Source organism: Ensifer sp. ENS09 (assembly GCF_014852425.1).
GTDB lineage: Bacteria > Pseudomonadota > Alphaproteobacteria > Rhizobiales > Rhizobiaceae > Ensifer.
Map to the genome: position 1 here is coordinate 115,344 of NZ_JACVBP010000004.1, position 56,974 is coordinate 172,317.

Here is a 56,974-nt window from a genome sequence, read left to right on the forward strand (position 1 = left end):
CTGCGACCAAGACCATGTATCTCGACGCCAAGGGCAATGTCGTCGATGGCCTGAGCACCGAGGGCTATCTCGCCGTCGGCGTGCCGGGGCCGGTCATGGGGTTTGAAGCCGCGCGCAGTCGCTATGGCACCAAGCCGCTTTCCGAATTGATCGCGCCGGCGATCGCACTTGCCAAGGACGGCTTCGTGCTGGAACAGGGCGATATCGATTCCTTCGAGGGCGAAACGGACAGGCTCGCCAAGGACCCGGCCGCCGCCGCCATCTTCCTCAAGGACGGAAAGCCGTTCGTCGCCGGCGAGAAGCTGATCCAGGCCGACCTTGCCGCTTCGCTTTCGAGCATTGCCGAGAAGGGAACCGACGCCTTCTACAAGGGTGCGATTGCCGACCAGATCGTCAAGGCGAGCGCGGAGAAGGGCGGCATTCTGGCGAAAGCAGATTTCGAGCGTTACGCCGTGCGCGAACTGGAGCCGGTCAAGTGCAACTACCGCGGCTATGACATCGTCTCCTCGCCACCGCCGTCCTCCGGCGGCGTGATCATCTGCGAAATCCTCAACGTGCTCGAAGGTTATCCGATTTCCTACATGGGCTATGGCGCCGCCGAGACCGTGCATGTGATGATCGAGGCCATGCGCCACGCCTATGTCGACCGCAACACGGCGCTCGGCGATCCGGACTTCGTCGAGAACCCCGTCAGCAAGCTCACCGACAAGGCCTACGCCGAGGAAATCCGTGGCAAGATCGACCCGTTTCGCGCCGGCGTTTCGGCGACGCTGATCCCCAAGGGCTTCGGCGAAAGCAAGGAGACGACGCACTATTCGATCATCGACGACGAGGGCAATGCCGTCGCCGTCACCTACACGCTGAACGGCTCCTTCGGCGCCGGCGTGGTGGCGCCTGGAACCGGCATTCTGCTCAATAACGAGATGGACGATTTCACCGCCAAACCCGGCGTGCCCAATCTCTACGGGCTGGTGCAGGGCGAGGCCAATGCGATCGCGCCCGGAAAGACGCCGCTGTCGTCGATGAGCCCGACGATCATTTCCAAGGACGGCAAGCCGTTCATGGTGATTGGCAGCCCCGGCGGCGCGCGCATCATCACCATCACGCTGGAAGCGATCCTCAACGTCATCGACCACGGCATGAACATCCAGGAGGCGGTCGACGCACCGCGCATTCACCACCAGTGGCTGCCGGACAAGGTGTTCATGGAGCCTTATGCGCTCTCGCCCGATACCCGCAAGCTGCTGTCAGCTATGGGGCATAACGTCCAGATCGACGAAAGCTGGACGATCTGGGGGCAGGCGACCGGCATTCTCGTCGGCGGCGAGAGCCTGTCTGACCTCAAGGCCGGAGGTGGCGCCCGCTACAATGGCGCGGTCGACAGCCGCATCGGCGCGGGCGCTGCGCGCGGCTACTAGAGCCCGCGCGAAACGGCGCACAAGCCGTGCCTTGGCACCGATTAAGGGCGGCGGATCGCCGGTTCGCCGCTCGATTTTGCGCATGCCCCACCACGTGCTCACGCGAAAAAGATTTGAAAGCGGTTCCGGTTGAATTTATTATGTTTTCAGAGCGTGCGACCGCACGCGATCGTACGCTTTGGCCAAGCTTCATTCGTGGAGGTTGTCATGGCACTGATGGAAGGAAAGAAAGCACAGGACTGGATCAATCTGGTTCTTGCAATCTGCCTGTTCGTCTCCCCCTGGATCATGGGTTTCGTTGTCGAGAGCGTTCCGGCCTGGAACGCCTGGGGCGCCGGCGTCGTGCTCGGCGTTCTGGCGATCGCGACGCTTGCCATGTTTGCGGAATGGGAAGAATGGGCAAGCCTCATCGTCGGGCTCTGGCTGATCGCTTCACCCTGGCTGCTCGGTTTCTCGACCAGTCCCAACCCCATGTGGACGCATGTCGTCCTCGGGGCGCTGGTGACCGTGCTCGCGATCTGGGCCGTCTGGGACGAACGTCAGCATCCGCATGCGCATGCATGACGATGAGTAAGGAAAGGTCGCGGCCCGGCGCCGCAGCGCCGGGCCGCGAGCAAATCTGAAAACCGCGAGGAGCCATCCTCTTCGGATTCGCGTGATTTCAAACCTCAGGTCCCTTCGAACCGTCCAAACGGGTCGGCGCATCGGCCCCCCCCTTATGGTGCCTCCGACAGCGGCGCGCAAAGAGTGCGCTGAGACTTCGCGAGCGGCGGGGTAGGTTCTCGACGGCCCATCGGCAGCGAGGTCGTTGAAGCGGGCTTTGCATTTGCTGAAAATCACTGCCGGCCCGCCATGACACCTTGGTCATTCAGCGATTGCGCGTGCCTGCTGCGCGCACCTGCTGCGCAATTGGATAGTACCAATATAACGCCAATCAGCGACTGTTTCGGAACACGCACGCAACTTGTATTCGCTATCTGTAAGAAATGTAACACGAATTGTTGCGGCTTTGGACGCCGTTCCGGGTGGTTGCGCCGCCGCGACCTGGACAGGTGGTCATGTTTTGGTATTTCTAATATTGGCCGCAAGGAGATGGGCCAAATCGGAAGTGAATACGGAAACGCTATCGGCCCGAGGGCTAGAAAGCCGGCGGGCAACCGGAAAACTGGGAGATTTAAATGAAGCCGAGTTCCATTTTTGCCCCCTCGGGGTCGACCGTGACTACATCGGGAACCCCGCGTTCGGTAAAGGCGCGCAGCGCAAGGCGTCGCCTCCTCGGACTGTTGACAGCGACTGCGTGTCTCATTTCAGCCTTTCCGGCCGGCGCCTTCGACCAGGCCAACGCTGCCCGTATCAAACAGCTGGTCGATACCGGCATGCAGTATTACTGGTCGGGCGGCGACGTAAAAAAGGCGGAAGCTGAAGTCTTCAAGGGCATTACGCTCCATGGCAAGTATGATGTCGTGGAGGAAGCCTTCAAGGAAGCGGCGACGCTCGCGCCTGAGCGGTTGGACTTCCAATATGCCGTTGCGGCGACCCAGATCATCCAGAAGAAACTCGACGACGCCCAGGCGACCTTCCAGGGCATCCTTGGCAAAGACCCGACCGCTTTTGATGCGCAAAGCTGGCTCGAGGCCATTGCCCGTATTCGTGGCGATGAGACCAGCGCGGCGCTTGCCCACCAGGCCCTGGCCGGTCTCGATCGCGAGCGGGCGGAGGAGTACCGCAAGCGGTTCGTTCGGGCAGAACAGATCATGGCTGAAAAGCCGAACTTCGACGTCCCGACCGTGCCAGGCAAAGTCGTGATCGTCGCGCTGGGTTATGCGCTTGCCGATGACGGCAAGGCGCAGCAAACCCTGCTCGACCGGCTTGAGGTGACGTTGAAGGCCGCCGAGGCCAACCCGACAGCGCTTGTCATGGTGAGTGGCGGCGTGCCGAAAAATGGCGTTACGGAAGGTGACGTCATGTCCAAGTGGCTGGTCGACAAGGGTATCAGTCGCGATCGCATCATGATTGAGGACAAGTCGAAAGACACGATCGGCAATGTGATCAATGCCGCCAATCTCCTGGTGCGGCATCAGGCCGACACGGTAATCCTGGTGACCAGTTCGAGCCACATGCGCCGCGCGCGCACGGTCATGGAGGATGCCTTGAAGCAGCGCGACCTGCCATCGGCCGTGGTGCCGCTGAATGCACTGGACGCGCCAACCCAGGATGAAGCCGCAAAGGTCGGGGCTGACGAGCGACTGGTCATTTACCGTGATCTGATGCGTGTTTCGGGCGTATGGGCCTATCCGGGGCTGCAGCAGTAGCCATCGAAACATCCCCTGAAACCTGATGCTTGCGCGTCCCACCCTTGCATTTAGGGGTGGGACGCGTGCGTTTCTGGCTCAGTTTGAGAATGCGCCGGTCGCGTGTATGGCACGCAGGAAGAGGCTGCGTACTCCCCCACTTCAACATAATGCTTCCCATCGGTCCTGCTTTGCCCTAGAAGGCGCGCCGTAATCCGGTCGCAGCCTACCCGGTCAAAACAAGGACACCTATCATGAAGACAATCGTCATCTGCTCCGGCGGATTGGACTCGGTATCGCTTGCCCACAAGGTCGCAGCCGAGCAAGAACTCATTGGCCTGCTCTCCTTCGACTATGGCCAGCGACACCGCAAGGAACTGGACTATGCCGTCGCCTGCGCAAAGCGGCTCGGCGTTTCGCATCAGATCATCGACATCCGCGCGATCGGCGCCCATCTCACCGGATCGGCATTGACGGACGATGTCGACGTGCCCGACGGGCACTATGCCGAGGAAACGATGAAAGCGACGGTGGTTCCGAACCGCAACGCCATCATGCTCGCCATCGCCTTCGGGTTGGCAGCGGCGCAGAAGGCGGATGCGGTGGCCGTCGCCGTGCATGGCGGCGACCATTTCATCTATCCCGACTGCCGTCCCGGCTTCATCGACGCGTTTCAGGCGATGCAGAACCAGGCGCTCGACGGTTACGCCGACGTCAGGCTCTACGCGCCCTATGTGACGATCTCCAAGGCGGACATCGTCACCGACGGTGCGAGCCACCAGACGCCCTTCGAAGCGACTTGGTCCTGCTACAAGGGCGGCGCGCGCCATTGCGGGCGCTGCGGCACCTGCGTCGAGCGGCGCGAAGCTTTTCACCTGGCCGGGGTCGGCGACCCGACCGACTACGAGGATCCGGATTTCTGGGTGGCGGCGACGTCGGCCTTTGCGGCCGAGGAGGTGAAGTGATGTTCCGGATCACCAAGGAATTCCATTTCTCGGCCTCGCACCAACTGAAGAGCCTGCCGGCTGACCATCAATGTGCGCGGCTGCACGGCCACAACTACGTCGTCGAAGTCGAACTTGCCGGCGCCGAGCTCAACGAACACGGCTTCGTGCGCGACTATCACGAGCTTTCGCCGCTGAAGCGCTACATCGACGAGAGCTTCGACCACCGTCATCTGAACGAGGTTCTCGGCCACGACCGGGTGACGGCCGAATGCCTGGCGAAGCATTTCTACGAATGGTGCAAGGCAAGGCTGCCGGAAACGTCGGCGGTGCGGGTTAGCGAGACGCCGAAGACCTGGGCGGAATACCGGCCATGACCGGGCGGGAAGAAGCGCGCATCCGTGTCAGCGAAATCTTCGGACCGACGATCCAGGGCGAGGGCATCCTGATCGGGCTGCCTACCGTGTTCGTGCGCACGGGCGGCTGCGATTATCGCTGCAGCTGGTGTGACACGCTGCACGCGGTCGATAGCGAATATCGTGAGCAATGGCTGCCGATGGGTGTCGAGGAGATCTGGCAGGAGGTCGTCAAGCTTTCCGGCGGCAAGCCGCTGACGGTCTCGCTTTCCGGTGGAAACCCGGCGATCCAGCCGCTGGCGCCCCTGATCGCACGCGGACGCGAGGAGGGGTACCGCTTCGCGCTGGAGACGCAGGGCAGCCTCGCCAAGGACTGGTTTGCCGATCTCGACGTACTGGTCTTGAGTCCGAAGCCGCCGTCGAGCGGCATGGAGACGGATTGGCATGCGTTCGACGACTGTCTTCGCATGGCAGTGGATGGGCCGGACGTGGCGCTGAAGATCGTCGTCTTCGACGAACGCGACTATGCCTATGCCCGGGACGCGGCGGCCCGGTACCCCCATCTGCCGCTCTACCTGCAGCCTGGCAACCATACGCCTCCACCCCCTGACGACGACGACGCCAAAGTCGACATCGACGGCATCATCGATCGCATGCTCTGGCTTGTCGGCAAGGTGACGGAAGACCGTTGGTTCGAGGCCCGCGTCCTGCCGCAGCTGCACGTCCTGCTCTGGGGCAACAGGCGCGGGGTGTAGGCGGCAGGCGCGCCCTTACCGCTTGCCGGCAAGCGCCTTCGCGCTTGGATCGCCAATCGGCGGCAGCTATGGTCCTCAAATCAAGACCAATGAGGGGCGTTCATGCAGCTGAAGACGAAACGTGTCTATGAGCCGAAGGCCGATGGCGACGGGATGCGCGTCCTCGTCGATCGCCTCTGGCCGCGCGGTTTGACCAAGGCGGAAGCCGCGGTCGATCTCTGGCTGAAGGACATAGCGCCGACCACGGAGCTGCGCCGCTGGTTCCATGCGGATGAAGGCATGTGGGAAGAGTTTCGCGAGCGCTACCTTGCCGAGCTCGACGGCAATCCGGTGGCAGTTGACCTGTTGCGACAGCGCATTGCTGAGGGCCCGGTGACTTTGCTTTACAGCGTGAAGGATGAGGCCCGCAATCATGCGGAGATCCTCAAAGGCTACATCCTCACCCATCGATAGACGAGGCGCCGGGTTCACGTCATGTCGTTGGAATGGATGCCTCGAATGCGCCGCCGGCGCGCGCAGCGATCCGGCTCCAGTCGCCGTCGAGGGGTAATCCGAAGACGTTGATAAGGGCAGATTCGATTGCCGGTGCATCGAATTCCTGGCGCGTCACGGTGCCGTTCCTGTCACGGATCGTCAGCCGGTTTCCGAGCAGGATGTTACGTGTCTCCTCGGTGGTCAACGTCACCAGCAGGGTCTGTCGGAAAAGCGAATGCGGATCCGTGTATGTCGCGATGTTTGCGATCCGATACGCGTCCTCTCCACAAATGCTCGGCGATACCTCGTAGACCGGTACCCAGTCACGACCAAGTAATGCCTCCAGCACGAAGCCATCGAGCGTTCGGCTGAGACGGAACGGCTCATGTTGCGTCGGTTGCGGCGTGGTCCGGTCGAAACGCAGTGGCGCGGTCGGCACGCAACTGCCGAAGCCGACATCGACCAGATAGCCGACATCGTTCACGAAGACGCGGAGCGCCATGTGCGACCAGGCCGGCGGCGGCGCGCCCGGGGCGCGCATCCACAGGACGCGGGCGATCAAGGGATCCACCCGGTAGCCGAGCGACGTGAGCACGCGCTGCAACAGGCCGTTCTGCTCGAAGCAATAGCCGCCACGCCGGCGGTCGATGAGCTTGGCGTCGACCGCCGCCGGCGAAAGGTCGATCCGGCGGCCGAGAAGCACGTCGATGGCCTCGAAGGGGATCGACGCGGCATGGCGGGCGACGATCCTGCCAAGCGTTGTGAGATCGGGCGAGAGCGGCCTGACATGACCGATGCGGGCGAAGTAGCGGCCGAGGTCGACGGGAAATGGGGCGCTCCGCATGGCTAGAGGCTCCGATAGATGGCGTCGCGAAGATCGTCCGGAAAGCGTCCGTTCATGCCCTCAAAAGCGGTGTTGGTGAGCGCAACGACTGTCAGGCCGCGGGCCGGGTCGATGAACCACTTGTGCCCGTAGGCGCCGTCCCATTGCAGCGTGCCGCGCGACTGCGGTGTTCCCGCCATCTCGGGTTCGACAAGCACGGCGCCGCCGAAACCGAACTCCCACCCGGCGCCGGCGGCCAATCCGCCCGTCCTTGCCTGAATGTCGAACATCGAGCGGGTGCTGGCGGCGTCGAGCACCGGCGAGTGTCCGGTCCTGAGGCTTTCGAGTAGGCGGATCAGGTCGCCTGCCGTGCCTGCCATGCCGGCTCCTCCGGAGGGAAAGGCTCTAGGATTGAAGATCCGGCCGGGCGAGAGGCGCACGGGATTGCCGAAGAAGGGAACCGCGTCGTCGCCAACGAGCCGCCGTGGCCGCGGCGAGGCATCGCCATAGTGGACCACGAGCCTGCGTTTATCGGTCACGGAAAAGGCGGTGTCGTTCATCCCCATCGGGCGTGTGACGAGTGCTGCGATCGCCTCCGGCAGCTTTGATCCCGTCGCCTCTTCGATAACGGCGCCAAGCACGTCGAGGCTCATCGAATAGCCCCAGCCGTGTCCGGGCGGATAGGACAACGGAATGGCGGTGAGCTTGCCGATGAGGGCGGTGAGATCATCGTCGGTGTCGTCGAGGCCGCTGCTGATGGCGTGCCGGCGATAAGGGCCGTCGCCTCGCTCCATGAACACGTAGCTCAAACCGGCACTGTGCGTCAGGAGTTGGCGGATGGTTATCCGAGGCTCGCTGCCGTCCGGCAGCTGCGGCCTGAACGCGGGCAGCCACTCCGACACGATATCGTCGAGACCGATGGTGCCGCGTTGCGCCAGGTTGAGAGCGGCGACCGTGACGATTGGCTTTGCGACCGAGGAGAGGAGGAAGATGCTGTCCTCGGTCATCGGCCGGTCGGCCTCGCGGTCCCCAAGCCCGGCGGCATGTCGGTAGCCGGGCTCGCCGTCGATAAGGATCTCGACGACTGTGCCGACGATGCGCTGTTCATCCAGGGCTTCCGCGATTACCCGGTCGAGTTCGGCCTTCAGCCGCGTTCTGCGCTCCGATCTTCCTTGTCTTGTCGCATCCATGATCGTCTCCTGTGCTTCTCGAAACTGCGGCCCGGTCGACGCTTCAGGGCGAAATTCGGGCTCCCGGACAAAGGCAAAGCCCGTTCGCAGCGAAAGTCGATCGTCTGTTCCCGTATGGGAGGCATACGCGCCTGCACGAGGCAGCCGTCGTCGTCCGGCGCTAAAAACGGTGCGACAACGTCAGATGGAGTCGGGTTGATGAACACAAACAATCTGGGATTTGCAGGCAAAGTCGCCTTAGTCGCAGGCGCCAGCAAGGGTATCGGCGCGGCCACCGCCCGCGCCTTTGCGCAGGCCGGCGCATCCGTTGTCCTTCTTTCCCGCTCGCAGCCGGCGGTCGAGGCGTTGGCGGTTTCCATCCGCCAGGCGGGCGGCGACGCACTGGCGATCGCTGCCGATGTCGGCGACGAGAGTGCCATGAAGCAGGCGCTTGCAAGTGTGATGCAGCACTATGGCCGGCTCGACGCCGCCTTCAACAATGCGACGGATGGAACCATGCCGGCCTCGCTTGCCGATCTCGATATCGCAGGGTTCGATCGCGGCATCCGCACCAACATTCGCGGCACCTTTCTCGGCATGCGTTACCAGATCGAGGCGATGGCGAGGGGCGGTGGCGGTGCGATCGTCAACATGGCGTCGGTTGCCGGCATCAACGGCACCTCTGGGCTTTCCGCCTATGTCGGTGCGAAGGCTGGGATCATCGGGCTGACCAAGGCGGCGGCGCTGGACTATGCCGACCAGGGCATCCGGATCAATGTCGTTGCGCCCGGGCCGATCCTCACCCACCATCTCGAGGCCGCCGGCGCGGACATCCAGCGGCACGCAGCACTTTCGACGCCGATGCGCCGGCTTGGCCGGATGGAGGAGGTGGCCGCAAGTGTCCTCTGGCTCTGTTCCGATGCGGCGAGTTACATCACCGGCGTGGTACTGCCGATCGACGGGGGCATGACGGCGGGCACGAAAGTGCCTATGAATTACCGTCGAGGCGAGCCGCCTCGGCCGGCTGAACCCTGAGGTGCCTGTGGACTGGGAAGAACTCCATCTTGTTCAGCACTTGGTCCGCCACGGCTCGCTGAGTGCAGCCGCCCGTGCGATGGGCACCACGCAACCGACGCTCAGCCGTCGCCTCGAGGCTTTTGAGCAGAAGACGCGCAAAACACTGTTCGAGCGGCAACCGGGCGGCCTCGTGCCGACCGCCGTGTGCCTCTCCATCCTTTCTGCGCTCGAGCACATGGAGGCGAACGCGCTTGCGGTGGAACGGCGCCTTGCGGTGCAGGACGACGCACTAGAAGGCACCATCACCGTGACCAGCCTCGACTGGATCGGAGACTACCTCCTGGCGCCGATCCTGACCAAGTTTGCAGCAATGCATCCCGGCGTCAGCATTCACCTTTTGAACGATGGCCGGCGCTTCAACCTGTCCCGGCGGGACGCGGACATCGCCTTGCGTTTCGGCAGTTTCGACCAAAACGATATCGTCGAGCGCAAGGTTGCCGATGTCGCCTACGGCCTGTTTGCAACAGAGGCCTACCTTGATCGTTTCGGCCATCCGGATGTTGCGGGCGAAGGCAGGAACCAGACGATTGTCGAGCTGGTGGAGGTGCCTGTGCGGGTATCGCTCTCGACCTGGCTGAAAGATCTTTTGCCGGAGGCGAGAGTGCTGCTGCGCACGAATTCGATCCGCTCGCAATTGAGTGCGGTTGAGACCGGACAGGCACTTGCCACGCTGCCGCACTTTATCGCCGCCGGCCGGAATGGGCTTGTGGCCCTTGACCTCGGCGTTGCCGCGCCGGTTCTGCCGCTGAAGCTCGGTGTTCACCGGGAATTACGTGAATTGCCGCGGGTGCGAAAGCTCATGGATTTTGCCGTATCGCAGTTCGCGCCCCTGCGGGTGAGCCTCAACCCGTCAGGCTGAAGCGCCGGCGGACCAAGGCGCGACGCGTTTGCTGGGCACCGCAACGAATGCGCGAAATTTTCTTGGCTGTCGATGTCGGGAGATGACGACGTCATGCGTCTTAATCTCGAAGGCGGTGCACAACCGCGCTGACAACAAGGAGATTGAGAATGTTTCGTACCGCTTTGATCGCTGGCGCCCTGCTCATGTCCGGCACTGCCTTTGCCGAGGCTGAGACCGTCGAAGTCAACGGCATGAAGATGTATTACGAGGTCTCGGGCGAGGGCGAGCCGCTGGTCGTGCTACACGGCGCCTACATGAACATTCCCTCGATGGGTGCGATCATCCCGAAGCTGGCCGAGACCCACAAGGTCTATGCAATCGAGTTCCAGGGCCATGGCCGCACCACCGATATCGATCGCCCGATCACCTATCCGAACCTCGCGGACGACGTCGCCACCTTCATGGATGCGGTGAAGCTGGAGAAGGCCGATGTCTTCGGCTACTCAATGGGTGCGGCTGCCGGCCTGCAGTTGGCGATCCGCCATCCGGACAAGGTGAACAAGCTAGCCGCCGCGTCCGTCGGCTACGATGCAGAGGGCTGGCAGCCGGAATTCAAAGCATTCATCCCGCAGATGACTGTCGAGATGTTCGTCGGCATGCCCTTTGCCGAAGACTACCGCAAGCTCGCCGCCAATCCGGATGGGTTTCCCGATCTGGTCAAGAAGCTGATCCAGCTCGAAAAAGAACCGATGGCCTGGGAGCCGGATGTCAAGGCACTGAAGACCCCGGTTCTCGTCATCGCCGGCGATGCCGATGTGGCGACGTTGGAGCACACGGTGGCACTGTTCCGCCTGCTTGGTGGCGGCGCCATGGGCGACATGGGAAAGCCGCTGTCGCCTTCGCGGCTCGCGATCCTGCCGGCGACGTCGCACACCGCCGTCATCAACCAGACGGAACTGTTGGAGGCTTTCATCGAGCCCTTCCTGAAGGGTGAAACGCCGAAGGGCATGTTCCCGTGACAATAACGAACGGCGCCATCCTCGCAGGTGGCGCCGTTCTGCCATGGTGGATATTCTCTAGCGCAGGCGCCTGCCGTCCGCGTCGAACACCAGAGCGGCCGTGGGTTCGAAGCGGGCGGCGATGCTGTCGCCGGACTTCAGGCCGCGGCCGTTTTTCGTTTCGATGATGATCAGTTCGCCGTCGCCGTGCCGCGCATAGGCAAAGGTCTCGCCGCCCAGATGCTCCAGCATGTCGATCGTCAGCTCGAGGCTCGCCGAGCCACTGTCGCCGAAATGCTCCGGGCGAATGCCGATGGTGACGGTGCTGCCGGGCGTTGCGTCCTTGACCGCAATCGGCAGCGTCGCATTGCCGAAATCCGGCAGGCGGACATGCTTTTCCCCGCCGGCGCCCGTTTCGACGATCCCTTTCAAAAAGTTCATCTTCGGCGAACCGATGAAACCGGCGACGAAGAGATTGGCCGGATCGTCGTAGAGGTCGAGCGGCGAGCCGACCTGCTCGACCACACCGCCGCGCATGACGACGATCTTGTCGGCAAGCGTCATCGCCTCGACCTGGTCGTGGGTGACGTAGACGATCGTGGTCTGAAGCTTCTTGTGCAACCTGGCGATCTCGATGCGCATGTGCACCCGCAATTCCGCATCGAGGTTCGACAGCGGCTCGTCGAAGAGAAAGATCTTCGGATGCCGCACAATCGCCCGGCCGATCGCCACGCGCTGGCGCTGACCGCCGGAGAGCTGCTTCGGCTTGCGGTCGAGCAGCGGTCCGAGTTCCAGGATGTTCGCGGCCTCGCCGACCCGTTGCGCGATCTCGGCCTTGGGCACACCGGCAAAACGCAGCGCAAAGCCCATGTTCTCCCGCACCGTCATATGCGGGTAGAGCGCATAGGACTGGAACACCATGGCGATGCCGCGCTTCGACGGATCGACATCGTTCATGCGCTCGCCGCCGATGGTGAGATCACCTGAGGTGATCTCCTCGAGACCGGCGATCATTCGAAGCAGGGTCGACTTGCCGCAACCGGACGGCCCGACAAAGACGACGAATTCGCCGGCCTTGATGTCGAGGTCGACACCTTTGATGACCTCGAAGGTGCCATAGGACTTTCTGACGTCTTTAAGTTGGAGTTCGCTCATGCAGCCGCCGCCTCGTCCGACACCGCCGAAAGCTCCAGCCTCACGGTTCCAAGCCGCGTCGAGGTCACCGCGACGGCGATGCCGCCGGCAGCACCCGTCGTTTCCAGCCAGAAGCCGGTCGAACCGCCCTGGAAGATCAGGCGATCGGGGCCGAGCAGGCGGGCAGGGCCGGTGACTGTCACGTCGACCGCGTCATTGAGGAAGGGCAGGATGTTGCCGGCCTGATCGAGCGCGCGCACGATCACCCGCACGCTGTCGCGCCCTTCGGCCCGAAGCGCCGTGCTGTCGGGGACGACTTCCAGCGCCGTTGGCACCGGATCGGCGACCATGCGGAGGTTGGCGACGGGCTCGCCGTCGATAAAGCCGGTGAAGGCTGCGTCTTCCCACTTCATGCCCCAGACGCCGAGTTCGTCCTTGGTGAAGTGGCGATGGTCGATGACGACGGGCGGATGCGGCAGATGCGGGAAGTTCTCGCGGTCCGGGCCGACGCGTTTGACGAGCGAGCCGTATTTCAGCTCGACCTCGTCGCAATTGGTGAGCACGATCAACGGCAGCACGCCGCCGATATTGCGCTCGCCACGGGCCCAGAAGGTGACCGGCTTCATCACCACGCCCTCCGACGGTTCGCCTTGGCTGGCATAGACATAGGCTGCGAATTTCGGCTGGCGGAACATGTCCATGACACCGTGATAGCAGATCCGGTCGCCGGAGCCGAAGTCCTTGTGGGTGTTGTAGTCGAACATGCACCAGCCGACGGCGCCGGAAATGCTCGGGTCGCCATAGGCTGCGTTCAGCACTTCCAGATGCCGGCGCACATGCTCGGCCTGTCTCTGCTCCTGGTCGTAGATCTTCGTCGGAAACATGTGACCGCCGAATTCGGTGATCATATAGGGGACCTTGCGGGTGAGACCGGTGCATTCCTGTTGCGGCCGCAGCGCCGTGCGCGGGCGGTTCGCGCCCGGCAGTTCCTCGTTGCCGAGGATGAAGTCGTTCATGGTGTAGACGTCTTCGAGGTACTCGCTGTCGGTGATGTAGCGCACGCCGCCGGTCTGCCGCGTCGGGTCGAGTTCGCGCGCCAGCCGGTTGGTCTCGGCGTAGAAATCATGCGAGTCCTGGGATTCGTTGATGCGCACGCCCCAGATGATGATCGACGGATGGTTCCAGTCGCGCTCGATCATGCGGCGGACATTCTTGATCGCTTCCTGCTTCCAGCTGTCGCCGCCGATATGCTGCCAGCCGGGGATTTCCTCGAACACCAGCAGGCCGATGCGGTCGCAATGGTCGAGGAACCATTTTGACTGCGGATAGTGCGAGGTGCGCACGAGATTGCAATGCAGCGTGTTCTTCAGGAGTTCCGCGTCGCGCTCCTGTGCCGTACGGCCCATGGCGTAGCCGACATAGGGGAAGGCCTGGTGGCGGTTGAGGCCGCGGATCTTGAGCGGTCGGCCGTTGAGCTTGAATCCCTCGGTGGTGAATTCGGCCGTGCGGAAGCCGAAGCGCGACGACAGCCGGTCGCTGCCACGGTCGCTGCGCAGTTGCGCCTCGACTTCATAGAGAACGGGGCTGTCGATATCCCAGAGCGAAAGGCCTTTCAGCCCCTTGAGCTCAAGGGTGACGCTCTCGCCGCGGCTTTCGCCGGCAACTTCCGCCAGCACCTTGCCGTTCGCGTCCTTGAGCAGCGCGGTGATTGTGCCCGTGAAGGCCAATCCTTGCGGATTGGCGAGGTCGCAACGGATCGAGACGGACTTGGTTTCGCTCAGCGCATCGCGGGTCTCGATTTTGAGATTGGCGATCGAAACGGCATCGGTGACCTTCAGCCAGACGTCGCGATAGATGCCGGCATAGGTGAGATAGTCGATGCGACCGCCGAAAGGCGGGATCTCGGGGTTCTCGCTGCCGTCGATCTTGACGGTGATCAGGTTGTCGCCCTCCCGCAGCTTCTCCGTCAGCCGCGCTTCGAAAGGCGTGTAACCGTCCTTGTGGGCGATGATCTCTTCGCCGTTGAGATAGACGACGGCGTCGGCCATGGCGGCGTCGAAGACGAGCGAGACTTCGCGGCCGTGAAACTCCCGACGCCAGGCGAGCACCTTCTGGTAGGTGAAGGCGCGCTGATAGGAGGTCTCGTCGAAATAGTTGAACGGCAGTTCGACCGCATTGTGCGGCAGGCTGACCGGCTTGCCCACCTGCAGGCGTCCGGCGCTTGCCGCATCGAAGCCTTCGGAGAAAATCCAGGTGTCGTTGAAAGAGGTAACAGAACGCATGATCATTCCTATTTGACTGAGCCCAGCATTCCCTGGACGAATTGGCGTTGCAAGAAGAAGAAGACCGCGAGGGTGGGAAGCGTCGCGAGAATGGTGCCGACCATGACGACGCCGTAGTCGGGGTAGTAGGCAGACGCGAGAGAGGAGATGACCAGCGTGATCGTCTTCTGCTCGTTCGACTGCAGCACGATCAGCGGCCAGAGATAGTTGTTCCACGCCGTCATGAAGACGATGATGAAGGCGGCCGCATAGGTCGAGCGCATCACCGGCACGTAGATGAACAGGAAGATCTGCCATTCCTTGAGGCCGTCGACCTTGGCCGCGTCGCGCAGTTCTGACGGGAACGCCTTGGTGGTCTGGCGGAAATAGAAGACGATGAAGGCCGAGCCGATCGTCGGCAGCACGACGGCAAGGTGCGTGTTGATCAGGCCCGCCTTGCCCATCATGATGAAGAGCGGGATCATCAGCGCCGCAAACGGGATCATCATCGTGATCAGCATGGCGCTGTATATCCGATCGCGGTGGCGCGAGCGGAACATCTCGAAGCCATAGCCGGCAAGCGACGAGACGGCGAGCGTCAGCACCGTCGCCAGAATGGCGATCTTGGCCGAATTCCAGAAGACCAGCGGTGCGTTCACCTGGGTGAAGAAGGTGTCGATGTTGGTGGCAAGCGCGCTGCCCGGCATCATCCTGCCCTTGATGATGTCGATCGACGAATTGGTTGCGCCGAGAAGCATCCAGACGAAGGGAAAGATCGAGAGAAAGGCCATCAGCCCGACGAAGCCGTAGGTGACGATGGTGCCGGCGATACGTGTGGTTCCGTTGCTCATCGGTCGCGCTCCCGTGCTGCGAAGAACTGGAGGCAGGCAAGCAGCGCGACGAGCACGACGATCACATAGGAGACCGTCGCCGCGTAGCCGAAATTCGGCATGAAGCGGAAGGTCAGGTTGTAGATGTAGAGCGAGAGCGTCAGCGTCGCGTTCGACGGGCCACCCTTGCCTTCGGTCAGGTTATAGACCTCGTCGAAGAGCTGGATCGTGCCGATCGTCGAAATGATCGTCGTGAACAGGATGACGGGTTTCAACAGCGGGATGGTGATGTGGGTGAACCGCGCCCAGGCGGGCACGCCATCGATCCGGGCGACCTCATAGATCGACTTGTCGATGTTCTGCATCGCCGCGAGGTAGAAGATCATGTTGTAGCCGGTCCAGCGCCAGGTGATCGCGATGATGACGAGTGTTTTTGCCCAGAAGGGATGCGTCAGCCACGGGATCGGCGAGGCGATGAGGCCGATTGCCTCGAGCGTCGAATTGACGATGCCGTCGAGCGCGAACATGCCCTTGAACAGCACCGAATAGGCAACGAGCGAGGTGACGCAGGGCAGGAAGATGGCGGTGCGGAAGAAGCCGCGGCCAACGAGTTTGGGGTTGTTGAGCAGTGACGCCAGGATCAGCGCCAGGAGGATCATGATCGGCACCTGCACGACGAAATAGGTCAGCGTGTTGGTGAGGGCCTTGATGAAGACCGGATCGTTCCAGAGGCGGACGATGTTGGCGAAGCCGGCGAATTTCAGCATCATGCCGCGGCCGGACTGGAACGACATCCACAGCGACCAGACGATCGGATAGATCATGAAAAGGGCGATCAGCCCGAGCGCCGGCGCGACGAAGAGCCAGCCATTGACGTTGTAGTATCGGCCGATGCCGCCGCGACGCGCGAGAGCCATCATCATCCCCATGAATAGCAGGAGCCGTTGGCCGCGGTGTGTTACCGCGGCCAGGAGCAATGCAGACGATCGCCGTGGCGATTACTGGACCTGTGCGCTGACCTCGGCGTCGATCGCCTTCAGGATGTCATCGACGGGCGTCCCCTGCTGCAGCGCCGGAAGCTGTGCGGTAACGGCCGTGTCCGCCTCGTTGGTGAAGACGCCGTAGTTGACCGAGGGAACCTTCGCGAGCCAGTCGGAGAAGTTCTGCCAGACCTTCTCGCCGCCGAAGAAGGCATCGGCCTCGCCATAGGCGGCCCCGCCGCGGGCGGCGAGCAACGAGCCGACAGCGCCGCGATCGGTCAGGATCGTCTGGTAAAAATCGACGTCCTTGGCGTAGACCTCGTTCAGGAAGTCGATCGCTTCGGTCTTTTCGGCCGAGCCTTCAAGCACGTACCAGCTCGAGCCGCCGAGGTTGGAAGCATGCGTTGCGCCGTCGATGGACAGCGCCGGGATCGGCGCCACGCCCCACTTGCCGGACTGGTCCGGCTGCGCCTTGACCGTGCCGGTGATCCAGACGCCGGTGATGACGGTGGCGACATCGCCCGAGGTGAAGGTCCCGACCCAATCGGACCAGCCAGCGGCCGGCTTGTAGATGTTGGCGGCCATGATTTTGTTGATCGTTTCCAGCGACGCCTTCAACGCCGCGTTGCCGGTGATGTTGGCCTTGCCTTCCTTGTCGAAATACCATTGCCCGGCCGATTGCATGATGATGCGCACGAGGCCCGCGTCGGTTGGGTCGAGGCCCATCATCTTCTTGCCGGTCTTGGCCTCGACCTGCTTTCCGATCTCGATGAAGCGGTCCCAGGTGATGCCTTGCATGTCCTCCGGCTTGAAGCCGGCCTGCTCCAGATAGTCCTTGCGATAGTAGAGCCCGGTGACGCCGGAATCGAACGGCATGCCGTAGACCTGGCCATCCAGCGTCATCAGTTCGACCTTGTAGGGAGCGAAGCCGGAATAATCGACAGTGCCGGAGAGCGGCGCGAAGGCGCCGGGGAAGGACTGCAGATATTTCTGCGCGCCGTAGTCTTCGATCAGAACGATGTCAGGCAGGGCGTCCGCGGTGCCTGACGAAAGGCCGGTCTGCAGCTTCTGCTCGACGTCGGCCTTGGCGAAATCGACGATGTTGAAGGTCACGTCCGGGTGCGTCTTGGTGTAGCGCGCGCCGGCCTCCTTCATGATCGCAACGTTGAAGTTCGGATCCCAGCACCAAATGGTGATTTCCTTGGCCTCGGCGGCCGTGACGGCCAAGAGGCTGGCGCCTGCAAGCGCGATGGCGGCAAAGCGCGGCAGATAGGTACGCATGTCCATTAGTTTCTCCTCCCTCGAAATTCGTTCCCCGAGACGTTCCTCCTGGTCTCGGCGCGGAGTATTTCGCAAAATTCTGGAGAAGGCAATATTTCAGTAAATTTTTACCACGCGTTTTTTACCGACCGTTTTACGCGCCGGCGGCAGCCGTGCTGCCGCGCCAGACGATCTCGGTTCCGAGGATCACCTTCTTCGCGACGTCGCGTCCGGTCAGCCGCTCGACCAGAAGGTCGACGGCCGTCTCGCCGATCACTTCGGCCGGGATCTTAACCGTCGAAAGCGGTGGCCCGAGAAACTGGGCGACAGGAATGTCGTTGAAACTCGCGACGGCGACATCGTCGGGGATCCGCAGGCCCATCTCGTGAATGGCGCGGTAGGCGCCGATCGCCATGTTGTCGTTGCAGGTGACGAGGATCTTGGGCGGATTGGGCTTCGATAGCATCGCCTTGGCGAGCGTATAGCCGCTGTCAGGCGTCAGCTTCTCGACCATGCAGAGTTCGGGGTCGTAAAGGCCGGCCCTCGTCATCCATTGAATGAAGGCGCGGCAGCGGCGTTCCGAATGGATGTCGTCCTTGTCGCGGAAGGCGTCGATCCAGCCGAGAAAGCCGATGCGGCGGTATCCCATGCCGTAAACGCCGTCTAGCAGGCGGTTCATCGCGATCGAGACGTCGCTCATCACACTGTCGTCGACATCATCGTCGGGGGCGAAATCCGCAAAGACCAGATGGCGGCTGTGCCGCCGCAGCCAGTGGACTTCTTCGCCATAGTGGTGGCCGACGGCGACGACGCCGTTCGCCCCCTGCAGGATTGCCGCCTCCGGCAGATTGCCGTTGTGGAAGACTTTCACCACCTCGATCTTCAGAGCCTGACAGCGGTTCTCGATGCCGAGCCGGACGCCGACATAATAGGGGTCGATCAGTTCCTGGGCGGGCTGAAGGAAATGAACCAGCGCGAACTTCAGGCCCTGCATCGGACCGGCGCCACGGCCGCGGTTGCGCGGCGTCGCGTAGTTCAGCGCCTCGGCTGTTTCGATGATCGCCTGCCGCTTCTTGGTCGAGATCGAAAGGGTCGGATCGTAGTTCAGCACCCGAGAGACCGTCGCCGAGGAGACCCCGACAGCCGAAGCGATTTCCTTGATTGTGACCATATCCAATGTCCTGCCCGCCGCCGCGGCCTTCCTTTCGGGCGCGGCGCAATTTTTATTTAGTAAAATTTTGCCTCGGCTTTTTCAATCTCTGGGCGCCTTATTTCGTTCATGGAAAGGAGCGTGGCCGCGCGCCGTCACGCGGCGCGGCCGGTTGCCAGGGCCTGCGCCTGCAGTTCGTAGGAAAGAAACGCCCAAAGTGCTGCGACCGGGCGGGACGCCAGGCCCTGGTCGTCGGCGGCGAAAAGTCCAAGCTCGATCACCGGGGCGGGCGGCAGGCCCTCTTCGGCGCCGAGAACCCGCATCGTGTTGGGACGGATGTTGAGATCGAGGAGAACGGCGATGCCAAGCCCCGCCTCGATCATCGATTGGATGGAGGACAGGCTGGCGCTCGTCAGCACCGTGCGCCAGGGACGTTCCCCGCCCTTCAGCGCTTCGATCATCTTTTGCCGCCAGGTGCAGACCCCGTCGAAGGTGATGAGCGGCAACGGCCCTTCCGCCGGCACCTCGAAACCGCGTGCGGCAACCCACCGGAGCGGCAGTCGCCAGGTAAGGATCGGCTCTCCGCGGATCAGCGCGGGGTCGCCGATCGCGGCATCGAGCTGGCCCTGCGACAGCTTTTCCGACAACACGGTGCTTTCAGTCACCGTCAGTTCGAGTGCCACGTTCGGATGGCATTCGGCGAAGCGCTGCAGCGCCCTTGGCAGCGAGCCCACCGCAATGTCCTCGATCATGCCGAAGCGGATGGGTCCCTGGAGGGCCTGTCCGGCAAGCGCACGTCGGGCGCCGGCGCTGAGCCCCAGCATCTTCTGCGCATAGGGCAAGAGCACATGTCCGGCTTCGGTCAGGCCCATGCCTCTTGCGTTGCGGTTCAACAGTCTCGCGCCGAGATCGTCCTCCAGCCGGCGCAACTGCATGCTGACGGCCGCTTGCGTCCTTGCCAGCCGCTGCGCCGCACCGCTGACGCTGCCGCATTCGGCGGTGACGACGAAGGCGCGCAACAGGGCGATATCCAGATCATGCATATAACGATCCCTTATGGAGGCATCACAATTATTAGCGTTCCTTATTGTGCCGGGATTGCTATGTCTGTTCAAGCCCAAGAGGAGAACGGACATGGCGGAAGCCGAGACGACAGCGGATAGCGCGTGGAGCGAACCGGGTGCGGCGGATGACGCCAGCGGGCGCGTCACGATCGCCATCGTCTTTTGCCTGCTCTCGATGTCGAGCGTGCAGTTTGGCGCCGCACTCTCGAAACCGGCCATGGAAAGCGTCGGCGCCTTCGGCGCGACCTGGCTGCGGCTCTCCTGGGCGGCCGCCTTCCTGCTTATTCTCGTCCGCCCGCCTTTTCTCCGCTACACCCGGGCGCAGTGGATTTCCGGGCTTTCGCTCGGCGCGACGATGGCGGTGATGACGCTCTGTTTCTTCGCGGCGATCGCGCGCATCCCGCTCGGCCTTGCGGTGGCGATCGAGTTTCTCGGTCCCCTGACCGTTGCGGCCGTTTTCGGCGGTCGTGGCTGGCGCCTGCTCTGCCCTCTAATCGCTGCCGCCGGCGTGCTCTGCCTCTCCTGGGACGGTTCCTCCTGGGTTGCGGATACGCGCGGGCTTCTGTTCGCCTTCGGTGCGGCGATCGGCTGGGGCGGCTATATCATCCTGATGAAGCAGGCCGGCCAACGCTTCAAGGGATTGGAGGGGCTTGCCGTTTCGCTGGTCTTTGCCGCGCTGTTTGCGACGCCGTTCGGCCTGCCTCAGGTCCAAGCCGGCTTCTCATTCGACATGCTTTTGATGACGGCCGGGCTTGCCATCCTGGTGCCGCTGCTGCCCTACGCGCTCGAATTCATGGCGCTGCGGCGCATGCAGCCGTCGGCCTTCGGTATCCTGATGAGCCTCGAGCCGGCGATCGGTGCCGGTGCCGGCTTCCTCGTGCTCGGGCAGGCGCTCTCCCTCAACCAAATCTTCGGCGTGGCCCTCGTCATGCTCGCGAGCGCCACGGGGACCTTGCTGGCTGCGAAAGCCTAGCGCGCAGCAGCCAGTCGGCCTTCTGAAAATCCTGGTTGGGTGCCGGCGCCTCAGCGGGCCCTGCGCTCCCTCCAAGCCAACCTCTCGCGAAAAAGAATCGACCGCGTGGCGTGTCACAGGCGAAATGTGCCCCGTTTACAAAAGTAATATTATATGATTTTTTTTATGGGCTGCGTGGAGGCAGCTTTCTTTGGGAGGAAATCATGAAAATCGCCAAGGCACTTGCGAGTGCAACGATCCTTGCTGCCTGCACGTTTGGCAGCGCTTCCGCGGCCGATCTGGTCGTCGGCTTTTCGCAGATCGGCTCGGAGTCCGGCTGGCGCGCCGCCGAGACGACGCTGACCAAGCAGCAGGCCGAGCAGCGCGGCATCGACCTCAAATTCGCTGACGCACAGCAGAAGCAGGAAAACCAGATCAAGGCGATCCGCTCCTTCATCGCGCAAGGGGTGAACGCCATCCTCGTCGCCCCGGTCGTCGCCACCGGTTGGGACGAAGTGCTGCAGGAAGCCAAGGACGCGGAAATTCCGGTCATCCTGCTCGACCGCACGGTCGATTCGTCGAAGGACCTCTACCTGACTGCGGTCACGTCCGACCTCGTGCATGAGGGCAATGTAGCCGGCAAGTGGCTCGTCGACACGACGGCGGGCAAGCCCTGCAACGTCGTCGAGCTTCAGGGCACGACCGGTTCGTCGCCGGCGATCGACCGCAAGAAGGGCTTCGAACAAGCGCTTTCCGGCCACGACAACCTGAAGATCGTCCGCAGCCAGACCGGCGACTTCACCCGCACCAAGGGCAAGGAAGTCATGGAAAGCTTCCTCAAGGCCGAGGACGGCGGCAAGAACATTTGCGCGCTCTACGCCCACAACGACGACATGGCCGTCGGCGCCATCCAGGCGATCAAGGAAGCCGGCTTGAAGCCAGGAAAGGATATCCTTGTCGTGTCGATCGATGCCGTTCCGGATATCTTCCAGGCGATGGCCGCCGGCGAAGCCAATGCCACGGTCGAACTGACGCCGAACATGGCCGGTCCCGCCTTCGATGCGCTTGCCGCATTCCAGAAGGATGGCACGGCGCCGCCGAAGTGGATCCAGACGGAATCTAAGCTCTACACGCAAGCCGACGAGCCGCTGAAGGTCTACGAGGAAAAGAAGGGCCTCGGCTACTGACGTCGGCCGTGGCCCGCGCTGCTTCTCGCGCGGGCCACGCTCTTTCTCGAGTTTCCGGCTGAAGAGCGCAGCTTGCCGCAGCCAGGCGCTGCGCTTTTCGCCGGCAGATACCAGCATCGCGGAGACGGTATCGATGCAGACCAGTGACCACATTCTCCAGGCGATCCGGATCGAAAAGACCTTTCCGGGGACCAGAGCTCTCGACAAGGTCGATTTTTACCTCAGGCGCGGCGAGGTTCATGCGCTGCTTGGCGAAAACGGTGCCGGCAAGTCCACCTTGATCAAATGCCTGACCGGCGCCTACCGGCGCGATGGCGGCGCAATTCTGCTCGACGATGCCGAGGTCGATCCGCGCGACACCTTCGAGGCCCAGGCGCTCGGCATCGGCACGGTCTACCAGGAGGTCAATCTGCTGCCGAACCTGACGGTTGCCGAGAACCTCTTCCTCGGGCGCCAGCCCCGCCGCTTCGGCATGGTCGATACCCGTGCCATGAACCGGCGCGCGCGGGATCTGCTTGCCGATTACGAACTCGACATCGACGTCACTCGCGATCTCGCCAGCTATTCGGTCGCGATTCAGCAAGTGGTCGCGATTGCCCGGGCCGTCGATCTCTCCGGAAAGGTGCTGATCCTCGACGAGCCGACGGCGAGCCTCGACGCGCATGAGGTGGAGTTGCTGTTCCGCATTGTCAGGCGCCTCAAGACGCGCGGCCTCGGCATCGTCTTCGTCACCCACTTTCTCGAACAGGTTTATGAGATTTCCGACCGGATCACTGTGCTGCGGAACGGGCAGCTTGTCGGAACGCGCGAAACCGCCGGCCTCGATCGCCGCGAACTGATCGCGATGATGATCGGCCGCGAGTTGGCCGCGGAAATCCATGCGCCGCGCTCGGAGGCCCAGCAAGGGCCGTTGCGCTATCGCTTTCGCAACTATGGCCGCAAAGGTCGTGTCCGTCCCTTCGATCTCGACGTTTGCGCCGGCGAAGTGGTCGGCATGGCCGGCCTGCTCGGCTCCGGACGGACGGAGACCGCGGAACTCCTCTTCGGCGCCCATCGCGCCGATAGCGGCGAGGCCGAGATCGATGGTCGTGCGGTCGACCTTTCGTCGCCGCGGGCCGCCATCCGCCACCGCTTCGGTTTCTGCCCGGAAGATCGCAAGACATCGGGCATTATCGGCGATCTCTCGGTGCGCGAAAACATCGTGCTCGCCCTGCAGGCCCGTCGTGGCTGGACCCGGCCGATCTCGCGGGCGGAGCAGAACCGGCTGGCCGACCACTATATCCGCGCGCTCGATATCCGCACCGCCGACCGGGAGAAGCCGATCAAGCTCTTGTCCGGCGGCAACCAGCAGAAGGCGATCCTCGCACGCTGGCTCGCCACCGAACCGGAATTCCTGATCCTCGACGAGCCGACGCGCGGCATCGATGTCGGTGCCCATGCGGAAATCGTCAAGCTGATCGAGGCGCTGCGCGAGAAGGGCCTGTCCCTGATCGTTGTCTCCTCGGAGATCGAGGAACTGGTCGCCTACAGCACCCGGGTAATCGTGCTTCGCGATCGGGCCCATGTCGCCGAACTCGATGGCAGCCGGATCACCGCCGGTGAGATCGTCGAAGCGATCGCCGCAACCGATGAAAGGAGGACGTCGTGACGTCGTTCCTCAGGCTCTATTTCAACCGGTTGCTGCCGCAACTGATCGCGCTCGGCATCATCGTCGTGGCCATATCGCTGGTGTTTCCCGGCTTCCTCAATCTGCAGATCCAGAACGGCCGCCTCTATGGCAGCCTCATCGATATCGTCAATCGCGGCGCGCCGGTGGTGCTTCTAGCGATCGGCATGACGGTCGTCATCGCCACCAAGGGTATTGATCTCTCGGTCGGCGCCGTCATGGCGATCTGTGGGGCAACCGCCGCCGCCGCGATCACCTCGGGGCATTCGCTCGCCGCGACGCTGCTGATTACGCTCGGCGTCGGCATTCTCTGCGGTCTCTGGAATGGGGTGCTGGTCGCGGTGCTCGACATCCAGCCGATCATCGCGACGCTGGTCCTCATGGTCGCCGGGCGCGGCATCGCCCAGCTCATCACCGAGGGTGCGATTCTGACCTTCAACGATCCCGGCCTCATCTTCATCGGCAGCGGTTCCTTTGCCGGCCTGCCGATGCCGGTGGTGATCTGGCTTGTCTTCGGCATATTGATCGCATTGCTCGTCCGGCGCTCCGCGCTCGGCATGCTGATCGAGGCGATCGGCGTCAATCGCCAGGCGAGCACGCTGTCCGGCGTGCTGACGCCGGTACTCCTGATCGCCGCCTATGTCCTTTCCGGGCTATGCGCCGCCATTGCCGGCATCATCGCCGCCGCCGATATCCGCGGTGCGGATGCCAACAATGCCGGTCTGTGGCTGGAACTCGATGCCATTCTCGCGGTCGTCGTTGGCGGCACGTCCCTGCTTGGCGGCCGCTTCAGCATCGCCGCATCTGTGCTCGGCGCCATTATCATCCAGGCGATCAACACCGGCATTCTTCTCTCCGGCTTCCCGCCGGAGTTCAACCTGATCATCAAGGCTGCGATCATCGTCTTCATCCTGGTGCTTCAGTCGCCGCGGTTCCGCACCGCCTTTGCCTTCCTCGTGCCGGCGCGCGCCGCGAGAAACCCAAGCGAGCGAGCCGCAAAATGAAGCCGAAATATCTTCCGCTCACCGCGACGCTCGTGATCTTCCTGCTCGGCTATGCGCTCTGCGTGGCGCAGTATCCGAACATGCTGTCGACGCGTGTCATCGGCAACCTTCTGACGGACAATGCCTTTCTCGGTATCGCCGCCGTCGGCATGACCTTCGTCATCATCTCCGGCGGCATCGATCTCTCGATCGGCTCGGTCATCGCCTTTACCGGCGTGTTTCTCGCCGTGGTGCTGGAACACACGAGCATCCACCCGCTCATCGCCTTCGCAATGGTCCTGGCGATCGCGACGCTCTTTGGCGCGGCGATGGGGGCGATCATCCACTATCTGGAGATGCCGCCCTTCATCGTCACGCTTGCTGGCATGTTTCTCGCGCGCGGCATGGCCTTCGTGCTGTCGATCGACAGTATCCCGATCAAGCATCCTTTCTACGCGACCTTGAAGGGGCTTTATTTCAAGCTGCCGGGCGGCGGCCGCATCACGCTGATCGGCGGGCTGATGCTGCTCGTCTTTGCGATCGGTATTCTGATCGCACACCGCACACGCTTCGGCACCAACGTCTATGCGCTCGGCGGCGGCACGGCGACGGCGCGACTGATGGGCGTGCCGGTCGCAGCGACGACAATCCGCATCTATGCCCTTTCGGGCCTGCTGGCGGGATTGTCCGGCATCGTCTTTTCGCTCTACACCTCGGCCGGCTATTCCCTTGCTGCCGTCGGCGTCGAGCTGGACGCCATCACCGCCGTCGTCATCGGCGGCACCCTTCTGACCGGAGGCTCTGGCTTCGTTGCCGGCACGCTGGTGGGCATCCTCATTCAAGGGCTGATCCAGACCTACATCACCTTCGACGGGTCGCTGTCGAGCTGGTGGACGAAGATCCTGATCGGGCTTCTGCTCTTTGCTTTCATCCTGCTTCAGAAGGGCATCATCTTCGTTTCGCGCCAGCGCCAGCAGCGGGCGTGAGGCAGAGGGCGATGTGGCCGTCCTTCCATCAGCCGCGCAAGCGCACGAGCCACCGGCTCGTGGTCGAGGAACTCGGCCAGGCGGTGGTCGCAGGAGAATTCGCGGTCGGAGATATCCTGCCGGGCGATGTCGAGCTGGCGGCCCGTTTCAACGTTTCGCGCACGGTCCTGCGCGAGGCAATGAAGACGCTTGCCGCCAAGGGGCTGATCGTCGCCCGCGCCCGCATCGGCACGCGCGTCATGCCGCAGGCAAACTGGAACCTGTTCGACGGCGACGTGCTCTCCTGGCATTTCCGGGCCGGCGTCGACGAGGCGTTTCTTCGCCATGTGAGTGAAGTCCGCCTGGCGCTCGAACCCTATGCGGCTGGACTGGCGGCTAGGCGCGCCACGGATGCCGACATTTCCCAGATGATGCGCCTGGCCGTCGCCATGGGCGATGCCGGCCATAGCGCGCAGACGCTGGCGCGCGCGGATCTCGAATTCCATCTGCGACTGCTCGAGGCTTCCCTCAATCCGTTCATGCAGACGGTCGGCAGCCTGATCGAGGCGGCGCTGATGGGCGTCTTTCAGCTGAGCAATGCGGCCGCCGACGGCGCAGAGATCGACCGCGTCGCCGTCGCGCATATCCGCATTGTCGAGCAGATCCGCCTGCGCAACGAGGAAGGCGCACGCATTGCGATGGAGCAGGTGATCCGTGTCGGCCAGCAGCAGTTGATCGCCAATTTGAGGGCGCGCGGCTGATCCAAGGCTGCGTCCGTCGGGCAAGGCTCAAGGCGGGTCCCGCGGCACTGCTTGGCATCTGCCGTCACCTGCGCGTAGGCTGCTGTTACTGGCGGAGAAACCCAAATCCCGATGCGACCGGGCCGCCGGCAGTGCGAGCGGGGAGGAGAGGGTGAAACAGGATGTGCTGATCGTCGGCGCGGGGCCGACCGGCCTGGTGCTGGCTCTCTGGCTGACCGCCCAGGGCGTGAAGGTCCGCATCATCGACAAGAACGTTGGTCCCGGCCCGACGTCGCGGGCGATGGTGGTGCATGCGCGTACGCTCGAGCTTTACCGGCAACTCGATCTGGCCGATGCCGTGGTCGAAGCGGGGCACCGCAACCCCTCGGTCAACCTCTGGGCGAAGGGCAGGGTCAAGGCGCGCATATCCTTCAGCCCGACCGGCGGGAATTTGACGCCCTATCCCTTCGTTCTTGTCTATCCGCAGGACCATCACGAGCGGCTGCTCGAGGCCCGACTTGCGGCCTTGGGCGTGAAGGTCGAGCGGCAGACCGAGTTTGTCGACTTCGCGCATGATGCCGCCGGGGTGAGCGCGCGGCTGCGCTTGCCCGATGGCGGCTCGGAAGTCTGCACGGCGCAATATCTGGCCGGTTGCGACGGCGCGCGCTCGCCGGTTCGGCAAAGGCTGGAGGTCGATTTTGCAGGCGGGACCTACGACCAGACCTTTTACGTCGCCGACGTTGACGTGAGCGGCGCGACGGCGAATGGCGAAGCCCATATTTCGCTCGAGACCGGCGATTTCGTTGCTCTGCTCGCCTATGCCGAGGGGCGGGGCCGCCTCATCGGTCTCGTGCGGGAGACGCGGGAGGATGCAGACGAACTTACCTTCGCCGATGTGAGCCATCGCGCCATTGAGAGCCTTCGCCTCACCGTCGACAAGGTCAACTGGTTCTCCACCTATCGTGTGCATCATCGTGTCGCCGATCGCTTCAGACGCGGTCGCGTGTTCCTGCTGGGGGATGCGGCGCATGTGCACAGTCCGGTCGGCGGCCAGGGCATGAACACCGGCATCGGCGATGCGGTTAATCTGGCCTGGAAGCTTGCAGCGGTCCTCAAAGAGCACGCGCCCGACAGCCTGCTCGACAGTTTTGAAGCCGAACGGATCAGGTTTGCCCGGCAGCTCGTCGAAACCACCGACCGGCTGTTCACTTTCGTGACGGCGGACGGCAGCGTTGCGGATTTCCTGCGCGTTCAGGTCGCCCCCGCTTTGACGGGCATCGCTTACCGCGTCGGCGGTGTCAGGGAGTTCCTGTTCCGCATCCTGTCGCAGACGCAGCTCAACTATCGCGGCAGCCCCTTAAGCCGCACCGCGCACGGTCGGGTGCAAGGCGGTGACCGGCTGCCCTGGGTGCGCGTCAATGGCCTCGACAACTATGCTTCGTTAGCAGCCATCGCGTGGCAGGTGCATGTCTATGGCGAAGCGGGAGGCGACATCCGGACATGGTGCGCGGCAAAGCACGTGCCGCTTCACGTCTTCCCATGGGGGCCGCAACAGGCGGGTGCAGGCTTGGCGCGGGATGCGGCCTATCTAGTGCGCCCGGACACCTACGTGGCGCTGGTGACGGAGGGAGCACGGCCGGAGGCCCTCGAAACCTACTTCGCCGAGCAAGGCATCCGCCTGTCGGCAACCTCTGCTTAACACCTCCCGAAAAGGTGTCGCTGTCCACCACTGTCTCGATGAAACTCGCCGGACCGGAGAGGCCCTTCACTCCCCAGCCTTTGGGCCAGGCCGGCCTTAGTGACCGGCCGGCGTCTCAACCTTGCCTTCCGCCGCTTCGCCTTCGACCGCCGGATGCCTGGAAATGCCCACGAGCTTATGGCCGCGTTCCCGCAGCCACTGGAAGGCGACGTAGAGTGCCGGGATGACGAAGATACCGACCAGGGCTGCGGCGAGCATGCCGCCGGCAACGCCGGTGCCGACCGCACGGCGACTGAGTTCGCCGGCTCCCTTGGCGACCACCAGCGGCAGCAGGCCGACGATGAAGGCGAAGCTCGTCATCATCACCGCGCGGAAGCGGGCGCGTGCGCCCTCGATCGCCGCATCGACGATCGACGCGCCGGCTTCGCGGTGGGCCTTGGCGAACTCGACGATCAGGATCGCGTTCTTCGAGGCGAGCGCGATCAGGACGACAAGGCCGATCTGGGCGTAGATGTCGAAGGAAAGCCCGGCGACGAGGATCGAGAGCAGCGCGCCCGAGACGCCGAAGGCGACCGACAGCAGCACCGGCACCGGGATCGTCCAGCTTTCATAGAGCGCGACGAGGAAGAGGTAGGCAAAGAGCACGGCCATCGCCAGGATCGCGGTCGTCTTGCCGGCCGCTTCCAGTTCCTGCAGGGCGGTGCCGGTCCATTCGTAGCTGTAACCTGGCGGCAGCGTGGAGGCCGACAGCGCCTCCATGGCGGCAAGTGCCTCGCCGGAGGAATGGCCGGCGGACGGTTGGCCGTTGAGGGTGATCGAGCGATAATTGTTGTAGCGCACGATCGACTGCGGACCGACGATGTAGTCGACCTTGGCGACCGAGGCGACCGGCACCATGTCGCCGCTGGCGTTGCGCACGTGCAGGCGCTGGATATCGTCCACCGCGTTGCGGTCGGCCTGTGCGGCCTGCATCGTCACCTTCCAGGTGCGGCCGAACAGGTTGAAGTCGTTGACGTAGTAGCTGCCGAGCGTGCCCTGCAACGTGGTGAAGAGGTCGCTCACCGAGACGCCGAGCGACTGCAGCCGGTCGCGGTCGATGTCGAGATAGAGCTGCGGCGAGCTCGCCGAATAGGTGGTAAAGGTCGGCCCGAGCGCTGGGTTCTGGTTGGCGGCGATGATCAGCCCGCCGGCCGTTGCCGAAAGATCTGCGACGGACCGGCCCTGCAGGTCGAGCAACTGGTATTCGAAGCCCGAGCCGGTGCCCAGGCCCATGATCGGCGGCAGATTGAAGGCGAAGATCTGCGCTCCGCGGATCGCCTGTCCCTTGCCCATGGCCGTGCGGATCGCCGCTTCGACGCCCGAAGAAGGGCTCGAGCGCTCGGCGAACGGCTTCATCGTGACGATGGCGAAAGCCGAGTTGGATTTGGACAGACCGTCGAGGAAGGAGTAGCCGGTGACGCTGATGACATTGGCGACCCCCTCGATGCCGCCGAGCATCGTCTCTACCTGCTGCACCACCGCATCCGTGCGGTTGTAGGACGCGCCTTCCGGCAGTCGGATTTCGGTGAAGAATGCGCCCTGGTCTTCCGCCGGCAGGAAGCCGGTCGGCACGACCTTGAAGAGGAAGCCGGTGGCGACGAAAGCGACAGCCAGAAGAGCAAGGCCGATGATCGCCCGTCGGGCGATGTGGCCGGCCACATAGGCGTAGCCGTCACGCCCCTTGTCGATGGTGCGCGAGATGTAGCCGAGTATGCCGCGCTTTGGTCCATGATGCGGCTTCAAAAGCACCGCGCAGAGCGCCGGGCTCAGCGTCAGCGCGTTGATCGCCGAAATCACCATCGACACCGAGACGGCGACGGCAAACTGCTGGAACAGTTGCCCGCTCAGGCCCGGAATGAAGGCGACAGGCACGAAAACAGAGAGCAATACAAGCGTGATCGCGACGATCGCGCCGGTGATTTCGCCCATGGCGCGCCGGGCGGCTTCGGCCGCCGACAGGCCCGGATTTTCCTCCATCACCCGCTCGACGTTCTCGACCACCACGATTGCGTCGTCGACGACGATGCCGATCGCCAACACCATGGCAAGCAGTGACACGGTGTTGAGCGAGAAGCCCATCGCAAGCAGCACGGCGAAGGTGCCGATGAGCGCGACCGGAACGGCAACCAGCGGGATCAGCGTCGCCCGCCAGTTCCCAAGGAACAGGAAGACGATGATGATGACGAGGACGAAAGCTTCGAGAAGTGTCTCCTCGACGTTGTCGACGCTGGCTTCGACGAACTGGGCCGTGTCGTAGGCGACCGAATAGGTCAGGCCCTGCGGGAACGATTTCGACAGCCGCTCCATCGCCTCCTGCACGCCCCGGGCGGCTGCAAGCGCGTTGGCGCCCGGCGCCTGATAGGTGCCGATCATGGCGACCGGCTTGCCGTTGATGCGGGCGTTGGAATCGGAGCTGGCGGCGCCGAGGTCGACACGCGCGACATCTCGAATGCGCACGTAGGATCCGTCGGGCCTTGCCCGTAGCACCACATCCTCGAACTGTTTGGGATCGGTGAGGCGGCCTTGCGTCTGCAAATTCAGCTGAAACAGCGGATCGTCGGTCATCGGTTGAGCGCCGATACGGCCGATCGCGGCCTGGACGTTCTGAGCTTTCAGCGCGTTGATCACGTCGGTCGGCGTCAGGTCGAGACTGGTCATGCGATCGACGTCGAGCACGACGCGCATGGAATAGTCCTGCGCGCCGAAGAGCTGGGCGTCGCCGACGCCAGGCACGCGCTTGATCGTATCGAGCACGTTGATCGTGGCGTAGTTCGACAGGAAGAGCGAATCGAAGCTCTGCTTCTCGTCCGCGGCGTAGATAGCGACCACCTGCATCAGCGCAGACGACTTCTTGCGCACGCTGACGCCGCTCTGCTTGACCTCCGCCGGCAGCCCGGCCTCGGCGAGCGACACGCGGTTCTGCACGTTGACGGTGGCGATATCGGGATCGGTGCCGACAGCGAAGGTGACGGTGAGCGTATAGGAACCGTCGGCGCCGCTGGTCGATTTCATGTAGAGCATGTCGTCGACGCCGACGACCTTGCTTTCGATCGGCTGGGCGACGGTGGTCTCGACCACGTCGGCGCCAGCGCCGGGATAACTTGCCGTGACGCTCACCTGCGGCGGCACGATGTCGGGGAATTGCGCGATCGGCAGGCGGGTAAGCGCGAGCAGGCCCGCCAGGGTCAGCACGATCGAAATGACCGTGGCGAAACGCGGGCGATCGATGAAGATCTCTGAAATCATCGCTTAGCCACCTGCCGCCGTGGCCGCGTCGACGGTGATGCCGGGCCGCACCTTGCCGGCCCCTTCGGTGATGACGTTTTCGCCTTCCTTCAGGCCTTTGCTGATCACCGCCTGGCCGCGGGTATTGCGGGTGACGTCGACGCGGCGAAGCTCCACCTTGGAGCTGCCGTCGACGACCAGGACGAAGGCGCCCTGCTGGTCACGCTGGATCGCCTGCTGCGGGACGGCGAGCACATCCTGCTTGTCGGATTGCTCGAGCATCACCCTGACCAGCGCACCGTCGAGCAGGATGCTGTCCGGATTGGGAAATTCGGCCCGCACCGTCACCGTGTCGGTGCCTTGCGAGACGTTGCTGGCGATGAAGTTGATCGTGCCTTTTTGTTTGTACTCGGTGCCGTTCGGCAGCCCCAGCCCGACATTGGCGCCGCCGCTGATCTCGCCCTTGAGCACGCGTTCGCGATAGGTGAGGTAGAGGGCGGTTGCCACCGGGAACTGGACGTAGATCGGATCAAGCCGGGTCAAGGTCACCAGCGGTCCGCTGTCGGGTCCGACGAGCGCGCCGACATCGGCGCCGGTCAATCCGATGATGCCGTCGAAGGGGGCGACGATCTTCGTGTAGGAAAGGTTGAGGTCGGCATTGTCCTTGCTGCCCTTCAGCCGGATCAGGTCGCCCTCCGCCTTGCGGACTTCGGCATGCGCCTCGTCGACCTTGGCCTGGGAGATCGTCTTCGTCGTGAGAAGCTGTTCGGCGCGGTCTCGTTCGAGGATAGCCAGTTCCTTGGCTGCTTCGGCCGCTTCGATCTGGCCTTCGATCTCCTGCACGGCGGCGCGATAGGCGCCGTCTTCCACCCGGTAGAGTTCCGTGCCAGCCGTCACCTTCTGCCCTTCGGTGAAGTTGACCGCTTCGAGGAACCCGGAGACGCGGGCGCGAATGTCGACCTTCTGGATCGCCGTCACCTTGCCCGTCAGGTCCACGCTTTCGCGCAGGTCCATGATGGCGGCCGGCGCCACGACCACGGCCGGCGCCTGTTGCGCGAATGCCGTTTGCGCGGATAACCCGACGGCGACAAGCAATGCGGATGAAAGTGAAAGGGCAAGAATTCTCGAACGGCGCATGCAACGTTCCCCCTGAACGAAACAGCTGGAGATGACTTCAGTCCTTGGCAGTGCATTGAAATCAGAACATGTTATCTGCCCCAAGTCACGCAACCAATGGTTGATTTAAGCGAGGGCTTGCAAAGATAACGCAAATACCTGCGAGAGGCGGGCTCAGAGAGAACTTGTCACAAAAGCAATGATTTGCTCGGCCCCTCCGGTTCAGGGCGAGGGAGGGCGACGGCCCGATTCTGTCGGGGTTGGGTTGAGGGAGTTGCGTGAACGCGAACGTTTTACGTGTGCCCGCATCGTCACAATTGCCGCGTCGGTCCTGCAACCTCCGGTGACGGTTTCGCGGAGCTGTCGGGCAGACAGGCCCCGGCGCGATGCCGGGACCCGAGCTTGTACTGTTACCGGATCGAGCCGTCAGACGAGGTCGAAACGGTCGGCGTTCATCACTTTGTTCCAGGCGGCGACGAAGTCGCGTACGAACTTTGCCTTGGCATCCGCCTGTCCGTAGACTTCGGCGATGGCCCGAAGCTGCGAGTTCGAACCGAAGACGAGGTCGATGCGGGTCGCCGTCCGCTTGACGTCGCCGGTTCTGCGGTCGCGGCCCTCGAAGACATCCTTCGCATCCGATGTCGCCGTCCAGGCCGTGCCCATGTCGAGTAGGTTGACGAAGAAGTCGTTGCTCAGCGTTTCCGGACGATCGGTGAAGACGCCGTGGGCGGTCTGGCCGTGGTTCGCGCCGAGAACGCGCAAGCCCCCGACGAGCACGGTCATCTCCGGCGCGGTCAGCGTCAGGAGCTGCGCCCGGTCGATCAGCAGCTCTTCCGGCGAAACGGCGTACTGGCCCCGCTGGTAGTTGCGGAAGCCGTCGGCGATCGGTTCGAGAACCGCGAAGGACTCGACATCGGTCTGCTCCTGCGTCGCATCCATGCGGCCCGGCGCAAAGGCAACCTGAATGTCGTGGCCGGCCGCTTTCGCTGCCTTTTCCACGGCTGCGGTGCCGCCGAGCACGATCAGGTCGGCGAGCGACACCTTCTTGCCGCCGGACTGGGCGTCGTTGAAGCCACGCTGGATGCCTTCGAGGACGTCGAGAACCTTCGCCAGCTGTGCCGGCTGGTTGACCTGCCAGTCCTTCTGCGGGGCAAGGCGGATGCGTGCGCCGTTGGCGCCGCCGCGCTTGTCCGAGCCGCGGAAGGTCGAGGCCGACGCCCAGGCCGTCGAAACCAGTTCGGAAACCGATAGCCCCGAAGCGAGGATCCTGGCCTTGAGGTCGGCGATATCCTTGGCGTCGACGAGCGGATGGTCGACGGTCGGGATCGGATCCTGCCAGATCAGCTGTTCGGCCGGCACTTCCGGGCCGAGGTAGCGGGCGCGCGGACCCATGTCGCGGTGCGTCAGCTTGTACCAGGCGCGGGCAAACGCGTCCGCAAAGGCATCCGGGTTCTCGTAGAAATGCCGTGCGACCTTCTCGTAGGCCGGATCGACGCGGAGCGCCAGGTCGGTCGTCAGCATCGAAGGCGCATGGCGCTTCGACTTGTCGTGCGCGTCCGGCACGGTGTTGGCGCCCATGCCATGTTTCGGCGTCCACTGGTGCGCGCCGGCCGGGCTCTTCGTCAGTTCCCATTCGTAGCCGAAGAGGTTCCAGAAGAAGTTGTTGCTCCACTTGGTCGGCGTCGTCGTCCAGGTGACCTCGAGGCCGCTGGTGATGGTGTCGCCACCACGGCCGCTGCCGTAGGTGCTTGCCCAGCCGAGACCCTGTTCCTCGATGCCGGCAGCTTCCGGCTCGCGGCCGACATTGGCGGCGTCACCGGCGCCGTGGGTCTTGCCGAAGGTGTGGCCGCCGGCGATCAGTGCCACGGTTTCCTCGTCGTTCATCGCCATGCGTGCGAAGGTCTCGCGGATGTCACGGGCAGCCGCCAGCGGATCCGGCGTGCCGTTCGGGCCTTCCGGGTTGACGTAGATCAGGCCCATCTGCACGGCGGCGAGCGGGTTTTCGAGGTCGCGGTCGCCCGAGTAGCGCTTGTCGTCGAGCCAGGTCTTTTCCGTGCCCCAGTAGATGTCTTCTTCCGGCTCCCACACGTCGGGGCGGCCACCGGCGAAGCCGAAGGTCTTGAAGCCCATCGATTCGAGCGCACAGTTGCCGGCGAGGATCATGAGGTCGGCCCAGGATATGCTGTTGCCGTATTTCTGCTTGATCGGCCAGAGGAGACGGCGGGCCTTGTCGAGGTTGGCGTTGTCCGGCCAGCTGTTGAGCGGCGCAAAGCGCTGCTGCCCAGCACCGGCGCCGCCGCGGCCGTCACCGGTGCGGTAGGTGCCGGCGCTGTGCCAGGCCATGCGGATGAAGAGCGGGCCATAGTGGCCGAAGTCGGCCGGCCACCAATCCTGCGAATCGGTCATCAGCGCGAAGAGGTCCTTCTTCACCGCCGGCAGGTCGAGTTTCTTGAATTCCTCGGCGTAGTCGAAGGCTTCACCCATCGGATCGGACCGCGAGGAGTTCTGGTGCAGGATCTTCAGGTTGAGCTGGTTCGGCCACCAGTCGCGGTTCGAGGTGCCGGCGGATTGAGCGCTCGTCTGGGCTCCGTGCATGACGGGACATTTGCCCGTCTTTTCGGCTTTCGCGTCCATTTTTATCTCCCTTCAAGATGACGTGATTTTTGGATGGGTCAGAGGAAAAGCGCCAGGCGCGCGCCGGCAGCCAACCGAGCGCTAGGCCCGGAATGTGCTGTGCCGTCGGTGGTTGCCGTTCCGCGAAGCGGTGTCGCCACTGGCTGCGTCTCCCTCATTGTGCCGCGGACTCTATCAAAGTGGTTCCATTAATTTAAGTTGGATTTCCTGATTGTAACGATAAGGCAATCCTATGGCTAATGGACGCAGCTCCGCAGGTGCATGCTTGCAGCCCTCCATGCATTTTTGATGACGTGCGAGCGTTTGCCGATTGCAGCCGATACAAGAAAATTGTTGCACTGCACTCCCGCCAAACTTGCGGAAGAAAGCGCCAATGGTTAGTCACACCGCAACGACTCAAGAGCTTTCTATTTTTCGCGTGGTGAAAGGACAGACATCGTGGCTGAGACAGATACGAAGACCGGTAGTGGCCGCCGCAAGGCGCTCTGGGCTGCAGTCGCGGTGATCGCGATCGCGGCTGCCGGCGTGGCCGGCGGCAAGTTCATGCTTGAAAAGGCGGTCGGGACGTTCATCGCCGAGCGCGGCGGCAAGGCCGGCTCGGTTGAGGCGGATTTCTTCGGCCGCATCCATCTGCGCGACGTCACGCTGCCTTTCGCCGATGGCGTCAGCGCACGCATCGCGGCAATCGACGGCCGTCCGAAGATCTTCTCTCTGAGCGGCAAGCTCGACGTGAAGGGCCTGGAGCTCGACCTCAAGGCCGCAAAGCTTTCCGTGCCTGCGGCAACGCTGGAAGATCCCGACTTCTTCGCCGCCGGCCTGACGGCAAGCGGGGAAAAGGCTGACCTGCTGAAGCGCATCGAGCGTTTCGCGGCAAAGCAGGTCTCCGCGCCGGAAGTCGCCGTCGTTCAGAACGTTGCAGGCGCCGAGCAGAAGACGGTCTACAAGGATGTCCGGCTCGACGATATCGCAAGCGGCCGCGTTGCGCGCTATTCGGCGAGCGGCGCCACCTTCGCCTTTTCCATGGATCTTCCTGACGGCGAAGGGGCAACGAAGCGGGAGAAAATGGACGGCACCATGGGCGCCGTCACCGGTGAGAGCTTCGATGTGGCCTACATGGCCCGCATCTATACGCAGAAAGCCGGTCCCGAGGACAAGGAGCCGAAGCTGCTCTACGGCCCGATCTCGGTAAAGAACCTTGCCTTTGCCGACAGCAAGTCGCGTTTCGGCTATGACGAAGTGCGAAGCAGCGGCCTCAGCGTCCGCATGCCGACCGAGCCGCTTCTCGAAACGCTCGAGAAGCTCCAGGCGGTCAGCGACCCGGAAGCTCTGCCGCCGGCGGAACGCCAGGCATTCTTCAAGCGCATCCTTTCGCTGGTCGATATGCTGGCAAAGGGCGACATGGAACTGCTCGGCCTGAAGATGGAAGTGCCGGAGCAGGAAAGCACCGAAGGCAAGCTCGTGAAGCTCGCCGTCGACAAGATGGCGTTCCAGCTCAACGGCCGCAGTTTCGATGGCACGATGAACGGTGTCACCGCGGGCGAGGGTACCGACTACTTCAAGTTTGCCGAAGCCAGCATCAAGGGTTTCTCCTGGGCTCCGACGATGGAGGCGCTGACGAAGCTTGCGGGCCTGAAGGAGGAAGAGTTCGAGACCTTCCCCTACACCACGCTGATGCCTGAATTCGGCACGATCAAGATCGCCGGGCTCGACGTGGACATGCCCGGCAGCGACCCGGCAGCCGTGACGGACAGCGAAACCGTCGAGGACGAGAGCGCGACCGAAACCGAGGTCGATCCGTCGGCCAACGCCGAACAGGCGCCGGAAGCCGAGCAGGTGCCGGATCAAGCGACGGACGGCGAAGCCGCCAGCGACGCGGCGGTCCCCGGCGATGCGGCAGAAGACACGACGGCCGAGGCGCCTGCAGAGCAGCCGGCGGATGAAGCCACCGATGGCGAAGCCGCGAGCGACGCGGAGATCGCCGGTGAAGTGGCGGAAGACCCGATGGCGGAGGCGCCGGTAGAGCAGTCGGCAGTGCCGTCCGTTCCGGAACGCGTTCGTTTCACGCTCGACGCCTATGAAGTCGCGCTGACGAAGCCGCGCAACGGCATTCCGACGGATGTCCGCGTCAGCTACCGCGATCTCAGCGTTCCGATCCCTGCGGACACGCAGGAGGAGGGCTTCAAGATGCTGCGCAAGATCGGCCTCGACAAGCTGGTCTTCTCGTCCAACGTCGAACTGTCGTGGGACGAGCCTAACGAGAACTTCGTCATCAAGCAGATTTCGCTTGATGGCAAGGACATGGGCAGCCTCTCCTTCTCCGGCGTCATGGGCGGCGCTTCGCAGGACTTCTTCTCCGGCGACCTGAATGCGGCGCAGATCGCGATGTTCGGTCTTACCGCCCGCGAAGTCACGCTCAAGCTCGAGGACAAGGGCATCATGGCCAAGGGCATCAAGCTCTACGCCGAAGATAACCACATGACCGAGGACAGCGTTCGCGGCCTGCTCGTGTTGATGACCAGCGCCGGCGTGCAGCATTTTGCCGCCACGCAGCCGAAGCTGCAGGACGCCGCAACGGCGTTCACCCAGTTCATCAGCAAGCCCGGCACCTTCACGCTGAAGGTCAAGGCCAAGGATGAAGCCGGCGTCGGCGCGCTCGAACTGATGGGCGCTGCTGAAAACCCGGCGCTTCTGCTCGAGCAAGTCGATATCGAAGCGAAGGCGCAGTAAAAAAAAAACTAGCTCGGGCCGCGTCGTCAGATGCGGCCCGCCTTGCTTCAGTCTATGGGCGCCTGAAGGAAATCCCGAAGCGCCATCAATTCTTCCTGCCCGATCTCGTGTCCGCCCCTGATGTAGAGGGCCCGGACATCCGCTTTCTGCCCCGCAAGATAGTCGACCAGTTGCTCGGTGAGCGCCAATGGGCGGGCCGGATCGTCCTGGCCGCCGGTGACGAGGATCCGTCTGCCCTGAAGTTCGGCGTTGCCGGGCGGCACCCACGACACGAGGGGATGCAGCAGTGCGGTTCGCTCGAACAGATCAGGATATTTGACCAGGAGTGCGGCGAGTTGGGTCGCCCCGGTGGCGTAGCCGATGCCATAGACGGCTTGGCGCGGATACAGCCGCCGCCTGTTGCCGATCGAGTGCGCCATGCCTTCCACGGAAGCTACGAGTGCCCGCATATTGCACAAGCCGTCGCCGATCGCAGATGAGCGCGCCGCATCGCTTTCGGCTGCGCCTTGGTTGACGACAACCAATTGGGAACCCGGCAGCGCATGGGTGATCAGCTGGGCGACCGCATCGTTCGGAGCGGGGTCGCAGAACGCGAATACGACCGGCGCGTCGGGGCTGAACGGTTCTCTCTGTTCGCTGGACGATGAGATTGTCATGTTTGCCGCTCCCTTATGGGAGACCGAAGGGCCGAGGTGGCAGCATTCACGCCTGCCTGATCTCTGCCAGCACCCACGTGCTTCTCCCGATGAAAGGATCGGCGCATTCATAACCGAAATGAATAGCAATAATATTGACAATATTATTTCATTTTCAGAAATTATAGCGCATGAGTGATTTGAGCGATATCCGGGTTTTCCTGGCGGTGGCGAAGCAGCGGAGCTTTACCGCCGCGGCGCGTCAGCTTTCGATGACGGCGCCGAGCGTCACGCGCGCCGTCAGTGCCTTGGAAGCGGATCTCGGCGTTCAGTTGCTGCTGCGTACCACACGCCAGGTCTCGTTGACCTCGGCCGGCGCGGTCTATGCGGCGCGCATCGAGCCCTTGATCCATCAGTTCGACGAGGCGCGCGAGGATCTGCGTGAGCAGCATGGCGATGTCGCCGGGCTGATCCGCCTCAATGCGCCGCTGTCGCTCGGCCAGCATATTCTGCCGGACATTGTCACCGGCTTTCGCGCCGAGCATCCGGGCACGCGGATTTCGCTGTCCCTGACCGACCGGCTGATCGATATCGTGACTGAGGATTTCGACCTTGCGGTGCGGGTGTCGGAGCCGCCACGCGACAAATCGACGATTTGGCGACGGATCTGTCCCGTGCGGCGCGTGCTCGTTGCCTCGCCCGGCTACCTCGCCAGGTTCGGAACCCCGCAGACGCCGGATGATCTCGATCGCCACGGTTGCCTTGCCTATGACGGAGAGGCGGTCGCGGAGACCTGGGAACTCTCGTCCGAAGGCCGGACGCGAAAGGTGAGGGCGGGCCAGTCGCTCGCCGCCAACAACGGCGAATTCGTTGCCAGGCTTGCTGAGAACGGCGAGGGCATCGCGCTTCTGCCGCTCTTCATCGTCGAGGACGCGCTGGCGCGGGGCGCACTGGTTCAGATTCTCCAAGGGTGGGAGGCGCCGCAGCTATGGTTGACCCTGTATTATCCGCCCTATGAACGACTGCCGCTCAGGGTTGCCAAGTTCTCCGATTTCTTCGAGAGCTACGTCACCGAGACGCGGCCGCTTTGAAGCGGCTGGATCATGCGGCAGGACCTCAAAACAGCGCCGTTTGCGGCCAAATGTGAGCAAAGGATACAAGAAATTACTGGCAGCACACCCCATGTTTTCCCGGATATGAGCGGCAATGGCGAGATGCCCCCTTGCGTCGGGTCTTTCGCATATCGAAGCGGATTGCACGCGTGCAGTGAATTCCATCGCCAGAAGGCGGGGGTGGACGAAAGATGACAGAGCCAAGTGGCATTGGAGCGTATTTCGGCGAGCCGAAGGCGCCGTTTCTCATGGTGCGGCCGGTACGGGACGCCCGGTTTTCGGTGACGCGTCTGCAGTGCCGGCTGAACGGAGAACTGAGCCGCATCGTGTCCCTACCGGCCGACGACGCCTATTTCCTGATGTTCTACTTCAAGGATGTCATGCATTGCGACCTGGTGCCGGGCGAAAGCGAAGGTGACATTCGCCACTACCGGCAGGGGTCGATCTGTCTCGTCGATCTCGCTGAGGGCGCCAGTATCCGGCTTGTCAGCGATCTCGATTCCCTCGCCTTCCATCTGCCGCGCGCCTTGTTTCGTGAAGTCTGCGAGTTTTCGCATGCTCCGGCCGCCACCAGTCTCAGGTGCCGTCGCGGCGAAGTCGACGACGTCATGCACAATCTCGCCTTGGCGCTGTTGCCACTTCTTGCCGAGAGCGAGGGGCAACCGGGTGCGGTGTTGCAGCACATCGCCGTCGCCATCTGCGCGCATCTTCTGCATTCCTACCCGGATCGCGCCCTTGCATCCGGCGGCCCCGGTCTCTCCGTATGGCAAGAGAAGGCGGCCAAGGAGTTCATGATCGACCATTGGGCCAAGGACTTTTCGTTTGCGTCAGCAGCGGCGTCTGCGAGCCTTTCGGAGGAGGATTTTGCCGCGGCTTTTGCATCCGTGACCGGCCAGACGCCGCAAGAGTGGTTGATGCGCTACCGGATCGGTCGCGCCAAGCGCTATCTCATCGAAGAGGGATGGTCGCTGAGCAAAACCGCGACCAGTTGCGGCTATGCCGACGAGGCCCGGTTCATCGAAGCCTTTCGCGAGGTGACGGGCGTGACGCCCGCCGTCTGGCGCGCGCGCTGGCTGCAGTGAGGGTATGATGCTGACCTTTGACGCTCGGCGATACATCGCTGGATTCGCCTCTTCATTGCGACAGTCAACCGTTGTAGCATCCGCCCGGCCGCTGAAGCGGGTGGCTGAGCTGGAAATCGGGAGACCCTGACCGATGGCCTTGCAAGAGGGAATGAGCGCAGACGAACGCACACCGCGTCCTATCGTCAAGCGGATCAGCGCCGGCGACATCACTGTCACGAGGACCTTTTCGGATCGCTTCGACCTGGAGGTCGGGCCGCTGATCCCGGTCGCCGATGCCTTCAACGTCATTGTCCAGATGCGTGACTTCGAGGCGCACCGCCTGTGGCGGCGCGGCGAACTTGTTTATGAGGGTGGGCACCCGAAGGCTTCGCTTGCGATCACCGACCTTCGCGACCAATGGCAGTGCCATCATCTGTCGCCCTTCGACAATGTCCGCTTCCACATCCCCTTTGCCTCGATGCGCAGCTTCACAGAAAGGGCCGGGCGCGGCGAATATGTGTCGCTTTCTCCCGTACAGGGGCGTGTGGATCCTGTCATGTTTGGCCTTGCCCAGGCACTGCTGCCTTCGCTCGACGAGCCGGAACGAGCCAATCTGCTGTTCGTCGAACAGATCAATCTTGCCGCATTGGCCTATCTCAGCCAGGCCTATGGCGGCCTGCACTTCCCCGTCGACAAGAAGGGGACGCTGGCGCCATGGCAGGAGAGGCTGGCGACGGAGTTTCTGGTCGCCCATTTCAACACGCCGTTTTCGATCGGCGATCTCGCTACCCAGTGCGAGCTATCGCGTAGCTATTTCAACAAGGCCTTCAAGGAGAGCTTCGGGCGCACGCCGTCCAGGTGGCTGTCCGAATATCGGATAGCGCGGGTCAAGGAGTGTCTGCTTCAGGACACGCCCCTTGCTGAAATCGCAATCCATTGCGGCTTTGCCGACCAGAGCCACATGACCCGGGTTTTCACCAGCCAGACGGGGGAAACGCCGGCGCGCTTCCGGAAAAAGAACCGGTCGGTCATCGTCGCTGTGGACCGACCTCCGCAATAACGTGGAAAGAGGGCGCGCCCTCATGCAAAATTTTCAAAACAGATGAAAAACGTGCAAGAATGATGCGGCGACCGGGGCAATCATAGGGCCGCTCCTGCAAACGATTTGGCGAACCCCAGAGTGAATCCTGTGCACGTTTTCCATGCGCACGGCGATCCGCATTCTTCGTTTTCGTCATCGCGGCAGGAAGATTTGCGGATGGTTTCGACACATAGGAGCGAAGACGATGACGAATGCTTCCGCTGCCTCGGCCGGAACCCGACGGCGCGACAGTCTCGGATGCTCGCTCGATCGGCTGGATGACGATAGGACGATCGAAGGCCGAGACATGGTCTTCTATCGCAAGCGGTCGACAGCGGGACCGCCGGGCCAGGTCACGACACCTGGCAACGGGCGGGGTTATCTGATCGGCCTGTCGCTTGTCGGCGGTCATAGCCGCCGCGTTTTTGGAGCGCACCACTCTGTGACCCAGGAGTTCAGCCAAAACTCGGTCTACGTCAGGAACTTTTCCGACGACTACAAGGCCGATCTCAAAGGGTCGTTCGATTTCACCTTGCTCGAAATCGGCCACGGAGCGCTCGAGCGCATCGCAGATGCGGCAAATGCTTCCGGCGTCAACGAGCTTCGGTCCGTTTCTGGCTCGCCCGACCCTGTTCTCGGCGGCATGCTCGGCGCTTTGTTTGCTTCGGTCGACGGATACACGGATAGAAGCGCGTTGTTTGTCGACCAGCTCTCGGTGGCAATCGGCGTGCATATGGTCCGGCAGTACGGCAACGGCCGTGGCGAGAGCCTGGCCGGGGGACGCAGGCTTTCGCAGCGCTGCCAGGCAAAGATCCGCGATCTGGTGCAATCCCGTTTGGATGGCGAACTGACCGTCGAGGAACTGGCTGCGACCTGCAACCTGTCGCAGGCGGCTTTTCTGCGTGCCTTTCGCGAGACCATGGGGAGCACGCCCTATCGTTGGTTGCTGCAGCAAAGGATCGAAAAGGCCAAGGATCTGCTGCAGTTCTCGCCCACATCCTTAAGTGAAATTGCGGTCGTCTGCGGCTTTTCGGACCAGAGCCACTTTACCCGGGCCTTTGCGCAGGCCGCGGGTGCCACGCCGCGCCAGTGGCGGCGCAGCCGGCAGTCGTAACCCTCTGAAACTACACGCGCCCTGCTGGCTGAAGGCGAGCGAAATTTTCAAAAATCCACCTTTGGCGACAAGAATGGGTCGCCGGTCGGCGGCATAGTTGGGCCTCTCCAATCGGAGCTCAGTTTCAACAGTAAGAGGTCACGACCATGTCTGCGACAGCGACCCCCGGCAAACTCCTCGTCTCGCCCAAGGACCACACCCTGATCATGATCGACTTCCAGTCGCAGATGTCTTTTGCGACCAAGTCGATCGACGCGGTGCTCCTGCGCAACAACGCAGCACTCGTCGCCAATGCGGCGGCAGGTTTCGGCGTTTCGACCATCCTCACAACGGTTGCCGAAAAGACCTTCTCCGGCCCGATGTTCTCCGAGATCACCGATGCCTTCCCCGGCCAGAAGCTGCTGGACCGCACGTCCATGAACACCTGGGAAGACGCGGCCGTGATCGAAGAAGTCAACCGCATTGGCAAGAAGCGCCTGGTCATGTGCGGGCTGTGGACCTCGGTCTGCATCGTCGGCCCGACACTTTCGGCGCTCGACCAGGGCTTCGAGGTCTATGTCATCGCGGATGCCTGCGGCGATGTTTCGGACGAGGCGCACGAGCGGGCGATGGACCGCATGGTGCAGGCCGGCGTCCGACCGATGACCTCGCTGCAATACATGCTCGAGCTGCAGCGCGACTGGGCGCGCACCGAGACCTACGACATGACCACCGGCATCGCCAAGAAGTTCGGCGGCTCGTACGGCCTCGGCATCATCTACGCCAAGTCGATGTTCGGCGCCTCCGAAGGCCACTGACAGAACGCCTCCGCGCTCCAGATTAACGCTCTGGCCGCCGCGCTGCGGCCGGAGCGGCACCTTTATCCCGTGAAGGAGTTGTGGCGATGAAGATGTACCTTCTCTCGCTCGGAGCCGGGCTGCTCGTCGGCGTCATCTATGCGCTGCTCAATGTCCGCTCGCCGGCGCCGCCGGTCATAGCGCTGATCGGTCTGCTCGGCATTCTCATCGGGGAGCAGTCCGTGCCCCTGGTCAAGCGCGCCCTCTCGGGTGAGCCGGTCAACCTCTCCTGGTTCAATCGGCAGTGCATGCCGCATGTGTTCGGCCATCTGCCCGGCGGGCAGGCCGCGGTTGGCGCGGTGAAGGATGCAGCCGGCAACGACGAGAGGGCCTGACGATGCCGACAAGACGCTCGTTCCTCGGTGCAGCCTCGTCGCTGGCGCTGCCCGCGCTCTTCTCGTCGGCCCGCACCGCCGGCGCCCAACAGACCGGAGATACCTCGATGACGCCCGACCTGATCCTTCACAACGGCCAAGTGACGACGCTCGACCGCGCCAACCCGATGGCCACCGCCGTTGCCGTTAAGGACGGCCTGATTCACGCTGTTGGTGACGACAGGACGATCATGGCGCTGGCGGGCTCAGGCACAAAGACGATCGACCTCAAGGGCAAGCGCGTCCTGCCGGGCTTGAACGACAACCATACCCACGTCGTGCGCGGCGGCCTCAACTTCAACATGGAGCTGCGCTGGGACGGCGTGCGCTCGCTCGCCGATGCGATGGACATGCTGAAGCGGCAGGTGGCGATCACGCCGGCGCCGCAATGGGTGCGGGTCGTCGGCGGCTTCACCGAGCACCAGTTCGCCGAAAAGCGGTTGCCGACGATCGACGAGATCAATGCGGTTGCGCCCGATACGCCGGTGTTCCTGCTGCATCTCTATGACCGGGCTCTCCTCAACGCCGCGGCGCTCCGCGCAGTCGGCTACACCAGGGACACGCCGAACCCTCCGGGTGGCGAGATCACGCGCGACGCCAGCGGCAACCCGACCGGGCTGCTCTTGGCCAAGCCCAATGCCGGCATCCTTTATTCGACGCTTGCCAAGGGGCCTAAGCTGCCCTTCGACTATCAGGTCAATTCGACCCGTCATTTCATGCGCGAGCTCAACCGGCTCGGCGTTACCAGCGTCATCGACGCCGGCGGCGGCTTCCAGAACTATCCGGATGACTATGCCGTCATCCAGAAGCTCTCGGACGAGGGCCAGATGACGGTGCGGCTGGCCTATAACCTCTTCACCCAGAAGCCGAAGCAAGAGAAGGACGACTTCCTGAAATGGACGTCGTCGGTCAAATACAAGCAGGGCAACGACTACTTCCGCCACAACGGTGCCGGCGAGATGCTGGTGTTCTCGGCTGCGGACTTCGAGGACTTCCGCGAGCCGCGCCCGGACATGCCGCCGGAGATGGAGGGCGAACTCGAAGAGGTCGTGCGCATTCTTGCCGAGAACCGCTGGCCCTGGCGACTGCATGCCACCTATGACGAGACGATCACCCGTGCGCTCGACGTCTTCGAGAAGGTCAACCGGGATATCCCGCTTGAGGGCATCAACTGGTTCTTCGACCATGCCGAGACGATCTCCGACCGCTCGATCGACCGGATCGCCGCCCTTGGCGGCGGCATCGCCGTGCAGCATCGCATGGCCTATCAGGGCGAGTACTTCGTCGAGCGTTACGGCCATGGCGTCGCTGAAGCAACGCCACCGGTGGCCAAGATGCTGGCAAAGGGCGTCAACGTCTCCGCCGGCACCGACGCGACCCGCGTCGCCTCCTACAATCCTTGGGTTTCCCTGTCGTGGATGGTGACCGGCAAGACCGTCGGCGGCCTGCAGCTCTACCCGCGCGCCAACTGCCTCGACCGCGAAACGGCGCTTCGGATGTGGACCGAAAAGGTGCAGTGGTTCTCCAACGAGGAAGGCAAGAAAGGGCGGATCGAAAAGGGGCAGTTCGCCGACCTGATCGTACCGAACAAGGACTTTTTCAACTGCGCCGAGGACGAGATCTCGTTCCTGACCTCGGAACTGACCATGGTCGGCGGCAAGATCGTCTATGCGGCGGGCGACTTCGCCGCCCACGACGAGAACCCGGTGCCGCCGGCAATGCCTGACTGGTCGCCGGTTCGCACCTTCGGCGGCTATGCCGCCTGGGGTGAGCCCGAGGGCGCCGGCAAGCGCTCGCTCCGGCGCACCGCGATCACGTCCTGCGGCTGCGCCAGCGATTGCGGCGTCCATGGTCACGACCATGCCGGCGCCTGGACGTCGAAACTGCCGATCGCTGATCTCAAGGGCTTCTTCGGCGCGCTCGGCTGTTCCTGCTGGGCGGTGTAGCGGAAGGGAGACGCAAAATGCGAACGATAGCCGGCAGCGTGGCGATGGCCGCGATTGCGCTCCTGATCAACGCATCGCTCGGACCGGAGCATGCCTCGGCCTCGCCGACCGAGGGCCTCCGGCACCCCTCTGCGAAAGTCGTCGTGAACCATTCGCCGGCAAAGCACGGAGCCTACTACCAGGGCATATCCCAGAGCGCGATCACGCCTTTGAAGTGGCCGAAAACCCGATGAGGGCGGCCTTGCCGCCCATCAAGCCGAAGACCGCCTGACAAGGAAACGAAAGATTGAGCCTCTCTTCCCTCGAAAACCATCTCGCCGCGCGCCTTCGACCGGGCCGTTCCGGCAACCCCTTCATGTTCGTCGGATTGCTGGCGCTCTGCTCGGCCTACATTCAGGGGCCTTTGACGAAGATCTTCGACTTCCCGGGCGCGCTTGCCGAGATGGAGCATTTCGGTCTCCATCCGGCGCCGCTCTTTGCGGTCGGCGTCATCGTTTTTGAGCTTGGGATGTCGGCTCTCGTTCTCTCGGGCTTTTATCGCTGGGCGGCGGCAGGCGCGCTTGCGGCCTTCACGCTCGCCGCCACCTTGCTTGCCTTCCGCTTCTGGGAGCTGCCGCCCGGCATGGAGCGTGCGATGGCGACAAACGGCTTCTTCGAACATATCGGCCTTGCAGGCGCCTTCGTGCTCGTTGCACTCTATGATCTGAGCGAACGTGCAGTCACGGGGAGGGGCGGCCAATGACGCAGGCAGCGACCAACAACGCCGGCACCTTCGCGCCCTTGCGCCAGAAGGTCTTCGCCGTCCTCTGGGTGGCGACGATCATCGGTAATACCGGCAGCTTCATCCGCGATGTCGCCAGCTCCTGGCTCGTCACCGACCTGTCGGCAACACCCGCTGCCGTCTCGATGATCCAGGCGGCCGCGACGTTGCCGATCTTCCTGCTCGCCATTCCCGCCGGCGTTCTCTCCGATATTCTCGACCGCCGCAAATTCCTGATCGTCGTACAGTTCCTGCTCGCCTCCGCGAGCCTTTGCCTGTTGTTCCTCTCCGCAAGCGGACTGCAGTCGGTGACCTCGTTGATTGCGCTGACCTTCGTCGGCGGCATCGGCGCAGCGCTCGTCGCCCCCACCTGGCAGGCGATCGTGCCGGAACTCGTGTCGCGGCCGGACGTCAAGGGCGCGGTCGCGCTGAACTCCCTCGGCATCAACATCTCCCGCGCGATCGGCCCTGCGCTTGGTGGTCTGCTGCTCGCCTGGTTCGGCGCGGCCGTCACCTACGGGGTCGACGTCATCAGCTATGTCTTCGTCATTGCCGCCTTGGTCTGGTGGCGACGGCAGGTGCCGGAGGACGACGCGCTCGCCGAGCGTTTTCTCGGCGCCTTCCGCGCCGGGCTGCGCTATGCGCGCGCCAGCCGCGAGCTGCATGTGGTGCTTTTGCGTGCAGCCGTGTTCTTCGCCTTTTCAAGTGCGATCTGGGCGCTGCTGCCGCTGGTCGCCCGCCAGCTTCTCGGCGGTGGCGCCAGCTTCTACGGCATCCTGCTCGGCGCCGTCGGCGCCGGCGCGATCGGTGGCGCGCTGGTGATGCCGCGGCTGCGCGCGCGAATGGATGCCGACGGGCTGTTGCTGTTGTCGGCGGTCCTGACCGCCGCCGTCATGGGCGTGCTTTCCTTCGCACCGGCGCAATGGGTAGCCGTGGCGGCGCTGCTCGTCTGCGGTGCGGCCTGGATCACGGCATTGACGACGCTGAACAGCACCGCTCAAGCAATCCTGCCCAACTGGGTGCGCGGACGCACGCTCGCCGTCTATCTGACCGTCTTCAATGGCGCGATGACCGGCGGGAGCCTTGCCTGGGGCGCGACCGCCTCGGCAATCGGCGTGCCCTTCACGCTCGCCGTGGCCGCCATCGGCCTTTTCTGCGTTGGCCTCGCCTTCCACGCCATGAAGCTGCCGAAAGGTGAGGCGGATCTCATTCCTTCCAATCATTGGCCGGAGCCGCTGACCAGCGAGCCGGTCGAACACGACCGCGGACCGGTTCTCGTCCTGATCGAATACACGATCGACAAGGCGGATCGGTCCGAGTTCCTGAAGGCGCTCGCCCGCCTGTCGCACGAGCGGCGGCGCGACGGCGCCTATGGCTGGGGCGTGACCGAGGACGCGGCCGATCCCGGACGGCTGGTCGAATGGTTCATGGTGGAATCCTGGGCCGAACACCTGCGCCAGCACAAGCGCGTGTCCAAGGCCGATGCCGACATTCAGGACGACGTCCGCCGCTACCACAAGGGGCCGGCCGCTCCGGTCGTCAACCACTTTCTCGCGATCAACCATCCCCATCTCGGTTGACGCGGACCGCACGTCCCGGCGCGGATCCCGCGCCGGGGGCCAGATCTCGAAGACATGTACCCAACCCAAACAAAGGAACCGTTCCCATGACCGAGAACTTCGTCAGGACTGAAGACGGCGTCGATATCTTCTACAAGGATTGGGGCTCGGGCCAGCCCATCGTCTTTCACCACGGCTGGCCGCTGTCGGCGGACGACTGGGACGCGCAGATGCTCTATTTCGTCAACAAGGGCTTTCGCGTCATCGCCCACGACCGCCGTGGTCATGGCCGTTCGACGCAGGTGAGCGAGGGCCACGACATCGCCCATTATGCGAAGGACGTTGCGGCGGTGACCACCAAGCTCGGCCTCAGCGATGCCATCCACATCGGCCATTCCACCGGCGGCGGCGAAGCGGTGGCGTATGTGGCGCGGCATGGGGGCGGCCGAGTTTCCAAGCTGATCATCGTCGGCGCCGTGCCGCCGATCATGGTCAAGACGGCGAACAATCCGGGCGGCCTGCCGATCGAAGTGTTCGATGGTTTCCGGGCGGCGCTTGCTGCGAACCGGGCGCAATTCTTCCTCGACGTTCCGAGCGGTCCGTTCTACGGCTACAACCGCCCCGGTGCCGAAGCGTCGCAGGGCGTCATCCGCAACTGGTGGCGCCAGGGCATGATGGGCAGCGCCAAGGCGCACTACGAAGGCATCAAGGCCTTCTCGGAAACCGACTTCACCGAAGACCTGAAGGCGATCGACGTGCCGACGCTCGTGATGCACGGTGACGACGACCAGATCGTGCCGATCGACGACAGCGCGCGACTGGCGGTGAAGCTGCTGAAGAACGGCACGCTCAAGGTCTACGAGGGTTATCCACATGGGATGTTGACAACCCATGCCGATGTCATCAATCCCGACCTGCTCGCCTTCATTAAGGCCTAAAGCTCGGGCACGGTCCGCGGTGTCCGGGTATTGCGGACCGTGCCGGGACAACGCTACTGCATGGTTCCCTATTCATCGCTGGTTTTGCGGACGGAACATGCAGCGCTTCGAAGCGCTACAGCGCCCTCTATGCGCCTCAAAGGCGCGCGGCGCTGTAGTGCCGGCGCCGCATCGACAACGGCGCGCAGCCGTAGTTGTCACCAGCAGATCATCGTCAGTGGTTTCAGCGCGCCCGCTTCGGTCGGCGAACCGCCCGGACGACGCCGCTCGGGCCGCCGCCACAGAAGAAGCGTTCGCCGCCATCGGATTCCAGGCCCGAGACGCCCATTCCGGACGGCATGGCGACCGTTTCAAGCACGGCTCCCGTTTGCGGATCGATGCGCCTGAGATCGCTTTCGTCGCCTTCCCAGGTGCCGTGCCAGAGTTCGCCATCGACCCAGGTCACCCCAGTCACCACGCGCTTGGATTCGATCGTGCGCAGGATTGCGCCGTTCTCGGGATCGATCTGATGAATTTTGCGGCCCCGATGCTGCCCGACCCAAAGCGCGCCCTCGGCCCAGGCAAGGCCGGAATCGCCGCCGCCGCCCGGTGCCGGGATCGTTGCGAGAATCTTCCCGGTTTCCGGATCGATCTTCTGGATGCGATCTTCGGCAATCTGGAAGAGGTGCTTGCCGTCAAACGCGGTGCCGGCATGGGCGGCGACGTCGATCGAACGGACAGGCGCACCGTTTTCCGGGTCGAAGGCGTTGATCGTATCACCGGCGGCAAACCACACGTTGCGGCCGTCGAAGGTGACGCCGTGGACCTGGTCTGCCCCGGGGAACGGGCCATAGATGTGGATGATTTCGGCTTCGGATCTTTTCATGGGGCTGATCCTATTCGTTTGGCAAAGGGCCGGGGAGTAACAAGACTGTCGGGAATGCGGCAATCGGCGGCACGACCCAACGCCGTGCCCGTCCGCGCCCGATCGGTATGACCTTGCCTTTCGAGGCGAGTTCTTCGAGCGCCCGCTGCACGGTGCGCGCGCTCGCGTCGAGCGCGATTGCGAGCGCTGAACTCGACCAGGCCTCGCCATCCGCCAGCAGCGCCTGCATGGTGGCATGCCGCTCGTCGACGGGCGGCGCAAGGACGACAACCTTGTGCTTACCGTGCGGCACCAGCCGAAAACCGTCGCTTGTCGCCTTGATATCTGCAAGCGGGCGCAGTTCCTCGCGCAGCCGGCCGATTTCGACGCGCAGCCTTGCGCGGTGGGATTCGTCGACATGCCGTGCGCCGAAGGCGCGGGCAAGCAAGGTGCGCCGCGAGACGTCTCCCGGCCAGGCTTCACCAAGCGTGCGCGCCAGCGCAAAGAGCACCGGCCGGGTGGCAAGCGTGCACAGGGTCGCTTGTCCTCTGACGAGGTTCCGGCAGGCATCGACGACCAGGGCGCCGGAAGCAAGCAGCTCTTCGACCTCGCCCAGCTGCAGCGAACGCTCTTCCCCTTCCGCCATCAGGCGGGCAGCCGGCGCTTTGAGCACGGCGGCCGCGTTCTCGACTTCGAGGATCAGGGCCGGAATGCCGGTCGCCCGTGCCGCCTCGTCCGCGCGCCTGAAGGCGGCGGTGGCGGCCTCGGTTCGCAGTCGGCGCACGGCGATGCCAGCGAGCGCCAATTCGTGGGCGGCTTTCGACAGCGGTGTCAGCCGTGCCGTATCGATGCCGGCAAGAAGGTCCTCGGCCTCGTCCAGCCGCCCGATCAAGAGCAGCCGCCGCGCGCCGAGATTACGGGCGTGGGCGGCGTTGAGGTGGTCGCCATGGGCTTCGAGCGTCGAGCGGGCGGCGTCGAGCGCGCGCGTCGGCCAGGAGAGGTCGCGGGAGACGATGGCGATCTCCGCCTCGGCGACGATGCACCGGGCCCGCGCCACCGCTTCCTTGGGGCCGAAGGCGCGCGCGGCGTTTTTCAGGAGGACCTTTGCGCGAGTGAAGTCGCCAAGCTGGGCCATCGCGATGCCGCGCAGCGCCAGTGCCGGCGGATCGTCACGCAGCGCCACCCGCTTCAGCGCGCCGAGCGGATCGCCCGACGCCAGTGCGCGTGCTGCGGCCGTGATCAGCGAATCCATCGAAATCCCGTCACACTTGTCACTCCCGCAAGCCGTGTCCCAGCTTTTATCTATCTCTCCGGTGGCAACCGACAACAGAAAGAAGCTTGGTCGCACAATCAAGCGGAAACAGTGGGGCGCATGCCTTCAAGACTGCATCGAATGTGAATCCGCAACTATTATGAAATTCTTTCGGAGCTCCTGTCGGCTCGGTGCCGGTGCGAGCGTCTTTCAATCGGGCGGATTCGTGGGGATGTCCCAGGTACGGTCCGCCGCGCGATCAGATTGCACAATTTGTCGGCGTGGCCGGACGTTCGGCCGGGCGGCTCGAAGGAGATTGCAATGACCAATTCGCATTACCGTTGGGTCATCGTGGCGGCGGGCGGCTTGCTCGGCTGCCTGGCGATCGGCGCCATGTTTTCGCTTCCGGTGTTCCTGCTGCCTATTTCGCGCGATACCGGCTGGTCGGTGACCGGCGTTTCGAGCGCCATGACCATCGGCTTCCTGGCCATGGCCTTTGCCAGCATCGCCTGGGGCAGCCTTTCCGACCGGTGGGGCGCACGCCCGATCGTGCTCATTGGCTCGGTGCTCCTGGCTGTCAGCCTGATGGCGGCAAGCTGGGCGACCTCGCTGATCGCCTTCCAGATCCTCTTCGGTGTCGTCGTCGGCACGGCGACGGCTGCGATCTTTGCGCCGATGATGGCCTGCGTCACCGGCTGGTTCGACACGCATCGGAGCCTCGCTGTCTCGCTCGTGTCTGCCGGCATGGGCATGGCGCCGCTGACGATGTCGCCTTTTGCCGCCTGGCTGGTTTCCGCCTACGACTGGAGAACCGCTCTCCAGATCATCGCGCTCGTCGTTGCCGTCATCATGATCCCGGTCTCGTTCCTCGTTCGCCAAGCGCCGGCCCTTGCCGGTGGCGCTGCCGCGGCGTCGCCCGAGGAAGAGCCGCAGTCGTCGATGACGCCCAGCCAGGTGCTGAAATCGCCGCTCTTCATCATCCTGCTCCTGACCAACTTCTTCTGCTGCGCCACCCATTCCGGCCCGATCTTCCATACGGTGAGCTACGCCATCACCTGCGGTATTCCGGTCATGGCGGCCGTGTCGATCTACAGCGTCGAGGGTCTCGCCGGCATGGGCGGCCGCGTCGTCTTCGGTCTGCTCGGCGACCGCTTCGGGGCCAAGCGCGTGCTGGTTCTCGGATTGCTCGCCCAGGCCTTCGGGGCGCTTGCCTATGTCTTTGCCGCCGGGCTCGGCTCGTTCTACGCGGTCGCGGCCCTGTTCGGCTTCATCTATGCGGGCGTCATGCCGCTTTATGCGGTGCTTGCGCGTGAGAATTTCCCCTTGCGGATGATGGGGACGGTGATCGGCGGAACGGCGATGGCCGGCAGCCTCGGCATGGCGACGGGACCGATTGCCGGGGGTCTGATCTATGATGCGCTGGCGAGCTACACCTGGCTCTATATCGGCTCCTGGGGCATCGGCCTCGGCGCGTTCCTGATCGCGCTCACCTTCCGGCCAGCGCCGCGCTACCAGCCGGTGGCGGCCGCGGCCTGATCCGAGCGCTGACCGCGAGAAAAAGGGCTCCGCCTGGGAGGGGGGAGCCCTTTGGATTGTTCTAACTCCAATCCGTCCGTCTTAGCGCTCATCTATCCGGACGGTTCGCGCACCGACATGCAGCGCCCGTCCCGCGCCCATTCCCATGATCGCCACGCCGATGCCGAGCGCGATGAAGAGAATGGCGCTGGCGGCGAAGCTGCCGGTCCAACTGCGGATGAAGCCGACAAGCAGCGGGCCAATGGCGGCAAGCACGTAGCCGACGCCCTGGGCCATGCCGGAGAGATGCGCCGCCACGTGGGAATCGGGCGAGCGCAACACGATGAGTGTCATCGCCGCGGCAATGAGGCCGCCCTGGCCGATCCCTTGCAGAACGGCCCAGACGAGCACCGTCGAGAGCGGCGCAAAGAGGATGCCGATCAGTGCGATGACGGCAGCGGCGACGAGCGCCACGCAGACGGCGCGCTGGTCGCGGCGACGGACGGCGAAGGAAGGCACAGCCAAGCATGTGACGACCTGCATCATGATCGACGCGGAGACCACCGCGCCGGCGGTTGCGGCATCGAGGCCACGCTCACGCAGGATCGGCGCCATCCAGCCGAAAACGCAATAGGCGAGCGCGGATTGCAGCCCCATGAACAGGGTCACCTGCCAGGCGAGCCGATCGCGCCAGAGGCCGACGACGCGGAAGCCGCTGTGGCGAGCTTGCGCCTTGCCGCGCAGCGCCTGCGGCGCCCAGATCATCAGTACGATGAGGGCGGGTACCGCCCAGGCCGCAAGCGCGCCGGACCAGGAGCCGACCACATGGTGTTCGATCGTCAGCGTCAGGCCGGCGGCGCTGGCAGCACCGGCGCAGAGCGCCATGGTGTAAAGGCCCGTCATCATCGCGGCCCGGTCGGGAAAGTCACGCTTGACGAGGCCCGGAAGCAGCACGTTGCCGATCGCGATCGCGGCACCCGCGGCGAATGTCGAAAGGAAAAGCAGCGGCACGGACTGGATGCCGCGCAGGCCGGTGCCGAGCGTGAGCAGCACGAGCACCCCGAGAAGCGTGCGTTCGGCGCCGAAGCGCTGCGCGAGCTTCGGCGCAAGCGGCGCGAAGAGGCCGAGGCAAAGCACCGGCAGGGTGGTGAGCACGCTGGCGCTTGCGGTGGAAAGGCCGGTCGCCTGCATCACTTCGGGCAGCAACACCGAAAGGCTCGAAAACAGCGGCCGGAGGTTGAAGGCGATGAGCACGAGGCTGGCGCCCAAAAGGATGCGGGCGTTGCGGCTCAGCACCGGTGGCTGCGGGGCTGGCACGCTGTCGGCCTCGGCATCGATCAGCTGATCTTCGATGTCCAGCGGTTCGACGGCTTCGGTTTTGGGGTCACGAAAAGTCTGGTTCATTGGGAAAGTAGCCGATCAAGTTCAGCGAGGACGGGGGCCATGAACGCCCGAACGGCGGCCGCGGCCTTGTCCGGGTCACTGGTCGCTATGGCCTCGACGATAGCCGCATGCGCCCGGTCGTCGGGCTCCGGCAGGTCGCCCGACAGCGTCGAGTGGATGGTTTCGAGAATGGCCAAGGTGAAAAAGTCATAGAGCTCTACGATCGCCCTGTTGCCGGAGGCTTCGACGATCGACCGGTGGAAAGCGATATCGCGTCGGCCGAAGGCTTCACGCCCGCCATCGGCAACCGTACCGCGGGCGAGAAGAAGGCGCTTCATCTGTTCCAGATCCTTGGGCGTATGCCGGAGCGCCGCCAGGCGGGCGGCTTCCACGTCGAGGGCCGCGCGCGCCTCCCATTGGTCGCGCAGGCTCGCCCGCTTGACGCGGTCAAGCGCGCCGGAACTGTCGACCGTCGAGCGGACATAGGTACCGGAGCCCTGGCGGGCGTCGAGCAGCCCTTTCGAGATCAGGACGCGAACGGCCTCGCGCACGGTCCCGCGGCTCACCGCCAGGAGTTCCGTCAGCGCCGTCTCGTTGGGAATACGCTCGCCAATGGCCCAGCGGCCGCCGAGGATTTCCGCCCGCAGGCTTTCGGCAGCGCTCTCGGCAAGGCTCGTACGATTGATCGGTTGCATCGTCTGCTCATCAAGTCATCAGATGATTTGACCGATAGGGCGAGGCGTTCGGAGAGTCAAGCGTGACGACGAGAGGGAGAGAAAGGTGTAGAGGGCGCGCGACCGCTCTTGCCGACCGCATTTGTCATCGGCTGGTAGCGCTGGTTCGCATACGCAACGAGCATCGCGCGCCGGTGGGGCGCGCGATGCTCAGGCTTTAACTACGGGAACCGGTTGCCGGCACGGTGCGATCTCAGTTGAGCCTGAGATCGAGGCCGGGGTGCAGCTTCTTGAGGTTCGGCAGCGATTTCGACTGCCACGGGATCTCCGAGGTTCCGCGCACCGTCAATTGCACGTTCGGGCGGTTGCGTGCCTCGATCGTCAGCTTGGCGAGCAGGTTGATCCCGGACGAGTTCAGGAACTGCAGTTCGGTGAGGTCGATCGTGACGTGCTCAGGCTCGGTCTCCAGCACGCCCATCACCGTCGAGAAGATCGGCGCATAGGCTTCCGTTCCCGGCAGCCGCATCGTGCCCTCAAAATGAATATCGTTGCCTTCGGACCAAACGCGATACTCTTCTTCGTCCTTGTTTTCCATGTTCACCGGCTCATCAGTTCGAGAGGTCTGGGACCGCAATGGAGGCATAAGTCTCCAATGAGGTTTCGCCGTCGTCACCCTGGGCGCCAAAAACCCAAGCGAAACGAACGCCATAATCGCTCATCAGCGTCAAAAGACCAAGCCCCGAGCCGCTCTTGCCGAGCCCGGTTGCGTTGGCTTCGATGCGCTCGATGAGCAGGTCGCCCGGGTCGCCGTCGGCGATCTCGGACAAAAGATCCTGGAAGCGCGCGGCCGCTTCGTTGTCGATCACGTTCGACACTTTCGTGCGGAAGCTTTGAGCCTCGAGGGCGGCCTCGACGACTACGGACCCGGAAGCGCGGAACTTCACGGCATTCTCGACCAGTTCGTTGGTCAGGTAGCCGATGTTGTGGCGCACTTCCCGATAGGTGTTGCGCGACGCGCGGTAGCGCAGCGCCGCCAGTTCCGCGACGAAATCCGAAGCCATGGCGCAATGCTTCCAGCTGAGATCCAGCGGCCCGTCGTAGAGACGCAACCGGGTCATCTTCTGGTGGGCGCCGATCGTCAGGTCCGCCAGTCCGTAGAGCGTGGTCATCTGATCACCTGTGTCTCATGACGACGAGTGTGATGTCGTCGTAGATCTTCTGCTTGCCGATATGCGCCATCAGGTCCTCGATGATACCCGATTTGACGTCCTCGGCGCTCTGTCCGTAAAACTTTCCGGCACTCTCGCACAGTCGCTCGATGCCAAACAGTTCGCCCTTGGCGTTCGCAGCCTCGGTCACGCCGTCCGTGTGCAGCACGATCATGTCGCCGCGACCGAAGGAGATCTCGCGGGTGGCAACAAAGCGCGAAATGTCCGATTCCAGGCCGATCGGCAGGCCGAGGTCGAGCGTGTCGATCCGCTCGATTTCAGCTCCCTTGCGAACGACGATCAGTTCTTCGTGCTGCCCCGACAGCGTCAGGCGGCCGGCGTCGTAGTCGAGGAAGGCGAGCGACAGATGCTTGTCAGTGTTGGTGCGCACGATGTTCTTGTAGATGGCGCGGTTGAGGCGATTGAGGAACTGCTCCGGGTCCATGTCGCCGGCTTCCTGCAGGGCTCTTGCGACCGACTGCACCATCAGCATCAATACGCCGCTTTCAAGGCCATGGCCGGTCACGTCGCCAATGCCGATCTTCAGCCGCTCGCCGTCGCGCAGGACGTCGTAATAGTCGCCGCCCACCTCGTCGGCCGGTCGCATATAGGCGGCGATTTCGAGATCGGCGATTTCCGCGAGCTCGCCTGCCTTCGGCAGCACCATCATCTGGATCTGCTTGGCAACGGCAAGCTCGGCGCCGAGCCGCAGGTTCTCGCTGCGCAACTGTGTGTTCAGCGTGGAAATCTGATGGTTGGCGTCCTCAAGCTGCTTGGTGCGTTCGGTCACCAGGTTTTCGAGGTTCTCGGTGTGGTAGCTGATCTCCTCAGCCATTCTGTTGAAGGCGATAGCGGCTTCACCGACCTCGTCGCGCGTGGTGATGGGCACACGGACGGAATAGTCCTTCGCCTCGATGCTGG

50 protein-coding genes (2 of these 50 only partly in view) are annotated in these 56,974 nt (G+C 63.5%); 30 read left to right on the forward strand and 20 right to left on the reverse strand.

Annotated features, from left to right (window positions below; translation table 11 throughout):
• The 7 genes from ggt to IB267_RS21020 form a co-directional block, all read left to right on the forward strand.
• Positions 1-1,418 carry the 3' portion of a gamma-glutamyltransferase gene (gene ggt, locus IB267_RS20990; RefSeq protein WP_192449398.1) on the forward strand. 322 nt of this gene lie to the left of the window's left edge, so only the last 1,418 of its 1,740 coding nucleotides appear in the window; its start codon lies off the left edge, out of view; it ends in the stop codon at positions 1,416-1,418.
• A gap of 207 nt (positions 1,419-1,625) precedes the next feature.
• A complete protein-coding gene (locus tag IB267_RS20995) occupies positions 1,626-1,982 on the forward strand; it encodes an SPW repeat protein (RefSeq protein ID WP_043611028.1) in 357 nt (118 codons plus the stop codon).
• Positions 1,983-2,596: 614 nt separating this feature from the next.
• Positions 2,597-3,730, forward strand: coding sequence for a YdcF family protein (locus IB267_RS21000; protein WP_192449399.1), 1,134 nt, complete (start codon positions 2,597-2,599; stop codon positions 3,728-3,730).
• Between the two features lie 233 nt (positions 3,731-3,963).
• Positions 3,964-4,674, forward strand: coding sequence for a 7-cyano-7-deazaguanine synthase QueC (queC, locus tag IB267_RS21005; RefSeq protein WP_192449400.1), 711 nt, complete (start codon positions 3,964-3,966; stop codon positions 4,672-4,674).
• Positions 4,674-5,030, forward strand: a complete 357-nt coding sequence (gene queD / locus IB267_RS21010) for a 6-carboxytetrahydropterin synthase QueD (protein ID WP_192449401.1) — start codon at positions 4,674-4,676, stop codon at positions 5,028-5,030. The genes queC and queD overlap by 1 nt, the downstream gene beginning before the upstream one ends.
• Positions 5,027-5,764, forward strand: coding sequence for a 7-carboxy-7-deazaguanine synthase QueE (gene queE / locus IB267_RS21015; RefSeq protein ID WP_192449402.1), 738 nt, complete (start codon positions 5,027-5,029; stop codon positions 5,762-5,764). Before queD ends, queE begins: the two co-directional genes overlap by 4 nt.
• Positions 5,765-5,866: 102 nt before the next feature.
• A complete protein-coding gene (locus tag IB267_RS21020) occupies positions 5,867-6,217 on the forward strand; it encodes a DUF488 domain-containing protein (protein ID WP_192449403.1) in 351 nt (116 codons plus the stop codon).
• A 19-nt stretch (positions 6,218-6,236) separates the two neighbouring features.
• On the opposite strand, the gene IB267_RS21025 is transcribed toward IB267_RS21020, so the two are convergent.
• Both IB267_RS21025 and IB267_RS21030 read right to left on the reverse strand, forming a co-directional pair.
• Entirely contained in the window at positions 6,237-7,082 is an 846-nt protein-coding gene (locus tag IB267_RS21025; RefSeq protein WP_192449404.1) for an arylamine N-acetyltransferase, read from the reverse strand.
• A gap of 2 nt (positions 7,083-7,084) precedes the next feature.
• On the reverse strand, positions 7,085-8,251 hold the full coding sequence (locus IB267_RS21030; RefSeq protein ID WP_192449405.1) for a serine hydrolase: 1,167 nt from the start codon (positions 8,249-8,251) through the stop codon (positions 7,085-7,087).
• Positions 8,252-8,449: 198 nt separating this feature from the next.
• On the opposite strand from IB267_RS21030, the gene IB267_RS21035 reads away from it, so the two are divergent.
• From IB267_RS21035 to IB267_RS21045, 3 genes are all read left to right on the forward strand, one after another.
• Complete coding sequence (locus IB267_RS21035) at positions 8,450-9,265, forward strand: SDR family NAD(P)-dependent oxidoreductase (RefSeq protein WP_192449406.1); 816 nt, start codon at positions 8,450-8,452, stop codon at positions 9,263-9,265.
• A 7-nt stretch (positions 9,266-9,272) separates the two neighbouring features.
• Positions 9,273-10,166, forward strand: a complete 894-nt coding sequence (locus IB267_RS21040; RefSeq protein ID WP_192449407.1) for a LysR family transcriptional regulator — start codon at positions 9,273-9,275, stop codon at positions 10,164-10,166.
• A 149-nt stretch (positions 10,167-10,315) separates the two neighbouring features.
• Positions 10,316-11,167, forward strand: coding sequence for an alpha/beta fold hydrolase (locus IB267_RS21045; protein WP_192449408.1), 852 nt, complete (start codon positions 10,316-10,318; stop codon positions 11,165-11,167).
• Between the two features lie 57 nt (positions 11,168-11,224).
• Here the strand turns inward: IB267_RS21045 and IB267_RS21050 are convergent, their stop codons facing one another.
• The 7 genes from IB267_RS21050 to IB267_RS21080 all read right to left on the reverse strand — a co-directional run bounded on the left by IB267_RS21050 (position 11,225) and on the right by IB267_RS21080 (position 19,804).
• Positions 11,225-12,301, reverse strand: a complete 1,077-nt coding sequence (locus tag IB267_RS21050) for an ABC transporter ATP-binding protein (protein WP_192449409.1) — start codon at positions 12,299-12,301, stop codon at positions 11,225-11,227.
• Positions 12,298-14,562, reverse strand: coding sequence for a glycoside hydrolase family 2 protein (locus IB267_RS21055; protein ID WP_192449410.1), 2,265 nt, complete (start codon positions 14,560-14,562; stop codon positions 12,298-12,300). Before IB267_RS21055 ends, IB267_RS21050 begins: the two co-directional genes overlap by 4 nt.
• Positions 14,563-14,570: 8 nt before the next feature.
• Positions 14,571-15,392 (reverse strand): carbohydrate ABC transporter permease, encoded by an 822-nt coding sequence (locus IB267_RS21060; RefSeq protein WP_192449411.1) that lies wholly within the window; start codon positions 15,390-15,392, stop codon positions 14,571-14,573.
• Positions 15,389-16,288, reverse strand: a complete 900-nt coding sequence (locus IB267_RS21065) for a carbohydrate ABC transporter permease (protein ID WP_192449412.1) — start codon at positions 16,286-16,288, stop codon at positions 15,389-15,391. The genes IB267_RS21060 and IB267_RS21065 overlap by 4 nt, the downstream gene beginning before the upstream one ends.
• An 81-nt stretch (positions 16,289-16,369) precedes the next feature.
• Positions 16,370-17,638, reverse strand: coding sequence for an ABC transporter substrate-binding protein (locus IB267_RS21070; RefSeq protein ID WP_192449413.1), 1,269 nt, complete (start codon positions 17,636-17,638; stop codon positions 16,370-16,372).
• A gap of 127 nt (positions 17,639-17,765) precedes the next feature.
• Positions 17,766-18,782 (reverse strand): LacI family DNA-binding transcriptional regulator, encoded by a 1,017-nt coding sequence (locus IB267_RS21075; RefSeq protein WP_192449414.1) that lies wholly within the window; start codon positions 18,780-18,782, stop codon positions 17,766-17,768.
• A 134-nt stretch (positions 18,783-18,916) separates the two neighbouring features.
• The gene (locus IB267_RS21080; RefSeq protein ID WP_192449415.1) at positions 18,917-19,804 is read right to left on the reverse strand and encodes a LysR family transcriptional regulator; all 888 of its coding nucleotides are present in this window, start codon (positions 19,802-19,804) and stop codon (positions 18,917-18,919) included.
• A gap of 91 nt (positions 19,805-19,895) precedes the next feature.
• Between IB267_RS21080 and IB267_RS21085 the strand changes: the two genes are divergently transcribed.
• The 7 genes from IB267_RS21085 to IB267_RS21115 all read left to right on the forward strand — a co-directional run bounded on the left by IB267_RS21085 (position 19,896) and on the right by IB267_RS21115 (position 28,017).
• Entirely contained in the window at positions 19,896-20,798 is a 903-nt protein-coding gene (locus IB267_RS21085; RefSeq protein WP_192449416.1) for a DMT family transporter, read from the forward strand.
• A gap of 203 nt (positions 20,799-21,001) precedes the next feature.
• The gene (ytfQ, locus tag IB267_RS21090) at positions 21,002-21,964 is read left to right on the forward strand and encodes a galactofuranose ABC transporter, galactofuranose-binding protein YtfQ (protein WP_192449417.1); all 963 of its coding nucleotides are present in this window, start codon (positions 21,002-21,004) and stop codon (positions 21,962-21,964) included.
• Positions 21,965-22,097: 133 nt separating this feature from the next.
• Complete coding sequence (gene ytfR, locus IB267_RS21095) at positions 22,098-23,612, forward strand: galactofuranose ABC transporter, ATP-binding protein YtfR (RefSeq protein WP_192449418.1); 1,515 nt, start codon at positions 22,098-22,100, stop codon at positions 23,610-23,612.
• Positions 23,609-24,634 carry an ABC transporter permease gene (locus IB267_RS21100; RefSeq protein ID WP_192449419.1) on the forward strand — a complete coding sequence of 342 codons (1,026 nt, stop codon included), beginning with the start codon at positions 23,609-23,611 and terminating at the stop codon, positions 24,632-24,634. The genes ytfR and IB267_RS21100 overlap by 4 nt, the downstream gene beginning before the upstream one ends.
• On the forward strand, positions 24,631-25,599 hold the full coding sequence (yjfF, locus tag IB267_RS21105) for a galactofuranose ABC transporter, permease protein YjfF (protein WP_192449420.1): 969 nt from the start codon (positions 24,631-24,633) through the stop codon (positions 25,597-25,599). Before IB267_RS21100 ends, yjfF begins: the two co-directional genes overlap by 4 nt.
• Positions 25,600-25,610: 11 nt before the next feature.
• A complete protein-coding gene (locus IB267_RS21110) occupies positions 25,611-26,339 on the forward strand; it encodes a FadR/GntR family transcriptional regulator (RefSeq protein ID WP_192449421.1) in 729 nt (242 codons plus the stop codon).
• Between the two features lie 151 nt (positions 26,340-26,490).
• Positions 26,491-28,017, forward strand: a complete 1,527-nt coding sequence (locus IB267_RS21115; RefSeq protein ID WP_192449422.1) for an FAD-dependent monooxygenase — start codon at positions 26,491-26,493, stop codon at positions 28,015-28,017.
• Between the two features lie 96 nt (positions 28,018-28,113).
• Here the strand turns inward: IB267_RS21115 and IB267_RS21120 are convergent, their stop codons facing one another.
• From IB267_RS21120 to katG, 3 genes are all read right to left on the reverse strand, one after another.
• Positions 28,114-31,302: an efflux RND transporter permease subunit gene (locus IB267_RS21120; RefSeq protein ID WP_192449423.1), complete on the reverse strand. Its 3,189-nt coding sequence runs from the start codon at positions 31,300-31,302 to the stop codon at positions 28,114-28,116.
• 3 nt (positions 31,303-31,305) lie between these two features.
• On the reverse strand, positions 31,306-32,418 hold the full coding sequence (locus tag IB267_RS21125) for an efflux RND transporter periplasmic adaptor subunit (protein WP_192449424.1): 1,113 nt from the start codon (positions 32,416-32,418) through the stop codon (positions 31,306-31,308).
• Positions 32,419-32,823: 405 nt separating this feature from the next.
• Positions 32,824-35,031 carry a catalase/peroxidase HPI gene (katG, locus tag IB267_RS21130; protein WP_192449425.1) on the reverse strand — a complete coding sequence of 736 codons (2,208 nt, stop codon included), beginning with the start codon at positions 35,029-35,031 and terminating at the stop codon, positions 32,824-32,826.
• A 438-nt stretch (positions 35,032-35,469) separates the two neighbouring features.
• Between katG and IB267_RS21135 the strand changes: the two genes are divergently transcribed.
• Positions 35,470-37,758 carry a hypothetical protein gene (locus IB267_RS21135; protein WP_192449426.1) on the forward strand — a complete coding sequence of 763 codons (2,289 nt, stop codon included), beginning with the start codon at positions 35,470-35,472 and terminating at the stop codon, positions 37,756-37,758.
• A gap of 47 nt (positions 37,759-37,805) precedes the next feature.
• On the opposite strand, the gene IB267_RS21140 is transcribed toward IB267_RS21135, so the two are convergent.
• Positions 37,806-38,414: an alpha/beta hydrolase gene (locus tag IB267_RS21140; RefSeq protein WP_192449427.1), complete on the reverse strand. Its 609-nt coding sequence runs from the start codon at positions 38,412-38,414 to the stop codon at positions 37,806-37,808.
• 170 nt (positions 38,415-38,584) lie between these two features.
• On the opposite strand from IB267_RS21140, the gene IB267_RS21145 reads away from it, so the two are divergent.
• The 11 genes from IB267_RS21145 (at position 38,585) to IB267_RS21195 (ending at position 49,177) form a co-directional block, all read left to right on the forward strand.
• The gene (locus IB267_RS21145; RefSeq protein WP_192449428.1) at positions 38,585-39,484 is read left to right on the forward strand and encodes a LysR family transcriptional regulator; all 900 of its coding nucleotides are present in this window, start codon (positions 38,585-38,587) and stop codon (positions 39,482-39,484) included.
• 212 nt (positions 39,485-39,696) lie between these two features.
• A complete protein-coding gene (locus tag IB267_RS21150) occupies positions 39,697-40,587 on the forward strand; it encodes a helix-turn-helix transcriptional regulator (RefSeq protein WP_192449429.1) in 891 nt (296 codons plus the stop codon).
• A 133-nt stretch (positions 40,588-40,720) separates the two neighbouring features.
• Positions 40,721-41,629 carry an AraC family transcriptional regulator gene (locus tag IB267_RS21155; RefSeq protein WP_192449430.1) on the forward strand — a complete coding sequence of 303 codons (909 nt, stop codon included), beginning with the start codon at positions 40,721-40,723 and terminating at the stop codon, positions 41,627-41,629.
• 226 nt (positions 41,630-41,855) lie between these two features.
• On the forward strand, positions 41,856-42,764 hold the full coding sequence (locus IB267_RS21160) for a helix-turn-helix domain-containing protein (protein ID WP_192449431.1): 909 nt from the start codon (positions 41,856-41,858) through the stop codon (positions 42,762-42,764).
• Positions 42,765-42,910: 146 nt separating this feature from the next.
• Complete coding sequence (locus IB267_RS21165) at positions 42,911-43,561, forward strand: hydrolase (RefSeq protein ID WP_043623178.1); 651 nt, start codon at positions 42,911-42,913, stop codon at positions 43,559-43,561.
• A gap of 86 nt (positions 43,562-43,647) precedes the next feature.
• Positions 43,648-43,935, forward strand: a complete 288-nt coding sequence (locus tag IB267_RS21170; protein WP_192449432.1) for a XapX domain-containing protein — start codon at positions 43,648-43,650, stop codon at positions 43,933-43,935.
• Between the two features lie 2 nt (positions 43,936-43,937).
• A complete protein-coding gene (locus tag IB267_RS21175) occupies positions 43,938-45,920 on the forward strand; it encodes an amidohydrolase (RefSeq protein WP_192449433.1) in 1,983 nt (660 codons plus the stop codon).
• Between the two features lie 17 nt (positions 45,921-45,937).
• Complete coding sequence (locus IB267_RS21180) at positions 45,938-46,153, forward strand: hypothetical protein (RefSeq protein WP_192449434.1); 216 nt, start codon at positions 45,938-45,940, stop codon at positions 46,151-46,153.
• A 122-nt stretch (positions 46,154-46,275) separates the two neighbouring features.
• Positions 46,276-46,662 carry a DoxX family protein gene (locus tag IB267_RS21185; RefSeq protein WP_192450004.1) on the forward strand — a complete coding sequence of 129 codons (387 nt, stop codon included), beginning with the start codon at positions 46,276-46,278 and terminating at the stop codon, positions 46,660-46,662.
• Entirely contained in the window at positions 46,659-48,260 is a 1,602-nt protein-coding gene (locus IB267_RS21190) for an MFS transporter (RefSeq protein WP_192449435.1), read from the forward strand. The genes IB267_RS21185 and IB267_RS21190 overlap by 4 nt, the downstream gene beginning before the upstream one ends.
• Before the next feature lie 86 nt (positions 48,261-48,346).
• Complete coding sequence (locus tag IB267_RS21195) at positions 48,347-49,177, forward strand: alpha/beta fold hydrolase (RefSeq protein WP_192449436.1); 831 nt, start codon at positions 48,347-48,349, stop codon at positions 49,175-49,177.
• Between the two features lie 223 nt (positions 49,178-49,400).
• Here the strand turns inward: IB267_RS21195 and IB267_RS21200 are convergent, their stop codons facing one another.
• Entirely contained in the window at positions 49,401-50,042 is a 642-nt protein-coding gene (locus IB267_RS21200; protein ID WP_192449437.1) for a DUF5074 domain-containing protein, read from the reverse strand.
• Between the two features lie 10 nt (positions 50,043-50,052).
• Entirely contained in the window at positions 50,053-51,273 is a 1,221-nt protein-coding gene (locus IB267_RS21205) for a helix-turn-helix domain-containing protein (RefSeq protein WP_192449438.1), read from the reverse strand.
• 321 nt (positions 51,274-51,594) lie between these two features.
• Here IB267_RS21205 and IB267_RS21210 point away from each other — a divergent pair, with 321 nt between their 5' ends.
• Positions 51,595-52,809 (forward strand): MFS transporter, encoded by a 1,215-nt coding sequence (locus IB267_RS21210; RefSeq protein WP_192449439.1) that lies wholly within the window; start codon positions 51,595-51,597, stop codon positions 52,807-52,809.
• A gap of 81 nt (positions 52,810-52,890) precedes the next feature.
• On the opposite strand, the gene IB267_RS21215 is transcribed toward IB267_RS21210, so the two are convergent.
• From IB267_RS21215 to IB267_RS21235, 5 genes are all read right to left on the reverse strand, one after another.
• Positions 52,891-54,192 carry an MFS transporter gene (locus tag IB267_RS21215; protein WP_192449440.1) on the reverse strand — a complete coding sequence of 434 codons (1,302 nt, stop codon included), beginning with the start codon at positions 54,190-54,192 and terminating at the stop codon, positions 52,891-52,893.
• Positions 54,189-54,866, reverse strand: a complete 678-nt coding sequence (locus IB267_RS21220) for a FadR/GntR family transcriptional regulator (protein WP_192449441.1) — start codon at positions 54,864-54,866, stop codon at positions 54,189-54,191. The genes IB267_RS21215 and IB267_RS21220 overlap by 4 nt, the downstream gene beginning before the upstream one ends.
• A gap of 232 nt (positions 54,867-55,098) precedes the next feature.
• Positions 55,099-55,440 carry an STAS domain-containing protein gene (locus IB267_RS21225; RefSeq protein WP_043624455.1) on the reverse strand — a complete coding sequence of 114 codons (342 nt, stop codon included), beginning with the start codon at positions 55,438-55,440 and terminating at the stop codon, positions 55,099-55,101.
• Positions 55,441-55,453: 13 nt separating this feature from the next.
• A complete protein-coding gene (locus tag IB267_RS21230; protein ID WP_043624452.1) occupies positions 55,454-56,014 on the reverse strand; it encodes an ATP-binding protein in 561 nt (186 codons plus the stop codon).
• 4 nt (positions 56,015-56,018) lie between these two features.
• A protein-coding gene (locus tag IB267_RS21235) for a SpoIIE family protein phosphatase (RefSeq protein WP_192449442.1) crosses the window boundary here: on the reverse strand, positions 56,019-56,974 show its end. It continues 1,405 nt past the right edge of the window; the window shows 956 of its 2,361 coding nt (coding positions 1,406-2,361); its start codon lies off the right edge, out of view — the gene reads right to left on this strand; it ends in the stop codon at positions 56,019-56,021.

What these genes read in the sequence shown, in the direction of transcription:
- IB267_RS21080 (WP_192449415.1), bottom strand. Translation starts at nt 19,804, where the DNA reads ATGCATGATCTGGATATCGCCCTGTTGCGCGCCTTCGTCGTCACCGCC.
- queE (WP_192449402.1), top strand. Translation starts at nt 5,027, where the DNA reads ATGACCGGGCGGGAAGAAGCGCGCATCCGTGTCAGCGAAATCTTCGGA.
- queD (WP_192449401.1), top strand. Translation starts at nt 4,674, where the DNA reads ATGTTCCGGATCACCAAGGAATTCCATTTCTCGGCCTCGCACCAACTG.
- IB267_RS21180 (WP_192449434.1), top strand. Translation starts at nt 45,938, where the DNA reads ATGCGAACGATAGCCGGCAGCGTGGCGATGGCCGCGATTGCGCTCCTG.
- IB267_RS21025 (WP_192449404.1), bottom strand. Translation starts at nt 7,082, where the DNA reads ATGCGGAGCGCCCCATTTCCCGTCGACCTCGGCCGCTACTTCGCCCGC.
- IB267_RS21060 (WP_192449411.1), bottom strand. Translation starts at nt 15,392, where the DNA reads ATGAGCAACGGAACCACACGTATCGCCGGCACCATCGTCACCTACGGC.
- IB267_RS21220 (WP_192449441.1), bottom strand. Translation starts at nt 54,866, where the DNA reads ATGCAACCGATCAATCGTACGAGCCTTGCCGAGAGCGCTGCCGAAAGC.
- IB267_RS21050 (WP_192449409.1), bottom strand. Translation starts at nt 12,301, where the DNA reads ATGAGCGAACTCCAACTTAAAGACGTCAGAAAGTCCTATGGCACCTTC.
- IB267_RS21035 (WP_192449406.1), top strand. Translation starts at nt 8,450, where the DNA reads ATGAACACAAACAATCTGGGATTTGCAGGCAAAGTCGCCTTAGTCGCA.
- ytfR (WP_192449418.1), top strand. Translation starts at nt 22,098, where the DNA reads ATGCAGACCAGTGACCACATTCTCCAGGCGATCCGGATCGAAAAGACC.
- IB267_RS21020 (WP_192449403.1), top strand. Translation starts at nt 5,867, where the DNA reads ATGCAGCTGAAGACGAAACGTGTCTATGAGCCGAAGGCCGATGGCGAC.
- IB267_RS21185 (WP_192450004.1), top strand. Translation starts at nt 46,276, where the DNA reads ATGTTCGTCGGATTGCTGGCGCTCTGCTCGGCCTACATTCAGGGGCCT.
- IB267_RS21195 (WP_192449436.1), top strand. Translation starts at nt 48,347, where the DNA reads ATGACCGAGAACTTCGTCAGGACTGAAGACGGCGTCGATATCTTCTAC.
- IB267_RS21070 (WP_192449413.1), bottom strand. Translation starts at nt 17,638, where the DNA reads ATGGACATGCGTACCTATCTGCCGCGCTTTGCCGCCATCGCGCTTGCA.
- IB267_RS21210 (WP_192449439.1), top strand. Translation starts at nt 51,595, where the DNA reads ATGACCAATTCGCATTACCGTTGGGTCATCGTGGCGGCGGGCGGCTTG.
- IB267_RS21120 (WP_192449423.1), bottom strand. Translation starts at nt 31,302, where the DNA reads ATGATTTCAGAGATCTTCATCGATCGCCCGCGTTTCGCCACGGTCATT.
- IB267_RS21150 (WP_192449429.1), top strand. Translation starts at nt 39,697, where the DNA reads ATGACAGAGCCAAGTGGCATTGGAGCGTATTTCGGCGAGCCGAAGGCG.
- IB267_RS21140 (WP_192449427.1), bottom strand. Translation starts at nt 38,414, where the DNA reads ATGACAATCTCATCGTCCAGCGAACAGAGAGAACCGTTCAGCCCCGAC.
- yjfF (WP_192449420.1), top strand. Translation starts at nt 24,631, where the DNA reads ATGAAGCCGAAATATCTTCCGCTCACCGCGACGCTCGTGATCTTCCTG.
- IB267_RS20995 (WP_043611028.1), top strand. Translation starts at nt 1,626, where the DNA reads ATGGCACTGATGGAAGGAAAGAAAGCACAGGACTGGATCAATCTGGTT.
- IB267_RS21215 (WP_192449440.1), bottom strand. Translation starts at nt 54,192, where the DNA reads ATGAACCAGACTTTTCGTGACCCCAAAACCGAAGCCGTCGAACCGCTG.
- IB267_RS21175 (WP_192449433.1), top strand. Translation starts at nt 43,938, where the DNA reads ATGCCGACAAGACGCTCGTTCCTCGGTGCAGCCTCGTCGCTGGCGCTG.
- IB267_RS21125 (WP_192449424.1), bottom strand. Translation starts at nt 32,418, where the DNA reads ATGCGCCGTTCGAGAATTCTTGCCCTTTCACTTTCATCCGCATTGCTT.
- IB267_RS21045 (WP_192449408.1), top strand. Translation starts at nt 10,316, where the DNA reads ATGTTTCGTACCGCTTTGATCGCTGGCGCCCTGCTCATGTCCGGCACT.
- IB267_RS21085 (WP_192449416.1), top strand. Translation starts at nt 19,896, where the DNA reads ATGGCGGAAGCCGAGACGACAGCGGATAGCGCGTGGAGCGAACCGGGT.
- IB267_RS21200 (WP_192449437.1), bottom strand. Translation starts at nt 50,042, where the DNA reads ATGAAAAGATCCGAAGCCGAAATCATCCACATCTATGGCCCGTTCCCC.
- queC (WP_192449400.1), top strand. Translation starts at nt 3,964, where the DNA reads ATGAAGACAATCGTCATCTGCTCCGGCGGATTGGACTCGGTATCGCTT.
- IB267_RS21230 (WP_043624452.1), bottom strand. Translation starts at nt 56,014, where the DNA reads ATGACCACGCTCTACGGACTGGCGGACCTGACGATCGGCGCCCACCAG.
- IB267_RS21165 (WP_043623178.1), top strand. Translation starts at nt 42,911, where the DNA reads ATGTCTGCGACAGCGACCCCCGGCAAACTCCTCGTCTCGCCCAAGGAC.
- IB267_RS21225 (WP_043624455.1), bottom strand. Translation starts at nt 55,440, where the DNA reads ATGGAAAACAAGGACGAAGAAGAGTATCGCGTTTGGTCCGAAGGCAAC.
- IB267_RS21055 (WP_192449410.1), bottom strand. Translation starts at nt 14,562, where the DNA reads ATGCGTTCTGTTACCTCTTTCAACGACACCTGGATTTTCTCCGAAGGC.
- IB267_RS21000 (WP_192449399.1), top strand. Translation starts at nt 2,597, where the DNA reads ATGAAGCCGAGTTCCATTTTTGCCCCCTCGGGGTCGACCGTGACTACA.
- IB267_RS21170 (WP_192449432.1), top strand. Translation starts at nt 43,648, where the DNA reads ATGAAGATGTACCTTCTCTCGCTCGGAGCCGGGCTGCTCGTCGGCGTC.
- IB267_RS21155 (WP_192449430.1), top strand. Translation starts at nt 40,721, where the DNA reads ATGGCCTTGCAAGAGGGAATGAGCGCAGACGAACGCACACCGCGTCCT.
- IB267_RS21145 (WP_192449428.1), top strand. Translation starts at nt 38,585, where the DNA reads ATGAGTGATTTGAGCGATATCCGGGTTTTCCTGGCGGTGGCGAAGCAG.
- IB267_RS21065 (WP_192449412.1), bottom strand. Translation starts at nt 16,288, where the DNA reads ATGGCTCTCGCGCGTCGCGGCGGCATCGGCCGATACTACAACGTCAAT.
- IB267_RS21160 (WP_192449431.1), top strand. Translation starts at nt 41,856, where the DNA reads ATGACGAATGCTTCCGCTGCCTCGGCCGGAACCCGACGGCGCGACAGT.
- IB267_RS21190 (WP_192449435.1), top strand. Translation starts at nt 46,659, where the DNA reads ATGACGCAGGCAGCGACCAACAACGCCGGCACCTTCGCGCCCTTGCGC.
- IB267_RS21030 (WP_192449405.1), bottom strand. Translation starts at nt 8,251, where the DNA reads ATGGATGCGACAAGACAAGGAAGATCGGAGCGCAGAACGCGGCTGAAG.
- ytfQ (WP_192449417.1), top strand. Translation starts at nt 21,002, where the DNA reads ATGAAAATCGCCAAGGCACTTGCGAGTGCAACGATCCTTGCTGCCTGC.
- IB267_RS21205 (WP_192449438.1), bottom strand. Translation starts at nt 51,273, where the DNA reads ATGGATTCGCTGATCACGGCCGCAGCACGCGCACTGGCGTCGGGCGAT.
- IB267_RS21110 (WP_192449421.1), top strand. Translation starts at nt 25,611, where the DNA reads ATGTGGCCGTCCTTCCATCAGCCGCGCAAGCGCACGAGCCACCGGCTC.
- IB267_RS21075 (WP_192449414.1), bottom strand. Translation starts at nt 18,782, where the DNA reads ATGGTCACAATCAAGGAAATCGCTTCGGCTGTCGGGGTCTCCTCGGCG.
- katG (WP_192449425.1), bottom strand. Translation starts at nt 35,031, where the DNA reads ATGGACGCGAAAGCCGAAAAGACGGGCAAATGTCCCGTCATGCACGGA.